The organism is Nocardioides salsibiostraticola (assembly GCF_054783655.1).
On sequence record NZ_BAAGQD010000017.1, the window covers coordinates 1 to 56,768 of the forward strand.

Consider the following 56,768-nt stretch of genomic DNA (forward strand, 5'->3'; position numbering starts at 1 on the left):
GAACACACATGGCTACATGATGGCAAACAGTACATATGCCGCAACGCGTCCACGACACACACAAATAGAGACCACCCCCCTCTACCGATGTGAAACCCACCCCCTCACAGGAGTGTTGTTCCACAGAGCGGTAGAGACTTAGGGGTCATAGAGTTACGGCGGCCATAGCGGCAGGGAAACACCCGGTCCCATCCCGAACCCGGAAGTTAAGCCTGCCAGCGCCGATGGTACTGCAACCGCGAGGCTGTGGGAGAGTAGGACGCCGCCGGACAACACTTAAAGTAAGAGGGCCACCGGGCCACAACCCGGCGGCCCTCTTACCCATTTACGAAGGAGAATCATGGCCGAGCAAAATCGTGGGGACAGGTCCCGTAACGATCGCTCAGGCGGCTCGAAGGGCCGGTCAAGTGCGTCGAACGGCCGGTCGGGAGGCCCGAGCAGCCGATCAGGTGCTGGTGGAGAACGCGGTTCGTCGAGCCGCGGATCCCGTCCGACTGGTGGGGGCAAGGGTGCGCCCGCGCGTCCTGCTCGCAACACTGATTGGAAGCGACCGGTCGACAAGCAGGCGCCTCGCACGGCGGAGCAGGAGATCTACGACGGTCCCGAACTGCCCGAGAGCATCACGGGCGGGGAGTTGGACCGTGCCGTTGCCGCGCAGTTGAAGGGTTTGCCCGAGAAGTTGGCCTCGCGCGTCGCGCGGCACCTGGCCGCTGCGGGTCAGCTCATCGATGAGGATCCCGAGACCGCCTATCGGCACACCCTGGCCGCCCGCGCTCGCGCGTCACGGCTGGCGGTTGTGCGTGAGGCCACCGGGGAAGCGGCCTACGCTGCTGGTCACTACGCCGAGGCACTGGCCGAGCTCCGCGCAGCGAAGCGGATGAACGGTGCCACGGCATACCTTCCGATCATGGCGGACTGCCACCGGGCGCTGGGCAACCCCCAGCAGGCGTTGAAGCTGTCGAAAAGCCCGTCGGTGGAGAACTTCGCCCCGGAAGCCAAGGCCGAGATGACGATCGTCGAGGCTGGAGCTCGCAAGGACATGGGACAGATGGACGCAGCTTTGCGCACCCTCGAACTGGCGCCCATCAACAGCAAGGCGCGTCAGGCCTGGGTGGTGCGACTGCGCTACACCTACGCCGACCTGCTCGAGACCGCAGGACGAGAGCAGGATGCGATGGCCTGGTTCCACCGAACCCACGCCATCGACGCCGAGGAACTCACCGACGCTGCTGAGCGCGCGGAGACGCTGGAGAAGCGACTGCCCTGAGGACCGGTCCCTCACCGGTCAGCGGTCCAGCACCCGAACCACGACCGGAGCGCCGGCCTCTTCGGTGCCCCACCTGAGGCCCTCGCGAAAGCCGACGCGGATTCGGTCGATAACGGCAACCGCCGAGCGGTCGCCGGTGATTTCCAGGACGATGTCGTCGCCCGGACCGAAGCGTTCGCCCTCGGGGTTGACCAGCCCGTCACAGAACTGGGTCGGATCGCTGGTCACGCCCAGGGTTCCGCCTCTACACAGCAGTGGCACCACCGAGATCTCGGTGTTGCTGGTGGTGCTCACCTTGATACCGGACAGCGTCAGCGTTCTCCCGAAGGCCGCGCTGGGAGCAAAGACCCCGACGTAGACCGGCTGGTTCACCGGGGTGATGGCCTGGATGGTGTTCGGCGCCACCGGTAGCGGGGTGGGGTTGTTGACGTACCACGCGCCAATACCCACGACGAGTAATCCCGTGGTCGCAAGGGCCGCTGCAACGAGTCGTGGGTCGCGCCGCATGTTGCGGGGCGGGTGTCGGGGCTCGTCCGGGGGCGCATCGGGGGACGCGTCCACAGGTGCCATGCGGCGTACTCTAGTGGCGCGAGGGCTGCGATGTCTGAGATCGCCCTCGCAGCAGTCGGCTGGGCTGGCATCATTCGCGGATGAGCAGTGTGAAACGACCAGCCCTCGAGGGCACCGTGGCGGTGCGCGACGAGCGTCGTCTGAGCTTCGCCGAGTACGGCTCCGCTCGGGGTGACGCCATCGTGTGGATGCACGGCACTCCCGGTGCGCGGCGGCAGATCCCGCTCGAGGCCCGGGTGTACGCACAGGAGAACAACCTTCGGATCATCGGGATCGACCGGCCCGGGATCGGATCGTCCACTGCTCACCTCTACGAGAGCATCGTCGACTGGACCGAGGACCTGTCGCTCCTTCTCGATGCCCTGGGTATCGATGAGGCCAGGATCATCGGGCTGTCGGGTGGGGGACCCTACGCGTTGGCCGCCGGATTCGCGTTGCCTGACCGTATCCGTAGCGTCGGGGTTCTCGGCGGTGTCGCGCCCACCGTTGGTCCCGACGCCACTAGCGGGGGAGCGATCCAGCTCGCCGTCCGGTTGGCCCCTCTTCTGGGATTCGGGCGCATCCCCCTCGCGTTCGTGCTCAACCGCGCTATCCGACTGGCCAAGCCCGTTGCCGGACCGGGACTGGACCTGTACGCCGCGGTGCAGCCGGCGGGGGACAAGAACCTGCTGTCCCGACCCGAGTTCAAGGCGATGTTCCTCGACGATCTCCTGAACGGCAGTCGTTTCCAGACCTCGGCGCCCCTCAGCGACTTGGTGCTCTTCACCCGGGACTGGGGGTTCTCTCCGAGGGACATCACTGTGCCGGTCCGGTGGTGGCACGGGGACTGCGACCACATCGTGCCGTTCGCTCATGGACAGCACATGGTGGACCTGATCCCCAGCGCAACGATGAAGATCATCGATGGAGAGAGCCACCTCGGGGGACTAGGAATCGCGGAGGAGGTCATCTCGACCTTGCTGTCCCTGGAGTTGCGGCAGTCCGCCGGCTGAATTGAGGCCCAGGGGTGGCGCTCACGGGCTCCATGGGACACAATGAGCGTCTAACTACATCAGAGTCATTCGACTTTTTTCTCACCATCACGACGAGGCCGCTGGGGAAGGCGCATCTCGCGCCGGTGGTGGCCGGCGGGAACCGGCCAACGGGATGGGAGTCATAGTGACTACACAGACAACGGGCGTTCTCTACGTCCACTCCGCGCCGTCCGCGTTGTGCCCACACATCGAGTGGGCAGTGGCCGGCGTCCTTGGCGCGGCCGTAAGCCTCGACTGGACGCCTCAGTCGGCCCAGGCTGGCACCTACCGAGCCGAACTCTGCTGGGCCGGTGACGTCGGCGCCGCGGCGAGCATCACCTCTGCTCTGCGTGGGTGGAACCACGTCCGGTTCGAGTCCACCGAGGGGCCCTCCCATGTCTCTGAGGGAACCCGCTTCTCCTATACCCCGGAGTTGGGCGTCTTTCACGCTGTCACCGGCCCGCACGGCGACATCATGATCCCCGAGGACCGCCTGAAGGCGGCCGTTGTCAAAGCGGCTCTGGGTGAGACCACGCTTCTCCTGGAGATCGACCGACTTCTGGGCAAGCCCTGGGATGATGAGCTGGAGACCTTCCGGCACGCCGGTGAGGGCGCGCCGGTCCGCTGGCTCCACCAGGTGGTGTGACCCGTCCTGCTGGGAATCGATCAGTTACTGGGACGAACGAAACGGAACGTCGTGGGACGGACCCTTCGTGCGAACGTCTGGAAGCCGACCTTGTAGGTGACCTTCATCTTCAGCTTGTGTTTCCCGAAGATGACCGAGGGCTTGCAGAGCTTGAACTTGGCCCTGCCGGTCAATGAGTTGACCCCAGAATACTTTGCTGCGCTCGCCAGTTTGCCCCCCTTGGGGCCTACCAGGAAGATCTCCGCTGCCGCGGAGTCATAGGGTTTCGGGGGATCGATCTTGTAGCGGTAGGTGTACTTGTGGCAGCCCCGTTTGAGGACGTGGTTCTTCGACTTCGCGAAGCCCCAGTCGGCATAGTTGGGTGCCGCCTGAGCGGTCGTCACCGGGGTCGCGGCCAGCAGGCCACCCGCCATCATCAGGCTCACGGCCGAGCCTGCTACTGCCTTGCGCAACATGAGTCTCCCTTGTGCTGATGTGATCAGCGTCTCTACCGTAACAACGCGCGACCACCGATGAGGTGATGCCGCACTATGTGGTCATTTTCGATCGGTAGAGCAGGGATCGGCAGGGTAGCGATTGGCAGGGCAAGGCTCGGCCGGAGCCACGATGATGACCGCCCGAGGTGGTTCCTTCAGCTTTCGGTGATCAGGCGCTACCGAATGCGACGGCGACGTTGGCGCCGCCGAAGCCGAAGGAGTTGTTCAGAGCGGCGATGTCTCCCGCGGGAAGTTCTCGGGGAGCCGTCGCGATGTCCAGATCGACCGCCGGATCCTTGTCGTCCAGGTTGATCGTCGGAGGGACCAGACGGTGGTGAAGGGCCATGACGGTGGCGACGGCCTCGACCGCGCCAGCGCCCCCCAGTAGGTGTCCGGTCATCGACTTGGTGCTGGTGACGACCACGCGGTCGGCGTGAGCGCCGAGGGTCGCGTGAAGCATCAGACCTTCGGCGATGTCGCCCTTCGGAGTGGAGGTGGCGTGCGCGTTGACGTGGGCGATGTCGGAAGGCTCGATCCCGGCCTCCTGAAGCGCCCGGCGGATCGCCCGGGCCCCACCTCGTCCTGCCGGATCGGGTTGCGCGATGTCGTGGGCGTCAGCGGTGACCCCTGCGCCGAGGACCTCGGCGTAGACGTGGGCACCGCGGGCCGCGGCGTGCTCAGCGGTCTCCAGGACCAGCACCCCCGCACCTTCACCCAGGACGAATCCGTCGCGGGCCAGGTCCCAAGGACGCGACACGGTGGTCGGATCGGACTCGTTCTTCGACAACGCCATCATGTTGGCGAAGGCCGCCATGGGCAGGGGGTGAATGGCCGCCTCTGTGCCGCCGGCGAGCATCACGTCGACCCGCCCCAGACGAAGCTGGTCGATGGCCAGCGAGATGGCTTCGTTCCCCGATGCGCAGGCCGAGACGGGCGTACAGACCGGTCCCCGGGCTCCGACGTACAGGCTCAGGTTGGCGGCCGGCGCGTTGGGCATCAACATGGGTACGGCGAGGGGTGAGACCCGTCGCGGACCCTTCTCGCGCAGGATGTCGTAGTTCGACAGGAGCGTGTTGACTCCTCCGATACCCGAGGCCATGGCGACGCCCACCCGGTCCCCGTCCACCTCCGCGAGATCGTTGGGTCCCTCGGCGTCAGGCCCTTGGGCCGGGCGTAGGCCGGCGTCCGCCCACGCTTCCATGGCAGCCACGAGCGCCAGTTGGGCGGAGCGGTCGAGGCGACGGGCGCGGACCCGATCCAGCACGTCGGTGGGTTCGACGGCGGCGGGTGCAGCGATGCGGACGCTGAGGCCTTCGGCCCACTCCTCGGTGAGGCGGCGGACGCCGGAGCGGCCTTCGGTCATACCGGCCCAGGTGGTGGCGACGTCACCTCCCAGCGGGCTGGTCGTGCCGAGTCCGGTGACGACGATGCGCATGCGATCGTTGCTCTGCGTAGTCAAGCTCAGGCCGAGGCGTTCTCGATGTAGCGGACGGCGTCGCCCACGGTGCGCAGGTCCTTGACCGCTTCGTCGGGGATGGTGACGCCGAACTTCTCCTCGGCCGCGACAACGACCTCGACCATGGACAGGGAGTCGACATCGAGGTCGTCGACGAACGCCTTGTCGAGCTGAACGTCGGCCTGGTCGACTCCGGCGACCTCGTTGACGATGTCGGCAAGGTCGGAACGGATCTCTTCGGTGCTGGCAGTCATGGTGCTGTCCTTTCGGTAGGTGCTCTTGTGGGTTCTTCGGTTAACGCTATGCGGCACTCGGTGAGTGCCGCGTTCAGGGAACGGTAACGACTTGGGCGGCGTACGCCAGTCCCGCACCGAACGCGATCAGGAGAGCAGTATCTCCGCTCTTGGCCTCGCCCTCGGCGATCATGCGATCAAGGGCGAGGGGGACCGACGCGGCCGAGGTGTTGGCCTGGTCGACGACATCGCGGGCGATACGCACGCGGTCGGGAAGTTTCATGGTCTTCGCGAGCAGTTCGACGATGCGCAGGTTCGCCTGGTGGGGGACGAAGCAGTCCAGGTCGTCCACGGTGAGTCCGGCTCGCTCGATCGCGTCGAGGCCGACCTTCGCCATGGTGAAGGCGGCCCAGCGGAACACTGCGGCGCCCTGCATGGTCAGGTGCGGCATGATCGGCTCATCGGCGACCAGGACGTCGCGCCAGTCCTCGCGTTGTCGGATGAGGTCGTACTGCTCACCATCGGAACCCCACACCACCGGACCGATGCCGTTGGTCTCCGAAGGACCCACCACGACGGCGCCGGCGCCGTCGGCGAAGATGAAGGCCGTGCCCCGATCGGTGGGGTCGGTGATGTCGGAGAGCCGCTCGACGCCGATGACCAGGACATGGCGGGCGCTGCCGGCGCGGACGAAGTCGCTGGCCATCGACACTCCGTGGCAGAAACCGGCGCAGGCCGCGGAGATGTCGAAGGCCGCTGCCTGGTCGGTGCCGAGTTCGTGCGCGATAGCGGTGGCGATCGAGGGGGTCTGCAGCAGGTGGCTGACGGTCGCGACGACCACGCAGTCGATGTCGGACGCGGTGAGACCGGCTCGCTCGATGGCGATCCGCGAACTCGCGACGGACATGAACTGCACTGTTTCCTCGTCGCTGGCGACGCCACGAGTCTTGATGCCGGAGCGTTGTTGAATCCACTCGTCGGTCGAGTCGATGGCGTCGACGATCTCGGCGTTCGGAACCACGCGGGTGGGACGGTAGGAGCCGACACCGAGCAGAGCGGCGTGCTCGGCACCGCGGTCGTTGGCGATCACGAGGCGTCCTCCATACCGTCGACGACCGACTGCCCACCGTGGGTGTCGCAGAAGGATCGGGCCGCATCGAGTTGATCGGGCGTCTTCAGCGCGAAGGTCTCCACACCGGGCAGCGCACGCTTGGCGATGCCACTGAGGGTTCCTGCGGGCGGCAACTCGAGGATCCCGGTGACGCCGAGATCGGTCATGGTCTTCAGGCACAGGTCCCAGCGCACCGGTTGGGCGATCTGCGTGACGATGCGTCCGAGAACGTCCTGGCCGTTCCTGAGAATATTTCCCTCGCGGTTCGAGATCACCGGGATGCGGGGCTCGTGCACCGACACCGAACGGGCCAGCGCCGCCACGTGGTCGACTGCTGGCGCCATGTGCTCGGTATGGAAGGCGCCCGCGACCGGGAGGGGGCGCACACGGGCCTTCGCCGGTGAGTCGGCAGCGAAAGCCTCGAGCTGGCTCATCGTGCCGGCTGCGACGACCTGGCCGGGGCCGTTGTCGTTCGCCGGGGTGAGACCGTGACGGTCCAGGGCGGCCAACACCTCGTCTCGGTCGCCGCCCAGGACGGCCGTCATGCCGGTGGGTGTCGCGGCCGCGGCCGTGGCCATCGAGCGACCTCGTTCGCGGACCAGGACCAAGGCCTGCTCGGCGGTCATCACGCCCGCCGCGACGGCCGCGGTCAACTCTCCGACACTGTGGCCGGCGACTGCGCCTACGCGACCGAAGGCGTCAGACGGGTCCGGGAACAGCTCCGAGAAGGCGAGGAGGCCGGCGGCAACCAGGAGCGGTTGGGCGATGCTGGTGTCGCGGATGTAGTCGGCGTCCCCGGACGTGCCGGCGTACGCCAGATCGATCCCGGCGACGGCGGAGAGCCAGTCCAAGCGGGCCGCTGGCACGTCGTCCTCGATCCAGGGAGCCAGAAAACCTGGGGTCTGGGCCCCTTGTCCGGGGGCAACGATGATCAGCACACGATCACTGTGCCTGCTCCGAGCGCCGTAGGTCGAACGCGGTAGGCACCATTTACGTCGCGCATTCTTGGAGGGTTCCTACAAGTCCTTCTCGGTGGCGGCCCCTTCGAGGCGCCCGAGGATCAGGGCCAGCCGCAACGTGAGGGCCTCGCGGGGGTTCGTCGGGGTCAGGCCAGTCAGCTCCTCGACTGTTCGCAGGCGATAGCGAACAGTGTTCGGGTGGACGAACAGGGCGCGTGCCGTGGCCTCCAACGAGGAGCCGGACTCCAGGTAGGCGCTCAGTGTCGCGATCGTTTCCTGGCGGGACCCTGCGATGGGCAGATAGACGTCACGGATCAGGGATCGACGGGCGGCTGCGTCTCCGGTGAGGACGCGTTCGGGCATCAGATCCGCGCTCAGAACCAGTCGGGGGGCCTCGGCCCATCCTGCGGCCGCGAGGTAGGCGGCGAGGGCGTCGCGAGCCGATGTGTTGGCCTCGGTGAGATCTTCGACCATGGGCCCGATGACCACCGGCCCCGAACTGAAGAGTTCGACCATGGCGGTCGCGTCGGCGAGCGGGTCGTCGACGCCCCCGAGGATGACCACGAGTCGGTCGCCCTGGACGGCGCACAGGGCGTCGAGGCCGCGCTCCTCCGCGGTGTGACGTACGTCGTCGACCAGATCGGCCTCGCGTTTGGCGCTGCCCGCCGAACCGAGCAGCACCACCACCCCGGTCAATGCGTGCCATCCCACCGCGTTGGCCCGGGACAGGACGTCAGTGTCCGTTTCCCCACGCAGGACGGAATCCACGACGAGGGCTTCGAGACGGGCATCCCAGGCGCCTCGGACTTCAGCTGCGCGGGCATAGATCTCCGCGGTGGCGAAGGCCACCTCCCGTCCGTACCGCAGCACCGCTCCGCGCACGGCCGAGACGTCAGCGGCGTCGAGGTACTCGTCCAGATTGTCTTCCACCGCCTCGATGGTCAGTCGAACCAGGTCCACGGTCTGCTGCAGGGTGATGACGCCGGCTAGTCGCCGAGGTGCTGCACCGAAGACGACCGAAGCGATGGCCTGATCGGTGTGATCGGTGCCGGTGGAGGTCGAGGGGCTGGGTACGGCGGCGTACCAGTCGATGAAGTTGCCGATTCCGGCCGAGGCGATCAACCCCACCCAGGAACGGTTCTCCGCCCCCAGATCGCTGAACCAGGCGAGGTCCGTCTCCATACGCGCTGTGATGGCCGTGCTCATCGCCCCACTGGCGCGGGTCAGAGCCTTGACGGCTCGAAGATGGTCGTGCGCCGGCGGTGAAGTCGGGGTGGAGGCCACACGCTGACTCTAGGCGACGTGATGCGCATCACGAACAGCGCCTGGCCGGTCGACGCGGGGCTTGAGCACACGCGTTTGGGGGGTCGTGACTAGGACCAGGACCCCCATGAAATAAGCCGAAAGGGTGATTTTCGGCCGTCCTGTCCTCGCGGGCGGCTCGCGTCTGGTTGACTCGTGCAACTGCCGAAAGCAAAGGAGCCCCCCGTGTCCGAGATTCAGCATGAAGTCCAGCACATCACCATCCACGGACACCGCCGCGCCTTCATCCGTGCAGGATCGGGTCCCGCGTTGCTCCTGCTGCACGGACTGGGGTGTGACCACACCACCTGGCTGCCGGTGATCGACCAACTGGCCAAGCGCTACACCGTCATCGCCCCCGACATGTTGGGCCACGGCCAGTCGGCCAAGCCACGGGCCGACTACAGCGTCGGCGGCTACGCCAACGGGATGCGCGATCTGCTGACCCTGCTCGACATCGACAAGGTCACCGTGGTGGGTCACAGCTTCGGTGGGGGAGTGGCCATGCAGTTCGCCTACCAGTTCCCCGAGCGCACCGAACGGATGATGCTCGTCAGTTCGGGTGGCCTGGGACCCGAGGTCAACCCGGCCCTGCGAGCCATCACCACCCCCGGCTACCACCAGGCGATGGGCGCCCTCACCACCCCGGGCATCCGGCACCTCGGGATGGCCGGCCTACGGGCCCTGTCCCGCACCGGGTGGAAGTCCACCCGGGATCTGGCCGAGGTCGCCGACATCTACGACACGTTCCGTGACCCGCAAGCTCGTGCCGCCATCCGACACGTCGTCCGTGCGGTCATCGACTGGCGCGGTCAGATCGTCACCATGGCCGACCGGGCCTACCTCACCGAGGAGATGCCGATCGCCGTGGTGTGGGGACGCGACGACCAGGTCATCCCGGTTCGTCACGCCACCAACGCAGCAGCGCTGGCGCCCAAGGCGCGGGTGGAAGTCATCCCGAACGCGGGCCACTTCCCGCACAAGGATCACCCGCAACGTTTCGCCAAGATCGTCCACGAGTGGATCCGCACGACCCAGCCGTCGGTCTACTCACGCGCAAAGTGGCGCACGATGCTGAGCGAGGGTCGGGTGGGACCGGTCAACCCGATGGGTCGGTTGACCGTGGTCGACGACAACACCGCCTGAGCGCCAGGGCCACACAGCACCCCGGCGCCCAGGCGCCACTCACGATCAGGCGTCGCCGCCCTCCTGAGCGACGTCCGCCACCGCGGTGGGGTCGTCGATGCGGTACTGCTCGAAGGCCTTGATGACCTGCTCGCGATCGATCTGCCCGGCATCGGCCAGCGCCTGAAGCGCCTGGACGACCACGGACTCGGCGTCGACGTGGAAGAACCGTCGTGCCGCGGGGCGCGTGTCGGCGAAACCGAAGCCGTCGGTGCCCAGGACCCGGTAGTCGCCCGGAACCCAGCGCGCGATCTGTAACGGCACCGCACACATGTAGTCCGAGACCGCGATGACGGGACCGTTGGCGTCGGAGAGGGTCTCCCCGACATAGGAGTCTTTGGGCTCCTCGCCCGGGTTCAGTAGGTTCCACTCGTGGGCCGCGGCGCCGTCGCGAGCCAGTTCGTTCCACGACGTCACCGACCACGTGTCGCAGCGGACGCCCCAGTCGTCGGCCAGGATCCGGGACGCCTTCTCGATCCACGGGAAGGCAACTCCCGAAGCGAGTAGTTGCACCCGGGGTTGGTCGCCATCGGCGGCCGTGGTGATCTGGTGCATGCCCTTGAGGATCCCGGCGGCGTCGACGCCCTCGGGCTCGGCCGGCTGGGCGACGGGCTCGTTGTAGACGGTGATGTAGAAGATCACGTTCTCGCCGTCGGGAGACTGCTCCGTGGAGCCGTACATCCGCTCGAGGCCCGACTGCATGATGTGGCTGACCTCGTAGGCGAAGGCCGGGTCGTAGTGGACCACAGCGGGGTTCGTGGCCGCGATCAGCGGTGAGTGACCGTCTGCGTGCTGGAGGCCTTCACCGGTCAGGGTCGTCCGGCCGGCGGTGGCCCCGATGAGGAAGCCGCGCGCCAACTGGTCGGCCATGGCCCAGATCGAGTCTCCGGTCCGCTGGAAACCGAACATCGAGTAGAAGATGTAGAACGGAATCATCGGCTCGCCGTGGGTGGAGTACGCCGACCCCGCGGCGGTCGCCGAGGCCATTGCGCCAGCCTCCGAGATGCCCTCGTGCAGCATCTGCCCCTGCGCGGACTCCTTGTAGGCCAACAACAAGTCACGGTCGACCGATTCGTAGGTCTGGCCGCCGGGGTTGTAGATCTTGGCGCTCGGGAACATCGAGTCCATGCCGAACGTGCGGTACTCGTCAGGCGCGATCGGCACGATGCGCTGACCGATCTCGGGATCCTTCATCCAGTCGCGCATGAGTCGGACCACGGCCATGGTCGTGGCGATGGGGTGCTTGGTCGACCCCTTCTTCAGGGATGCGTAGACCTTGTCCTCGGGCAACTTCAGCGCCTTGGCCTGCACCCGTCGCTTGGGGACCGGCCCACCGAGCGCGGAGCGGCGCTCCATCATGTAGGCGATTTCGTCCGAGTCCTTGCCGGGGTGGAAGAACGGTGCGGTCCCGGTCTCCTCGTAGGAGCGTTCGAGATCCCGATCGGAGATGGGCAGGTGCAGACGGTCGCGGAACTTCTTCAGATCCGGCTGAGTCAACTTCTTCATCTGGTGGGTGGCGTTCTTGCCCTCCAGGGAATCGATCGTCCATCCCTTGACGGTCTTGGCCAAGATGACCGTGGGCTGACCGACGTGCTTCTGCGCGGCGTCGAAGGCGGCGTACACCTTGCGATAGTCGTGACCACCACGGGGAAGTTTCTGGATCTGCTGGTCGCTCATGTGCTCGACCATCTTGCGCAGGCGTTGGTCGCCACCGAAGAAGTTGTCTCGGATGTACGCGCCGTCCTCGACGGAGTAGGTCTGGAACGCGCCGTCGGGGGTGGTGTTCATCCTGTTGACCAGGGCCCCGTCGACATCGCTCGCGAGCAGGGCGTCCCAGCCCTGACCCCACACGACCTTGATGACGTTCCATCCGGCCCCGCGGAAGTACGACTCCAACTCCTGGATGATCTTGCCGTTGCCGCGGACCGGTCCGTCGAGCTGCTGCAGGTTGCAGTTGACCACCCAGGTGAGGTTGTCGAGTTCCTCCCGGGCAGCCACGCCGATTGCGCCGAGGGACTCGACCTCGGCCATCTCGCCGTCACCGAGGAAGGCCCAGGTGTTCTGCTGGCTGGTGTCCTTGATGCCACGGTTGTGCAGGTAGCGGTTGAAGCGCGCCTGGTAGATCGAGTTGATACCCGTCAGGCCCATCGACACCGTGGGGAACTCCCAGAAGTCCGGCATCAACCTCGGGTGAGGGTAGGAGGGGAGACCCATTCCGGGTCCGTGCTGCACCTCCTGACGGAAGCGGTAGAGCTGCTCTTCGCTGAGCCGGCCCTCGAGGTAGGCGCGAGCGTAGATCCCGGGGGATCCGTGGCCCTGGATGAAGATCTGGTCGCCACCGCCTTCATACTCCTTGCCCCGGAAGAAGTGGTTGAAGCCGACCTCGTAGAGGCTGGCCGAGGACTGGTACGTCGCGATATGGCCACCGACCTCGAGGCCCTTGCGGTTCGCGCTCGACACCATGACGGCGGCGTTCCAGCGGATGTAGGCGCGGATGCGCTGCTCGGCCTCGTAGTCCCCGGGGAACCAGGGTTCACGCTCGGGCGGGATGGTGTTGATGTAGTCGGTGCTTCGCAGGGCGGGCACGCCGACCTGCTTCTCTCGGGCACGCTCGAGAAGTCGCAGCATGATGTAGCGGGCACGGTCGCGGCCCCGCTCCTTCACCAGTGCGTCGAACGATGCCATCCAGTCGGTGGTCTCGTCGGGGTCGATGTCGGGCAGCTGTGTCGGCATCCCTTCGTGGATGACCGGCGCGGTAGCGCTGGTGCGGGTGCCTGAACTGTTCGGGTTCTCCGTTGTGTCGTCGGTCACCGCTCTATCGTTGCATGCAACGGCGGCGCAGAGAATCTACCCGCGAGTAGTCCCACCGCGGGTGGACTCGACCGTCAGGACTGCCGAGGCCCGCGACCGGTAACGCTTTCGTTTCGCCCCCTGACACGGGTTGCGTCGCCGGAACATCTCCGCTGGACTACCCTTCGACTGCATAACTATGTTCGACGAGGAAGCGGAGGCATCAGTGAGCTCGACCTCGGGTGGCGGAACCACCCAGACAGGCTCGGCCGAAGGCGAGGCCAACGGACCAGCCGAGAGGCTGGGTCTGACGACCGGCATGGTCGTCCAGGAGCTGGGCTGGGACAACGACGCCGACGACGATCTACGCGTCGCGATCGAGAACGCGATCGACGCGGACCTGGTCGACGGCGAGTACGGCAACGTGGTCGACGCCGTCATCTTGTGGTGGCGTCAGGACGACGGCGACCTCATCGATGGCCTCGTGGATTCCTTGGCCGACCTGGTCGGTGGCGGGTCCATCTGGTTGCTGACTCCCAAGATCGGGCGACCGAATGCCGTCGACGCGGCAGCCGTGGCCGAGGCCGCTCCCATCGCAGGACTCGCGACGACCACCACGGCCCTGGTGAGCCCCGATTGGGCGGCCACCCGTCTGGTCGCCCCCAAGACTCCGGCCTGAGGCAGCGTCGGCGGCGTACCCCCGGCGCCCGATCATCGACAGAGAGCAGTTTCGTGATCCAACAGGTCCTTGCCCGAGCCTCGATGCTCGGATTGAGCGCGAAGGTGCTCATCCGATCCGGCGTGGTTCGCCCGATGTCACCCTTGGTCCTAGCTCGAGTTGGACTCGCCGTGCTCCGGTGGGGGACCGGCCCCGCAGGGGGCTTCGCCTCTCTCGCGGCGCGGTTCCCCGACCGGGTCGGCATCATCGACGAGATCGGTTCGGTCACCTTCGGTGAGTTGCACCACCGAAGCAACGCCCTGGCCCGTGCGCTCGCCGAACTCGGCGTCGCGGAGGGCGACAGCGTCGCGGTGATGTGCCGCAACCACCGGTACTTCGTGGAGACAACCGTCGCGGCTGGCAAACTCGGTGCCGACCTCTTGTACCTCAACACCGCCTTCGCCGGCCGACAGCTCGTCGAGGTCCTCGAGCGTGAGAAGCCCTCGGTCGTCATTCACGACGACGAGTTCACCGACATGCTCACGAAGGCCGAGACCGAGCACCGGGTCCTGGCCTGGACCGACGGGCCGGTCGACGGGCCGACCATCGAGTCGCTGGTCAAGGGCAAGGACGAGAAGGACCTCAAGCCTCCGCGTCGTCACTCGCGGATCGTCATACTCACCTCCGGCACCACCGGGACGCCCAAGGGGGCCCCGCGCAACGAAGCCGGAATCGACGCTGCTGTCGCGCTGCTCGAACGCGTTCCGCTGCGGGCCGGCGACAAGGCCTACATCGCCGCACCGCTCTTCCACACCTGGGGCTTCGCGCACCTGGCGTTGGGCATGTTGTTGGGTTCGACGGCGGTGCTTCGACGACGCTTCGACCCCGAGGAGGCACTGGAGGTCGTGGCCGAGCACCGCTGCGAGGTGATGGTGGTCATCCCCGTCATGCTGCAGCGGATCCTGGCTCTGCCCGAGGACAGCTTGAAGGCCCATGACGTCTCGTCACTGCGCGTGGTGACTTCCTCCGGCTCGGCACTGCCCGGAGGTCTGGCGGCCACCTGGATGGACACGTTCTCGGACAACCTCTACAGCACCTACGGCTCGACCGAGGTGGCCTACGGGGCCATCGCCACCCCCGATGACCTGCGGGCCTCTCCCCAGACCGCTGGTCGCCCACCGGCGGGTGCCGTGGTGAAGATCCTCGACGAGGACGGTGCCGAGGTGCCCCACGGGGAGTCGGGGCGGATCTTCGTCGGCAACAGTCTGCTCTTCGAGGGCTACACCGGTGGCGGCCACAAGGACATCGTCGACGGACTCATGTCCTCGGGTGACGTGGGTCGGATCGGTGAGGACGGACGCCTGTACGTCGAGGGCCGGGATGACGAGATGATCGTGTCCGGGGGAGAGAACGTCTTCCCTAAGGAGATCGAGGACTGTCTCTCCGAGCACTCCGCTGTGGTCGAGGTGGCCGCCATCGGAGTGGAGGACGAGAACTTCGGCAAGCGGTTGCGTGCCTTTGTCGTACGCAACGACGACGGGTGCAGCGAGGACGACCTCAAGGCCTGGGTCAAGGACAACCTGGCGCGCTACAAGGTGCCTCGCGAGATCGTGTTCCTCGACGAGTTGCCCCGCAACACAACCGGCAAGGTCCTCAAGCGTGAGTTGACCCAGGACGACGACGAATGACGGGGTTGGCTCTGGGGGCGCCCGCCCCGGACTTCACCCTGCGCGACCAGTTCGGCCAGGACATCACGCTGTCGGCATACCGCGGCAAGAAGGCGGTGGCTCTGGTGTTCTACCCCTTCGCGTTCTCCGGTGTGTGCACCGGTGAGATGGGGGCCATCCGCGACCGGCTCGCCGAGTTCATGACCTTCGACAGCGAGGTGATCGCGTTGTCGTGCGACCCGGTCTACGCGTTGCGGGCCTTCGCCGACGCCGACGGACTGAACTTCCCCCTCGTTTCGGACTTCTGGCCCCACGGAGCGGTCTCCAAGGCCTATGAGGTGTTCGACGAGTTCAGCGGCGCCCCGCAGCGTTCGTCGTACGTCGTGGACCGGGAGGGCATCATCCGATGGGCCGTGCACAACGCGATGCCCGACGGCCGTGATCTCGACGAACACCTGCGCCAACTGAACGCGGTGGCCTAGACCACTGAGGGTTTTTTCCACGATGTGGGCCGTTGTCGCACGCGATGTGGGGTCACCCGGTAGTCTTCTTCTTGTTGAGCCGCTGACGACCCGAGACGTCAGCGGCTCAATCTTATTTCGGTAGTCTTGTCGGGACCGTGGTGTGAGAGCCGGTCTGACCTTCGGTAGTCTGTCCCCGCTTCGAGCACGGGCGTATAGCTCAGCGGTAGAGCCCCTCGCTTACAACGAGGTGGTCGGGGGTTCGATCCCCTCTGCGCCCACCATCCACCACGAAGTTCGCCAAATGGCCCCATTCAGGTCCTCGAAGGGCCATTCGGCGCACCTCGAAGAGCCATTTGGCGAACTTCGTGGGCGAATGAAAGTCTTTCGTTGAATAGAGTGACTGATTCGTGGATGAGGACTACGTTGTCAACTGACTGATGTACGTCAGCCCGTCGACGACTGGAGTGGCACATGTTGGATCTGTACCGAGCCAAGACCGCAGGGACCGGACTGGTCCGTCTGGCCACCCTGTCCAAGGAAGACAAGAAGGCGGGGATCGACGCCTACAAGTTCTTCCAGCGCATGCAGGCCGGCGAGGAGACCGACACCGCCGACGAGACCCAAGCGGTCGCGGACTACTACAAGATCCTGAACAACATGCTCTCCGTCTTCGACCTGGAGAAGCTGTACATCCCGCCGATGCTGGACGAGGACAAGGGTCTTTACGACAACCAGATCCTCACCGAAAAGGCGTTGCTGCCGGAGTTGAACCTGAGCGACCCGACCGACTCCCATCTGCTGGACATGGGGTGTGGTCGGGGGCGGATCGCCCACCACTTCGCCACGATGACCGGGGGAGAGGTCTCGGGTTACAACATCGACCCGAACCAGATCGAGAACGCGATCGCCTGGGCCGACAAGTGCGACATGTCCGACCGGTTGCACTTCAAGGTCGGGAACCACCACGATCCGCTGGCCTATGAGTCGGAGAGTTTCGACGGATGCTTCTCCTTCCAGGCCGTCTGGCCCTTCTTCAAGAAGGAGGAGTTGGACGCTCACGCGGAGGAGATGTTCCGCGTGCTGAAGCCCGGCGCCCGTTACGCCTGCTCGGAGTACCTCCTCACCCCGTTCTTCGACTGGGAGAACGAGGAGCACGTTGCCCTGCACAAGCTTTTCTTGCCGACGCTGGCCGCCACCCAGTCGATGTATCCCGCCGATGTCTGCGCGGCCCTCGAGCGGGCCGGCTTCGAGATCAAGCTGTCCGCTCCGTCCAAGAGCGAGGCCTGGCCGTTGTGCAACCAGAAGCGTGATCTGATCCTGAACGGTCGCAAGGTCATCCGGGGTCTGGAGAAGGTCCGGATCGCTCCGCCGTGGATCGAGGAGTCGTTGGACCTGCTGCAGCGAGGTGGCGAGGCCTGGACGCTGGCCGAGCGGGCCAAGATCGCCGATCTGAACTGGCGGATCGTGGCGGAAAAACCTGCGTGAGAAAAATTGCTCTGGGACCAATCCGGTAGCCGATCAGTAGCGAATCTCACGTAGCGCCTCGCTCGGAGGTCGCTGCTGATGCCTTTTGGAGGCTACTGAGACATGAGTGATCCCAGCAGAAGGAAGTTTCTCGCCGTGGCCGGGGCCGGAGCAGCCGCCGGCACGGTAGCCATCACCGCCGCCGGGGGCGCAGCATCCGCCGCCGTACCGACCGTCAAGTCGGCCAAGGAGCCGGTCGTCGTCCTCGTCGAGGACCCGCGATCGGACTCCCTCTCGATCATGTTCGGCGACGAAGAGGTCGTCGTTCGCGATCGCGACCTTGTCATCCGGATCCTCAACGCAGCAGGAGGCAAGTGAAGTGTCGTCCCACAGAGAAGCACCCGAGGTCAGCAAGGACCCGGTCGCGGACAGCACCGACGTGTACGCGTTCGTCAGCCCTGACAAGCCCGACACCGTCACCCTGATCGCCAACTTCATCCCGCTCCAGAAGCCCGACGGCGGCCCGAACTTCTACGAGTTCGGCGACGACGTGCGCTACGAGATCAAGATCGACAACGACGGTGACGGCAAGGAGGATGTGACCTACCAGTTCGAGTTCAAGACCCGGGTTCGCAACCCGGAGTCCTTCCTCTACAACACCGGCCAGATCAAGGAGATCCGCAGCCCGAACTGGAACCGTCCGCAGTACTACGACGTCTTCACGGTCCGCAACGGCAAGCGTCGCAAGATTGCCAGCAACCTGCCCTGCCCGCCGTGCAACGTCGGCGCCCGCAGCCTGCCGGACTACAGCGCGGTCGCCCAGGGTGGCTACCACAAGATCAACGGAGGACGTCAGGTCTTCGCCGGCCAGCGTGCCGACGCCTTCCACGTCGACCTCGGCAGCATCTTCGATCTCGGGGCCCTACGGCCCTTCGGCGGAGCGCACCTGATCAGCATGCCCGACATGAGCCCCCGCAACGCCACGCAGACGTTCAACGTGCACTCGATCGCGATCCAGATCCCGATCACCCAGCTGACCAAGAACCGTTCGCGTCCCAAGAACGTCGAGGACCGCAACGCGGTCATCGGCGTGTGGGCCACCTCGAGCCGGAAGAAGTCCCGCATGTGGGACCGCAACCGTGGCCAGTACGTCGGCCGCGGACCGTGGGTCCAGGTCAACCGTCTGGGCAACCCGCTGTTCAACGAGGTCGTCACCCCGATGGGGCTGAAGGACAACTGGAACGGCCGTCAGCCCCGCTTCGACCGGAAGTTCGAGAAGTACGTCTACCGCCCCGAACTCGGCAAGTTGCTGCCCTTCCTCTACCCGGGCGTGTTCCCGAACTTGGAGGCCTACAACAAGGACCGTGCGGACCTGCACGCAATCCTGATGACCGGCATCCCGTCGGGCATCGTCCCCGGATTCCAGAACTACACCGGGCCTCGCCCGATGGACGTCCTGAGGCTCAACGTGGCGGTTCCGCCCAAGCAGCCGGAGGACCAGAGTGAGTTCGGCATCCTGGGTGGAGACCTCGCTGGCTTCCCCAACGGGCGCCGTCTCGGCGACGACGTGACCGCGATCGAGTTGAGGGCCATCGCCGGGGCGACCATCCCGCTGGTGGACCCCAGCTACACCCCGGACGACGCCGCAGGGGCACTGACCGACGGCACGTCGTACACCGACTCGCCGTTCCTGGGCTCCTTCCCCTACATGGGTCTGCCCAGCAGTGGACTGGAGATCATTCCGCCCACGAAGAACCCCGAAGAGAGCAACTGATCACCCGATGAACACCTCACCCCCGAGTCGAGGGCCGGACTCACCGGAGAACCCGCACGCCGGTCAGGGATCCGTCACCCTCGACATCGGGGGTGACATCGGAGCGCTCGTGGTGAAGATGCCCGAATCCACGATCGGGTCCGAGGTCGAGATCCAGCCCGAGGGCGTGGCTCTCAAGTCTCCGGTGCACGACCACGACCACGATGCGGCCCACGGGCATGGTCATGGTCATGGTCATGGACACGGGCTCGGTTTCGAGGACGGCTACAGGCCGCACGTGGCCGTCGTACGTCGCCCGATGCCTAGCGGGGGAGAGATCCCCTCCCTGGTGTTCCCCGAACTGCTCGAGGGCCGCTACGAGCTGATGGACAAGGGCTCGGACGAGGTGAAGATGACCGTCGAGATCGTCGGCGGCGAGGTCACCATGTCGGTCTGGCCGACTTAGGATCTGCTCAGAACCACCCGCACCACCCAGCACCCGGTTCCGCCTCCAGCGGGACCGGGTGATCTGCGTGCAAGGCCCGTGCCTGCGGCTACTACAGTGGCGCACATCACCTCGCCAGACCCCTGGGAAACAAGACCGCGGAGGCCCCATGTTCGTTCCGTTCAGCAGCTCTGACTTCATCGATCGTGCCGAGCAGGTCTACCCGGATCGCATCGGCGTGACCGACGAGCCGGAACAGCCGGCACCCTCACAGGGTGATCTGACCTACCGCGAGGTCGCCGCACTGGCGCGTCGACAGGCCGCGAAGCTGGACGAGCTGGGACTCGAGGTGGGCGACCGGGTGGCGGTCGTGAGCCACAACAGCTCGCGCCTGTTCACAGCCTTCTTCGGGGTCACCGGGTGGGGCAGGGTGCTGGTCCCGATCAACTTCCGACTGCGCCCGGACGAGGTGAAGTACATCGTCGAGCACTCAGGGGCACGCGTCCTGTTGATCGACCCCGAACTCGAGGACGCACTGCGTGAGGTCCCCGCCGAGTTTCGCTACGTGATCGGTCGCGATGAGGACCTGTACGCCCCCGAGGGAGCCGAACCGCGACCCTGGGAGCACGACGAGAACGCGACGGCCACGATCAACTACACCTCGGGTACGACGGCGCGCCCGAAGGGGGTGCAGATCACGCATCGCAGTATCTGGACCAACGCGGTCACGTTCGCCCTCCACGCTGGAGTCACCGATCGCGACGTCTACCTGCACACGCTGCCCATGTTCCACTGCAACGGCTGGGGGATGCCCTTCGCCATGACCGGAATGGGAGTCTCCCAGGTCGTGATCCGCAAGATCGACGGCGCCGAGATCCTGCGCCGAGTGGAGAAGCACGGGGTCACCGTGATGTGCGCGGCACCCGCCGTCGCCGCCGCCGTTCTGGAGGCCGCCGCCGATTGGGAGGGCGAGATCCCGGGGCGGGACAAGGTGCGGATCATCATGGCCGGCGCCCCACCACCGACCAAGACGGTGATGCGGGTCGAGGAGGAGTTGGGTTGGGAGTTCATCCAGATCTATGGCCTCACCGAGACCTCGCCCCTGCTGACGGTCAACCGGACCCGTGCGGAGTGGGACGATCTGCCGGCCGAGGAGCGTGCGACCAAGTTGATCCGTGCTGGCGCCCCCGCGATCGGGGTCAGCGTCGCCATCTCCGAGCCCGAGGGCGAGGACCCGGGCGGGGAGGTCATGGTCCGCTCGAACGTAGTTCTGGAGGGTTACTGGAATCAGCCCGAGGAGTCGGCCACGGCTCTGCGCGATGGGTGGTTCCATACCGGCGACGGCGGATTCGTGGGAGACGACGGCTACCTGACCATCTCGGACCGCAGGAAGGACGTCATCATCACCGGCGGAGAGAATGTCTCCTCGGTCGAGGTCGAGGACGTTCTCTTCTCCCACCCGGCGGTCGCCGAGGTGGCCGTGATCGGGGTCCCCAGCGAGAAGTGGGGCGAGACCATCAAGGCCCTCGTCGTGCTGGTCGACGGTGAACAGACCACCGAGCCGGAGCTGATCGCCTGGTGCAAGGACAAAGCGGCGAGCTACAAGGCGCCTACGTCGGTGGAGTTCCGCGACGAACTGGCCCGCACGGCGACCGGGAAGCTGCAGAAGTTCAAGCTGCGGGCGCCGTACTGGGAGAACCTGGAGCGCCAGGTCAACTAACGGGTCAACTAGCGCTCAACCGGGGCTCAGTGCCGGTGGGTCGTATCCAGCACGACCTCGAACTCCAACAGCTCAGCGCCGGAGGACACCGGTGGCGGTCGCTCCCCGTCGGCTCCGGCGTGGGCGGCGGCCGCCCCACCCTGACCCGGGTCGCCTCGCCAGGCCTCGAAGGACGCGTCGTCGACCCAGTGGGTGACGACGAAGAAGCGCTCCTCGCCCCGCACCGGGCGGAGAAGTTGGAAGCCGAGGAACCCGGGGGTGTCGTTCATCGAGTCGGCGCGGGCGGCGAACCGGCGCTCCAACTCCTCGTGCGCCTGCGGCGGAGCGGCGATGGCATTGATCTTGACGACGGGCATGGCTAGGACCCTACTAACGTGTCCCACGTGATCACACTCGACGAGGTCCAAGGCCTCCTGCACGACTGGTACCCGACTCGCACGGCCGAGGATTGGGACGCCGTGGGCCTGGTGGCCGGTGACCCGCAGGCCCCCGTGCGCAAGATCCTGTTCGCCGTGGATCCCAGTCCCGCTGTGGCCGCCGAGGCCGCTGAATGGGACGCCGACCTGCTCGTGGTCCATCACCCGCTGCTGCTCAAGCCGGTGCACGGCATCGCACCGGTCACCCCGAAGGGGCGCACGCTGGCGACCCTCAACGCGGCCGGTTGCGCTCTGCTGACCGCACACACCAACGCCGACGTCGCCGTCGGTGGCGTCTCGGAGTCGCTGGCCCGGGCGCTGGGGATGACCGATCTGGCGCCGCTCCTGCCGGTCATGGAGCAGGCGCGGGACAAGCTCACGGTCTTCGTGCCGGCCGATGCCGCGGCCGTCGTGCGCGCCGCTCTCGCCGAAGCCGGGGCCGGTCAGTGGGGCAACTACGACCAAGCCTCGTTCACCAGTCAGGGACAGGGTCGCTTCCGACCGTTGGAGGGTGCCAACCCGATGATCGGCACGGTGGGGACACCCGAGGTGGTTGATGAGGTGCGGATCGAGGTCATTCTCGATCGGTCGCGCCGTTCGAAGGTGCTCGCGGCGATGCTGGCCCAGCACCCCTACGAGGAGCCGGCCTACGACCTGCTGGAGATCGCCGACGTCGAGTCCCAGACCACCGGCACGGGACGGGTCGGCACCATCGAACCGGTCACCCTCGAACAGTTCGCCCAGGCGGTGGCGCAGGCACTCCCGGAGACCGCCCACGGGGTCCGGGTGGCGGGGGACCCGGAGCGGGAGGTACGCCGGGTGGCGGTGTGCGGTGGATCGGGGGACTTCCTCCTGGATCGGGTCGCGGGGTCGGATTTGGACGTGTATCTGACCAGCGACCTGCGCCATCACCCCGCCTCGGAGTTCCGGGAGCAGGACGGTCCGGCCCTGATCGACGTTGCCCACTGGGCGGCCGAATGGACCTGGCTACCGGTCGTGGAGGCTCGGCTGACCGAGGCGCTCGGCGCCCAGGGGACCAATGTGGAGACCCGCGTGAGCACGATCAACACCGACCCTTGGACAATGCGACTGTGAACGCCGACCCGCTCGCCCAACGTGCCCTGCTCGACCTCCAATCCATCGACGCCCGCGCCGACCAGTTCCGCCACCAGTTGAAGTCGATGCCCGAGGTGGCGGAGATCGCCGCGCTGGAGGCGAGTCGCGCTGAGTTGGTCGATGCGATGAGGGACGCCCAGATCGTGGTGGACGACCTCACGGTGGCCCAGGCCAAGGCCGACGCCGATGTGGAACAGGTGAAGGCTCGCCTGGCGCGCGACCAGGACCGCATGGGCCAGGGCCTGATCGCCAACCCCAAGGACCTCGAGCGCATGTCGCACGAGTTGGACTCGCTCAAGCGACGCGTGGGGGTCCTCGAGGACGAGGAGCTCGAGGTGATGGAGCAGGTCGAGACGGCCACCGCCACCCTGGACGAGTTCAAGGAGAAGGTCGCGGCCTGCGACACCCGTCTGAGCGACCTCGCGGCGGTCCGGGAGGAGAAGTCCTCGGACCTCGCCCGCTACCTGGAGGCATCGGTCACCGACCGTGCCCCGGTGGCGGAGACGATCCCGGCCGACCTGCTCGCCCTGTACGAGCGTCTGCGCGAATCGAAGGGCGGCGTGGGTGCGGCTGAGCTGCGCGCCCGCCAGTGCGGCGGGTGCCGCCTGACCGTCGACACCGCTGAACTGGCCCGGATCGCCTCGGCGCCCAAGGAGCTCGTCGTACGGTGCGAGGAGTGTTCGCGGATCCTGGTCCGCACCGACGAGAGCGGGTTGTGAGTCAGCCCGATCCCGCGCGCATCGTCATCGAGGCCGACGGCGCTTCGCGTGGGAACCCCGGCCCGGCGTCGTACGGCGTCGTGCTCATGGACGCCGAGAACGGGTCGGTCCTGGCCCAGGAGGGCACGGTCATCGGCCGGGCGACCAACAACGTGGCGGAGTACCGCGGTCTGGTGGCCGGGCTGAAGCTGGTCGAACGGGTCGCGCCGAACGCTGCTGCGGTCGAGGTGCGGATGGACTCCAAACTGGTCGTGGAGCAGATGCGCGGCGTCTGGAAGATCAAGCACCCCGAGATGCAGCGACTGGCACGGGAAGCCTCTGAGGTGATCGCGGCCGCGGGCTTCGATATGACCTACACGTGGATCCCGCGGGCCGACAACAGCGCCGCCGACCAGTTGGCCAACGAAGCTCTGGACGGCACCCGCGACGGGGTGACCGTGACCGGACAGGGGACGTCCGAGGACGCTGAGTCCACGCCCAGACCCCCGGTCACCACGACTCCCTCGATCCAGCAGCAGGCCCGTGGTTGGTCCGGGCCCGGGGACGTCTCGACCACCCTGATCCTCGTGCGCCACGGAGTGACCCATCTGACCGCCGGGAAGCGGTTCAGTGGAGGTCTGGGCGGATCGAACCCCGGTCTCAGCGACGAGGGTCGCGAACAGATCCGGGCCACGGGGGAGTGGTTGGGGCCGATGGCCGAACGGATTGACGCCGTGGTCGCTTCGCCGGTACGCCGCACCCACGAGTCGGCCGAGATCCTCGCCGAGCGGTGGGGCAAGGACCTGCACTTCGAGCCGGACTTCGCCGAGATGGAGTTCGGCGCCTGGGATGAGAAGTCCTTCGCCGACGTCGCCCGGGACCACGGCCCGGACTTGGACGCCTGGCTGGGCTCCTTGGACGCCAAGGCCGGTGGTGGTGAGTCCTTCCGCGAGGTCGAGGCCCGTGTCTCGGCCGGACTGGGGCGTCTGCTCGAGACGCACGCGGGGCGGACCCTGGTGGTCGTCAGCCACGTCACACCCATCAAGACCCTGGTGACGCGCGCGTTGGGGGTGCCACTGGAGTCGGTTTTCCAGATGGAACTCACCCCGGCGTCGGTCACCGTGATGTCCTACTTCGGGGAGCAGGAACCCAAGGGGTCCCTGCGCCTGTTCAACGCGATGGCTCCCGGCCGCGACGGGTGGCACAGCCCGTCCGTCTGGTGAGGACGGGCTCGGGCGCGACCACCGCCTCCGCTGAGTCGGCTCAGACCTCGCTGACGATGACGTCGAGGCGGGTGCCCTTGTTGGCGGCGCTGCCGGTGGGGTCCTCGACCTCGACGGTCCAGCCCAGGTCGCCCAGCAGCGCGGCCAACTGAGCGGGGCGCTTCGCGTCCCGTCCGTCCTCGAGCAGGGCGCGGACGATGCGGCCCTTGGTGGCTTTGTTGAAGTGGCTGACCACCGACCGCTTTCCGTCGGTCTCGTGCAGGACCCGGACGGTGGCGACTCGCGGCGCGAGCTCGGGGCCGGGCCGCCAGAAGGCGGCGTACGTGGAGCTGCGCAGATCGACGAGAAGGCCCTTGCCGAGCGCGTCGAGCACAGCGGGCTCGAGGTGTTCGCGCCAGTGGCCGGCCACCGAACCGACACCGGGGAGGGTGACGTCCCCCGCCAACCGGTAGGCGGGGATCCGGTCTGCGGGTCGGACGAGGCCGAAGAGGCTGCTGACGACGGCGACCCGGCTGTTGGCGCGACGCTTCGCGGAGGTGGACAACGAGTCGAAGCCGAGCGCGTCGTACAGCACCCCGGTGTAGACGCGGTCCGCCCGAGCCGTCGGGGCGCTGGCCAGATCACGATTGAGGGTAATCAGATCTCGCTGACCGGCGGAGAGGCCGAGCACGGTGACGGCGCGGTCGACCAGTGCCTCCAGGTCCAGGGGTACGTCGGGATCTCCGGCACACAACCGGAGGAGCGCCTCTCGGAGTGTGGCCCGCGCTGGGGTCAGGTGGTCGAACGAGAGCGTCGAGGGGTCGAGCGAGGCCCCGCGCTTCGGGGTCGCCTTGCCCTCACTGGGCGGGAGCAGGATGAGCACTGGATGAACGTTAATGTGCGGGCATGTCGAGTACTCGCGTGGTCCGGGTCCATCGTGGCGAAGATGAGGCGTCGGCCTCACTCGCCGCCGTACTGCGGGCAGGGATCGAACGGATCCAGGTCGAGCAGGAACTTCCCCAGGGTTTCCCGCCCGAGGTGACCGCCGCGGCCGAGCGGGCTGCTGCTTCGCCTCGGCTGCCGGAGTTGGACCGCACCGAGCTGGAGTTCGTCACCATCGATCCGCCGAGCGCGATGGACCTCGATCAGGCGCTCCACATCGAGCGGGACGGTGAGCGCGAGGGCGGGTTCGTCGTGCACTATGCGATCGCCGACGTCGCGGCCTTCGTCGCGCCGGGTGATCGGATCGATGTCGAAGCCAACCAGCGGGGCGAGACGTACTACGGCGCCGACTCGAAGGTGTCGCTGCATCCTCCGGCGATCTCCGAGGACGCAGGCTCGCTGCTCGCCGGCCAGGTGCGGCCCGCGCTCTTGTGGACCCTCCGCGTGGACGCCTCCGGCGAAGGCACCGACGTCCACGTCGAGCGGGCGCTGGTGAAGTCCCGGGCCAAGTTGTCCTACGAGGACGCTCAGGCCGCGATCGACGACGGTTCGGCGAGCGAGTCGCTGATGTTGCTTCGGGAGGTCGGGAAGCTGCGGATGGTGCGTGAGGTCGAGCGGGGGGCGGTCTCCCTGCCGTTGCCCGAGCAGGAGATCGACATCGAGGGCGACCACTGGTCCTTGGAGTTCCGCAGCCAACTCCCCGTTGAGCAGTGGAACGCGCAGATCTCCCTGCTCACCGGGTTCGCGGCCGCCTCGTTGATGGTCGGGGCCCGGGTCGGTCTGCTCCGCACGTTGCCGCCGCCGGATCCCCGCGACGTACAGCGCCTGCACCGGACGGCCAAGGCTCTGGGGATCCTCTGGCCGGAGGAGGTGCCGTATCCCGAGTTCATTCGAGGTCTCGACCCGGAGAACCCCAAGCACGCCGCGATGACGGTGGCCAGCACGCGGCTGCTGCGGGGGAGCGGGTACGCCGGCTTCAACGGTGAGCTTCCCGCGCAGCCGCTGCACGCGGCACTCGCGTCGGAGTACGCCCACGTCACCGCGCCGCTGCGTCGCCTGGTGGACCGGTACGCCGGGGAGATCTGCGTCGCGTTGTGCGCGGGCGAGCCCGTCCCGCAGTGGGTGCTCGAGGCTATGCCGGAACTGCCCAAGACGATGCAGCGCTCGGGTCAACGTGCCGGGGCCTATGAACGGGCGATCCTCGATCTCGTCGAGGCCGGGGTCCTGGCCTCGCGGGTCGGGGAGGAGTTCGAGGCGGTGGTGCTCAGCGTCGACCACGACGACCCCCGGCGCGGCGAGTGCATGGTGGACGAGCCCGGCATCGAGGGGCCGGTCGTCTCTGATCGGGACCTGCCGGTCGGGACCGACGTACGCGTGCGACTGACGGTGGCCGATGTCCAAGCGCGCCGGGTGGAGTTCCGGCTGGAGTGACCGGGGGTCAGCCCTGCGTAGCGCGGACCGTCTCGGCCGTGGGAAGCGGCAACCGAACCGTGAAGGTGCTACCCACCCCCAACTGCCCGGCGACCGTGATCGTCCCACCCATCAGCTCGGTCAGCTGCTTGCAGATGGCCAGGCCCAAGCCGGTGCCGGCGTAGTGGCGGGTGATGGAGCCGTCGGCCTGGCTGAAGACTTCGAAGATCGACTGCTGGTGATTCTGGTCGATCCCGATGCCGGTGTCGGAGACCGAGAACTGAACGCTGCGGTCGGGATCGAGGCCGATGGTGACGTCGAGGTCGACCCGTCCGATGGAGGTGAACTTCAGTGCGTTGGTCAGGAGATTGTTGAGCACCTGGATGACTCGGGTCCGGTCGCCGACGACGCACCGCGGAACGCGCGGATCCACGGACCAGGCCAGGGTGATTCCACGTTCTCGAGCGCCCGGCAGGTGCGCGTCGACGATGTCGGCCAGCAGTATGGGCAGGTCGAATTCGGATGAGTGCAGGGGCGAGTGACCGGCCTCGATCCGCGAGAAGTCCAGCACGTTCTCGACCAGCGCCAACAACTGCTCGCCGGACCGATGCATCCGGTCGATCAGGTTGGCTTGGCCCTGATCCAGGGACGTGTCTTGTAGGAGCTCGGCGGCGGCGAGCACGGTGGTCAGCGGCGTACGGATCTCGTGGCTCATGTTGGCCAGGAACATCGACTTGGCACGCGAAGCGGCCAGGGCTGCGTCGCGGGCGGCTTCCAGCTCCTTGGCCAGAGACTTGAGGTCGCTGACTCCACGTGCGCGCCCCACCGAGACCCCGGCGTGGGCGGCGAGCGCCTCGAAGACCTGCCTGTCTTCGTCGTCGAACGTCTCCTTCTCGAAGGATCGGTCGGCGACCACGAGCACGTAGCGGACCGAACCCGCTCCCCGCAGCGGGGCGGCGAGTCCGTCCCGGGGCGAGGACAGCAGCGCTGGACCGACCCCACCGTCGACGGCCTCACCGGACTCGGCGTCGTCGGAGCGGGTGACCTCGTGCTGGACGACGCCGGCGTCGAGAGCACCCCACCACCAGGCATCCGGGTCGCGCGCCACCGGCTCCGCTTGCGGGGAGTCGTCACCGAACGAGTGGTAGCGCACGTGAGCCTCATCGACCACTTCCACCAGGTAGGCACGCTCGGCGTGCATCAGCTCGGCCGCCTCCTTGACCACGACCTCGATGACCTCTTCCAGCGAGTGCGCCGAGGAGGTGCGGTCGACGAAGCGGTAGAGCAGATGGGTTCGCGCGTGCCCCCGGGCCAGCGAAATGTAAGCGCGGTGAGCGACGACCAGAAGTATGACGATCACAGCGAGGAGAGGCAGGGCCGAGGGCTGGACCATCACCAGGGTCGTGATGAGCAGGGCGACGCAGGTGTTGATGAACGCTGCGACCGAACCCGACACGAGAGCCTCGTGCAGCACTTCCCCGTCGAAAACCCCCTCGGTGAGGCTGATCGCGGTGGTCACGGCGCCGGCGGAGATGAGATCGGTGACGAGCACGGCGACCAGGACGGCCACCCAGCCGGTCATCGACAGAGGATCGTTGCCCTGCAGGATCGCGTGGTAGGTGAGCGCTCCCAAGGAGGCTTCGAGGGCGAACATGGACGCGTTGAAGGCCAGCTTCACCCCCCGCATGCGCGCGGCGAAGATCAACGCAAGGACCGCGCCCACGACGTACGCCGTGAGGTACTGCTGCGGAGCGAGGAACGCTAGACCCAGCACCGCCGGGATCTCCCGGAGAGTGTGACCGTGCGCGTTGCGCTGGGTGGGCAGGTGGATGACCACGATCTCAGCAAGCGCGAAGAGGGGTAGCAGGACGAGCCACTCGAGGCTCGGAACCGACGCTCCGGGGTCCTTTATCAGACCGGGTGCTGCGATCAGTGCGGCCAGAACCGCCATGAACGCAGCAAGCAGCGGGATGCGAAGGTGATGGGGGAACAGCGGACGGGTCTCGGTGTTCCCCGGTTTGACGGCGGCCGTCATGTCAGCGGCGGCCGGTGGCCCACCGGGTCACGGCCCGCTGGTGGCGCCCCGCCAGGAGCGGGCACCCCACGCACTGTCGGACCAGCTGCGGGAGGCGATGTCCAGACTCGACCAGCCGTTGGAGGTCCAGAGGTCTCCGCGCCAGCTACGAGCCAGCCAGTCACCACCGGCCCACGAGTCGCCGGACCAGGTGGCATCACGCCAGGACCGAGCCGTCCAGGAGCTCCCGGACCAGTCCGAACCCGTCCAGGTCCGGCCGTTCCAGGTCCCTCCGGACCAGGATGTGCCTGCAGTGGTGGCCTCTCGCCACGACCGTGCGTCCCAGGGGTTCCCCATGGCGTCGACCTCACCGGTGAGAATCGCGCCGGTCGAGGGGTCCGTGACGTGGCTGCCGCCGCGTGCACCCTCGAGGGTGCCGGTGCCGGTGGCAGGAATCCAGTTCTGGGCGGCGAGAATCGCGGAGGGGGTGTAAGCCTTCATGGCTCCGGCGACGTCGAGGACGCCAGCCCCCTGAGCGGGGTCGCCGCCGACGATCGGGTTCGCAGTCGATCGGAGCAGGTACTTGACCTGGTCGGGCGTCAGCTCCGGACGTTGTTGGAGAAGCAGCGCCGCGGCGCCGCTGACCATCGCGGTGGCCTGCGAGGTGCCGCTCCCGCGGAAGAACCGCTGCGCTGGGTCGCCGCTGACCCGACCTTCGGGGTGGACCCGGTCGGAGTAGGAACCAGGCGTGCGCAAAGACACCACTGACTTGCCGGGGGCGATCAGGTCGGGCCGACGTACGGGCGTTCCGGAGTTCGTGAAGCTCGCGGTGACGTCGTCGCTGGTCGAGGTGGTGCCAACGTGGTCGACCGCTCCGACGGCAAGCACATAGGGGTTGGCGGCGGGCATGGTGAGTTGCTGGTCGGCGCCGTCGTTGCCGGCGGCTGCGACCACCACGATGCCCTTGCGCCAGGCGTTCTCCACGGCGTAGGCCAGCGGGTCCACGGTGTAGGCCTGGGTCGAGTTCGTGCCGTAGGACAGGTTGATGACGCGGATGTTCATCCCTGCGTCGTTGCGGTGCTGCACCACCCAGTCGATGGCCGCGATGATCTGGCTGACGTCAGCCCCGCCGTCTGCGGTCGCTACCTTGACGTTGACGATCCGAGCGTCCGGTGCGACACCCACGAACAGACCGGCGTCGTCCTCCTTGCCGGAGACGACCTCGGAGTCCCGTCCGGCGATGATCCCTGCCATATGGGTCCCGTGTCCGTACCCGTCGAGGTTCCGGGTGCTGGCGTTCTGGCTCTCGAAGGAGATGTCTGGTCCGTTGACCACTTGGGTGGGATTGTTCAGTCCGGCGACAGGGGAGACCCCGGTGTCGATGAGGGCGACGTCGACTCCGCGGCCCGTCAGGTAGGCCTTTGCGGCGTCCTTGGTGCTCCACGCCTGGTGGATGCCGTACCGCTTCTCCGAGGTGTAGAGCGATCCCAGGTCGTCCTTGGCTCGCCAGGATCCGGTGGCGCTGGACGCCTTCACGCTTTCGTTGGTGGAGTCATCGCCCCACCGGTTGTCCAAGAAGGAGGCGGACGTCGAGGCGACTACGGCGGAACGAGAGTCCTGGGACAGAGCCGTGCTCGAACCAGCCGTCGAGGCAGTGGCCGCGGCCGTGATGGCCATCGGTGCCAGGAGCAGCCCGGCCGACAATCGCCAGGTCCGACGCTGTGAGTGGAGTCTGTTACCCATTGTTTCCCCGATCGTGGGTTTCTTAACAAGTCGGCTCAAGGTACGTCGCTGGTCTAGTTCGGGGAAGTCGAAGAGGCCGAATGAAGCGCACGTCAGCGCGACTCTGACCGGGCAGTCGACGCGCCTAGTCATTTGTGACTAGACCACCGTGTCCGGCAGGCTGTGGATGCGAACAGGGTGGCCGGTGGGCGGGGTGGAGTTCGAGCCGGACGGGTAGCGGATCAGCGGGAGCAGGGACCCCACACGCCGCGGTCGTTGCGTTGGGCCTGCTTCTGCATCTTGCGGTACGACGCGACGCGGCGGAACGGGGTGTTGTCGTAGACGTACACCCGGGCCTGACCCTTGCGGACCATGGCGCGGTTGACGTCGGTCTTGCCCTTCAGCACGTACCGCAGGACACGCCCGTAGCGGTCGACTCGGTCCTGACTGGGATCGGATCGCAGGACCACCGACTTGTGGACCGGTAGGAGACGCTCGGCCGCCCGGGTCGCGGCGCGATACCGACAACCTTGGGCGCGCTCGGGGGAGTCGATGCCGATCAGGCGGACACGCACGATCGCCTTGTTGCGGTTGAGACGCACGTCGACGGTGTCACCGTCGATGACCCTGGTGATTCGGCCGCGCTGGTTGATGACCGGGTTCTTCTTGCCGCCCTTCGGGCCGGACTGGCCGGCACCGTCTTGGCCGCCCCCGTCCTGGCTGCCACCGCCCTGGTCGGTGCTGCAGGGGCACGGATTGCTCTCGCACGCGACGCCGTCACCGTCGGCGTCCAGGCGGTGCGGGTCGCTCTTCGGTCCGCCCTGGTCGAGGTAGAACCGTTGGGCGGCGGCCTGGGTGTCGAAGTCACCGCAGTCGCGGTCGGGGACAGCGACCGCTCCCGGCGCGGTGACGCCGACGAGGAGTCCGCTGACCAGAGCGGTGAGCACGAGGGAAATCAGCCTGTTCACCCGCGAAGACTAGACCCGAGTTCTCGCTTTTCTTCGGTAAAGCGCAGGACTGGTCGCGCGGCGTCAGGATCCTGGGGGTTGGCGCTGGGGATTCTCCTTCTCCCATTGGCCCAACTGGGACTCCAGTGCCTTCATCATCTCCCAGATCTGGGCAGGAGGAACCCGCACGCGACTGACGATCTGACAGTCGACGTCGTGCACGTGCTCACCGGCTGGAGTGTCGCTGTGCTTGGGCGGCCCGGTGACCGAGACGAAGTCGAGCACGAACGTCTCCTGGTTGTGCCAGACGCTGACGAAGTCGGCGAAGTGGCCGGCCGCCTGGTCGGCGGGCAGCACGATGTTGAAGTTGGTGGAGACGTCGTTGTGGTTGCTCATGGCCCCATCGTGCCTCGCGCCTCCGCGCGAGACGCGGATGCGCCAGGTGTGCAGCGCTTCGGGTAGGCATCGTCGCCGAACACCGACTGTTGGAGAATCGCAACGTCATCGCCATGATCAAAGCGGTATCACCAATGACACCGCGCAGGTCTGGCCGTGTGTGCGGAACGGGCTGGCCTGTAGGCCGGGTTCTGTCCTGCCTGTTTGACCAGGCAGGGGCGACCATCCATCTACGGTCACCGTCTCCGATGACCTCCAGCGGTCTACCCGCGCACTCGGGCGAGCAGCCCTCGAACATGCGCTGTTTGACCTTGCTCCCGACGGGGTTTACCTAGCTACTCCGGTTGCCTGGAGTACTGGTGGGCTCTTACCCCACCGTTTCACCCTTACCCCGTACACCGGAGTGTCCGTGGCGGTCTGATTTCTGTGGCACTGTCCCGCGGGTTGCCCCGGGTGGGAGTTACCCACCGTCGTGCTCTGAGGAGCCCGGACCTTCCTCGGGAACCGCTCCGTCACGAGGACGAACCGATCCACGCGGTCGCCCGGCCAGCCCGTCCGCAGGTGAAGCGTGACAGGCCGGGCCCTGCCCGTCCACTCAGGCCGCGATCGACGACGGTTCGGCAAGTGAGTCGCTGCCGTTGTTCGAGCAGGAGATCGAGATCGAGGGTGACCACTGGTCCTTGGAGTTCCAGAGTCAGATCCCGTGGCCCGGAACCGGTCGGTCCCGGGCCGCCGAGATCAGGCCCCCGTCCCTGGGATGCCCGACACCATGTCGGTGTTCAGGTAGACCTGACCACCGGCGAAGCTTCCGTCGGGCAGGATCGATTCGGTGCTGAGCAGTGCACCAGTACGACGGTCCAGCACCAAACGGTCCGTGGTGCCCTCTTCGAAGGTGAACTCCACGACCTCACCCGTCCTGCCTGTCGGGTCAGCGCCGAGGCCGAGGTCTTGTGCCCGAATCGCCTCGAGGTCGAAGTCGGCGAGGATCCGGTAGATCGAAGCCTTCACTTCGTTGCTGACTCCGGCGTCCGGCAGCAGGTCTGTGGCCAGGCGGTACAAGGCTCTTTCGGGTCGCTCGCCTGGGGACCCCAGGCCGCGCGAGAGCACCAACATCCGGGCCTTCAGCGCTGTCGGTTCAGCGGGAAGGCTCGCCAGTTGGGCGGCCGTCAAATATCCATCCGAAGCCTCCAACTGGGCTCCCGGCTCTCCAACCATGGCGGTGCCGTTGGGGCGGATGTAGACGTCGTAGGTCGGCGTACCGGGGTCGGTGAGGTTGCGGAACTGCTGGTAGCGGATCGTCCCGGAACCAGTCGCGGGCCCGGAAGACTCGATGTGCTCAGCCGCGAGGCGAAAGACAACGGCGGGGCCGTCCGCTTGGATTACGGCGGGGTTCTGATCTGGTTGGTCGGGCTGACCGGAAGTGACGGCGACCGCGGTGACGGCGGCTGCAGCAGCAACCGTGGCGGCTACCTTGACCCACCTCGCACGGAAGCGGTGGCGCTGGTCCCGCGTGATCGCTGGTTCATTCCTGGGGGTCTGGGTCGTCCGGGTTTCTAGTTCGATGGCGTTCATCATCTTCTCCTTGGCTCGCGTGATGACCTCATCGCTGGGTGGCTGCGGCAACGGTCGGCCACTGCGAAACTCATCGAAGTCCTGCATCTCGAACTCCCTCCTGCGAATCGGTCTGGTTCTGACCGGTACTTGTCACCAGGTCGGAGGTGGGTTCACGGAGCCGGCGTCTGACCCGGTTCAGTCGCGACCGGACCGTCCCGACCGGCACACCGAGAGCCTCGGCGATCTCGGCGTAGGTCAGTTCCTCCCAGGCGTAGAGAACCAAGGTGGACAGGTCATCGGGGCTCAACGATCTCAGCATCGGATCGAGCCGACGAACTTGTCGGGCGGCGTCCACTGACGCGTCCACGCCGCGCTCAAATGGCTCGGTGGCTTCAGGGCGGGGCTGCTTGGTCAGCAAAGCGATGTCCCGCGAGTGCCGTCGGCGCGACGCGTTGAGGAGGTTGCCGGCGATGCCGTACAACCAGGGCAGCGCGTCGGGGCGTTCCAGGTCGAAGGACCCGCGCTTGGAAAAAGCGATCGTGAAGACCTCAGCAGCCAGGTCGTCGGCCCCGCCGCTCCCCGTTCGACGGGCGAGGTATCGATGGATCGTGACGAAGTGGCGTTCGAAGATCTCCGTGAAGGCCGCCGGATCCGTTCGCGAGCGCCGCAACACGTCACTGTCGGTCGTCACAGCGCCTACTTCTTCGAGATGTGGATGCACACTCACCTTTGTCGCGAACAGGCCCACCGGTTCACGGCCGCGAAATCACCAAGATCGCGCACGGCCGAAAGTATCTCTACTCCGGCGGGACAGCGAGTGGACACTCGGGACATGCACGGACGGTTCAGCCCGTTTCGTGCCGGGGGTCTGCGGGCTGCGGCGCGGGTCAGGCCAGGCGGGTGATCTCGACCTCGACCGACATCTCGGCGGTGTCCGAGCCGGAGTAGATCCCCGAGAGCGGCTTCACGTCGCGGTAGTCGCGACCCGTCGCCAGGGTGATGTAGTGGTCGTTGGGCTCCCGGTTGGTCGCGACGTCCCATGAGTGCCACCCGTTGTCCCACCACTCCACCCATGCGTGGAGCTCACCGGCGACGGTCTCGCCGACCGCCGGGTCGCTTTCGGGGTGGAAGTAGCCAGAGACGTAGCGGGCAGGGATGCCGACCGATCGCAGGCCGCCGATGACCAGGTGCACCATGTCCTGGCAGACCCCCGCGCGTTGCGCCCAGGCGCGAGCGGCCGGGGTGGTCACCAGGGTCGTTCCGGGCACGAACTCGACCTCGTCGTGGACCATGGCGCACAGGTCACGAGCCGCCTCGCCGGGCAACTCGTAGTCCGCCACGATCTGCTTGGCCCGTTGGGCGAAGTCGGCGGGGGGATTCACTGGTTCGGGCAGGGTGAGGTACTCGGTCCAACGGTCCGCGACGTCGGGATGGGTGAGCTGCTCCCACGTGGCGGACGGTTCGGCGGCCGGGGTCCGGTTGGTCTGGACCGTCGAGGTCGCGTGCACGGTCATCGACTCGTGGGGGTCGACGACCTCGAAGGCCGTCACCTGGGAGCCGAAGTAGTCGCGGTACTCGAAGGTCCACGGCTTGGGGGTGACCTCCAGGCGGCTGTGGACCACGATCTGCTCCGGCGTGGTGACCGGCGTCAGGCGCGCCTGGTTGTACGACGCCACCGACTTCCCGGCGTACTGGAAGGTGGTCGTGTGGCTGACCCTCAACTGGACACTCATCAGATCACTCCTTGCCAGCTCAGCGACTCGGACCCGGAGAAGTAGCGCCGGGTCACCGCCTCGGTGGCCGAGGCGCAGGTGCGTTGGAGCCGTTCCATCTCGTTGGGTAGGTCGGTGAGCACCTCGGCGAGGTTGCGGTACTCCAACTCGGCGCGGGTGCGGCCCAGCAGTCGGTGGGCCTCATCCTGGAAGCCGGAGCGTCGCCCAGCGGAGTTCAGGTTGTCGAGGCACTCCTCGGCCCGGTTGAGGGCGAAGACCACCGAGCGCGGGAACAACCGGTCGAGCAGCAGGAACTCCGCGGCGGCCCGCTCGGTCTCGACACCCTTGTAGGTGCGCAGGAAGGCTTCGTAGGCGCCGCAGGCACGCAGGGTGCTGGCCCAGGTGTCGCCACTGCCGCCGCTGACGGCGGCGCTGGCGACCATCCGCGAGGTCATGTCAGCCCGCTCGACGCTGCGGCCCAGCATCAGGAACTGCCACCCCTCGTCTCGGGTCATCGTGGCCTCGGCGGTGCCGTTGATCAGAGCGGCGCGCTCGCGGACCCACTGGAAGACGTTCGGCGGCCGCATCTGTTCGAAGCGGCGCGACGGGATGGCCAGGTAGGTGGTGTTGATGACCTCCCACAACGGCACCGACAGCGTCTCGCGGGCCCGACGGGCACTCTCGCGGGCGGCGTAGATCGAGGAGGCCATCGACACGGTCGACTGCTGGTCGTAGGCGAGGATGTCGAGCATTCGGGAGAGACCCATCGGTCCCTCGGGGATGTCCTCGACGCCCATGATGGACAGCAGTTCGCGGCACTCGGACTCCTCATCGAGGCTGCGGTCCTCGATCAGCAGTTGGGTCTCGACGTCGAGGATGCGCGCGGTGTCCTCGGCTCGCTCGACGTAGCGACCGATCCAGAACATCGATTCGGCGATCCGGCTCAGCATGACGCCTCCTCTCCGGCGGTGGACGTGTGGCCCTGACTCTGGCCCTGACTCTGGCCCTGTTGTTGTTGTTGCTGCTGCTGCTGCTGTTGCTGTTGTTCGTCCTGGTTGGTCATCTCGCTCAGCACCGGGCCCTGCTCCGGGGTCGATCCCGTCGGGATCGGCTCGGGCTCGTGCTCCAACTCCGGGACGTCCTCGTCGGCGACCGGATCAGGCTCGGGCTCGGGTACGACGGACGGTCCGGCCAGCACCCAGGTGTCCTTGGAGCCGCCGCCACGCGAGGAGTTCACGATCAGCTCGCCCTTGGCCAGCGCGACGCGGGTCAACCCACCGGGCAGCACCCACACCCGGTTGCCGTCGTTGACGGCGAAGGGACGAAGGTCCACGTGACGGGGTCCGAGTTCACCGTCGACGAACGTCGGGACCGTGGACAGTTGGACCACGGGCTGGGCGATCCAGGAGCGCGGATCCTCCAGGATCTTGCCGCGCAACTCGTCCAACTCGGGCTTGCTGGCGCGGGGACCGATCACGATGCCCTTGCCGCCCGAGCCATCGACCGGTTTGAGGACGAGCTCGTCGAGACGGTCGAGGACCTCCTCGCGGGCATCGGCGTCGCCCACCCGCCAGGTGTCGACGTTCTTGAGGATCGGCTCCTCGTTGAGGTAGTAGCGGATGATGTCGGGCATGTAGGTGTAGACGAGCTTGTCGTCCGCCACCCCGTTGCCCACCGCGTTGGCGAGCGTGACGTTGCCGGCCCGCGCGGCGTCGATCAGCCCAGGGCAGCCGAGCATCGAGTCGGCCCGGAAGTGAACGGGATCGATGAACTCGTCGTCGATGCGGCGATAGATCACGTGCACGGGAGCCAGGCCCTGCGTCGTACGCATCATCACGCGGCCGCGACGGCACTCGAGGTCGCGGCCCTCGACGAGCTCGACGCCCATGGTGCGGGCCAGCAGGGCGTGTTCGAAGTAGGCGCCGTTGTAGACACCCGGGGTCAGCACGACCACGTTCGGGTCGGTGACTCCGGCGGGGGCTGCGGCGCGCAGGGCGGCCAGCAGACGCTGGGGGTATCCGGCGACCGGACGGATTCGGTGCTGGGCGATCGTCTCGGGCAGCGCCGCCGAGATGGCCCGGCGGTTGGTCATCACATAGGACACCCCTGACGGCACCCGGACGTTGTCCTCGAGGACCCGGAACTCGCCCTCGTTGTCGCGGATCAGGTCGATCCCGGAGACGTGGACGCGCACCCCGTTGGCGGGACGGACGTTCGCCGCCTCGCGGTGGTAGTGCGAGGAGGTGGTGATGACCCGACGGGGGATGACGCCGTCGTCGAAGACCTCGCCGGCACCGTAGACGTCCTCCAGGAACATCTCGAGCACCTTGACCCGCTGCTGGACGCCGCGCTCCATCGTGGACCAGGTGTCCATCTCGATGACCCGCGGCAGGATGTCCAGCGGGAACGCCCGCTCCTCACCACCGATGTCGAAGGTGATGCCCTGGTCGAGGTAGCTCGACTGCAGCGCCTCCACCCGACTCACCAGATCCGGTTTGGTCATCTCCTGGAGCGAACTGCGCAGACGGAGGTACGGCGAGCGAAGTTCCTCGCCGTCGAACATCTCGTCGTAGGCAGGTCCGTCGGACTCGTATCCCTCGAACATCGCACTCATGGCCCGACCTTAACGACACGACCCATCCACGCAGGACCTGCCACCCGGGTCAGTTCCACCGCAGGGTTCGCCGACGGGCCTGCGGCCTCCTCGTGAACGCGTGTAGTTTCGGGGTATGGCTGAGTATTGGTACTGCCTCACGCATTCCCGGGTCGAGGGCGAGGACGGGTGCCCCAACAAGGACCGTCTGGGTCCCTACGACACCGAGGCCGAGGCGTCGCGGGCCCTCGAGATCGCCGCGGAACGCACGGAGAACTGGGACAAGGACCCGCAGTGGAACGACGGTGCCACCGACCAGGCCGCTCCGGATGAGACCTAGGCCCTGATGGCTCGCCGACGCAAGATCGGGCGAGCAGGAGCGATCTCGCCGGTCCCGTTCGTCGGCATGGGTCTGATGGCCGCGACCCTCTTCCTCTACGTGTACGCCGCGGTGATCGTGCCCTGGTACGTCCTGCTGCTGATGCTCGGCTTCTGGCTGTTCCTCATGCTCGAATGCGTGCGGGTGTGGAACACCCATCCGCGACGACTGATCGCCATCCCGATCCTGGCCACCGTGGTGTGGGCCGGCGTGATCATCGGCGGCGCCTTCGCCTTCGACTGGCAACCCAGCTGGGATCCGGGCATCGGCGGCAAGATCCCGAACCAACCAGCCTGATCCACCGGTGAGTCGGCGCAACTTGACGCTGAAAACGGCTCGACCCGGCGCTACTTCAACAAGACGCGCCGACTCGGCGGGGGACTAGAAGGTGTGGTCGGGGCCGGGGAAGGTCCCGGCCTTCACGTCCTGGTCGAAGTCCTTGGCCGCCTGGAGCAGTACGCCGTGCAGGTCGGCATACTGCTTGACGAACTTGGCCATCCGTCCGGTCCGCAGACCGAAGGCGTCCTGCCAGACGAGGACCTGGCCGTCGCACTGGTTGCCGGCACCGATCCCGATGGTGGGGATGGACACCTCGGCGGTGACCTGTGCGGCGGTGTCGCCGGGCACCATCTCCATGACCACGGCGAAGGCGCCGGCGGCCTCGACGGCCTTGGCGTCTGTCAGCACCCGTGAGGCAGTCTCGCCGCGACCCTGCACGCGGTAGCCGCCCAGGGTGTGTTCGGACTGGGGAGTGAAACCGATGTGCGCCATCACCGGGATGCCGCCGGCGGTGAGTTTCTCGATCTGCGGCACCATCTCGACGCCGCCCTCGAGCTTCACACAGTGCGCGCCGCCCTCCTTCATGAAGCGGACAGCGGTGAGATACGCCTGTTCCGGTGAGGCCTGGTAGGAGCCGAACGGCAGGTCGCCGACCACGAGCGCGCGTTGCACCGAGCGGCTCACAGCCCGGGTCAGCGGGAGGAGCTCGTCGACCGTGACCGGGAGCGACGTCTCGTTGCCGTAGACGTTGTTCGAGGCGCTGTCCCCGACGAGGAGCACCTCGATGCCGGCCTCGTCGAAGGTGGCTGCGGCGTACTGCTCGTAGGCGGTGAGCATCGAGAACCGCTCGCCGCGTTCCTTCATCTCGCGCAGGTGCTGAGTGCGGACCCGTTTGATCGGCGTGGTGGCTTTCATTGCAGCGGGTCCGGTGCCGTAGGGGGCGGTCTCTTCGCTCATGGAGCCACGCTAGACCGTTTCCGGGTCGTCGTGACCACCGCGAGGCAGGCCATCGCTGTGACCCCCGCCACCCCGAGGGCGAACCGGTCGCCGGGCCCGACGGCCGCGATCGAGCCCAACAGGTACGGCGCGGCGAAGCCCAGGTAGGTGATCGCGTAGAACACCGCGACCGTCGCACCGCGCTCTGCCGGGTCGGAGAGTCGCTCGGTCTCCCGCAGCCCGGAGACCAGGCAGGTGCCGTAGGCGATCCCGAACAACGGCCCTCCCACCAGCAGGATCCACCGGATGTCGGTGCTCAGCGCCACGATGCCCAGCACCGTTCCCAGGGCTGCGGCGACGAGGCCCACCTCACCGGCCAGCAGCGGCCGCCGGTCGTCGAGGCGGCGGGCGTAGGGCTGGACGAAGACCCCGAAGCCCAGGGTCAGTCCGGTGAGGATTCCGGCGAACGCCAGGGCACCGCTCTGCGATCCGCCGATCTCCCCGGGAAGGAACGCGAACGAGATGGCAGCACTGCCGAACACCCAGGGTGCGACCGGCGCCACGAGCAGGAGGAACCCCTTGCTGCGTGTGACGGTCGGGATGTGGATCAGGCCGCGGCGGGTGACGGTCTCCGGGGCCGGTCCGGGGGCGGGCAGGATCAGGACCAGCGAGATCACCCCGATCACGATGTGCGGGATGTAGGGGATCGTCAGGGGGTGGTCGCTGAACTGCGCCATCACCCCGGCCACCAGGGGTCCGACGCCGAACCCTGCGGACAGGGCGATCGCAGCACGCCGGGCCCCGGTGCCGGGGGCATCGTCCGCGGACATCTCGGCGACCCAGGCGCTGGCGGCGCTGAAGACCACGCCCGAGCAGATCCCGGCGAGCAACCGTCCGATCGCCAGACCGAGGGTCGACTCGCTGCCGACGATCAGGACCACCGAGGCGACCGGCGACAGCGCCACGAGGGGTACGACGATCGCGCGCCGCCCCCATCGGTCCGAGGCCGCCCCACCGAGCAACAACGCCGGGATCAGGCCGGCGGCGTACACCCCGAAGAGGAAGGCGCGGGTCTGGGTCGACATGCCCAACTCGTCGCGGTAGGCGATGAGGATGGGGGTGAACTGGTTGGCTCCCCATCCGACGGTGAACATCGCGAGAGCCACTCGCTGCCAGGCCTTCATGCGGGTGACCCTAGGGGGTCGGCTCTGAGACACTGCACGCGTGGACTTCTACTCCGCCTACGCCCAGGGTTTCGCCCGGGTCGCGGCCTGCACCCTGCCGGTGGCGATCGCCGACCCCGCGACCAACGTCGAACGCATCCTCGAACAGGCCCGGGCCTGCCACGACGACGGCGTCGCGGTCGCGGTGTTCCCCGAGCTGTCGGTGACCGGCTACGCCCTCGACGACCTGTTCCTCCAGGACACGCTGCTGACCGGCGTACGCCGCGCCCTCGCGGATCTGGTCGCGGCCACTGGCGACCTCCTCCCGGTGCTGGTCGTGGGCGCTCCCCTCGAGCACGGCAACCGGGTGCTGAACGCGGCGGTCGTGATCCACCGTGGGCGGGTGCTCGGAGTGGCGCCGAAGTCCTACCTCCCGACCTATCGCGAGTTCTACGAGCGACGCTGGTTCGGTCCGGGCGACGATCTGCGCGGCACGATCGACCTCGGCGAGTTGGGAACGGCGCCGCTCGGGCCGGACCTGATCTTCAGCTCCACCGACGTGCGGGGACTGAACCTGCACGTCGAGATCTGCGAGGACATGTGGGTGCCCATCCCGCCCAGTGCGGAAGCGGCCCTGGCCGGGGCGACGGTGCTGGCCAACCTGTCCGGCAGCCCGATCACCATCGCCCGCGCCGAGGACCGACGACTGCTGGTCCGCAGCGCCAGCTCCCGCTGCAACGCCGCCTACCTCTACGCCGCCGCAGGCGAGGGCGAGTCGACCACCGACCTGTCCTGGGACGGACAGACGATGGTCTACGAGTGTGGGGACCTCCTCGGGGAGAGCGAGCGCTTCCCGTCCGGGCCCCGTCGCACCGTCGTGGACGTCGACCTCGACCGGTTGCGGCAGGAGCGGCTGCGGCAGGGAACGTTCGACGACAACCGGCGAGGAGCGGGCGGCCGAGAGTTCCGCACGATCGACTTCACCCTCGACCCACCCGCGGGCGACATCGGTCTGCGCCGCAAGGTCGACCGGTTCCCGTTCGTGCCCGACGACCCGAAGCGGCTGGCCCTGGACTGCTACGAGGCCTACAACATCCAGGTCTCCGGACTCGAGCAACGCCTTCGCGCGATCGGTGGCGACGCCTGGACTCCGAAGTGCGTCATCGGGGTCAGCGGTGGGCTCGACTCCACCCACGCCCTGATCGTGGCGGCCAAGGCCATGGAGCGCCTCGGGCGACCGGCCACCGACGTGCTCGCCTTCACGATGCCGGGTTTCGCGACCGGGGAGAACACCCAGTCGCTCGCGACCCGGTTGGCCGAGAGCCTCGGGGTCACCTTCGAGACCCTCGACATCACCGAGGCCGCCGAGCAGATGCTGGGCGACATCGGGCACGCCTACGCCACCACGCCCGAGTCCGACCGCAACGCAGCGACATACGACGTCACCTTCGAGAACGTCCAGGCAGGACTTCGCTACGACTACCTCTTCCGGTTGGCCAACCAACGCGGCGGAATCGTCGTGGGCACCGGGGACCTGAGCGAACTCGCCCTGGGGTGGTGCACCTACGGCGTCGGGGACCAGATGTCCCACTACAACGTGAACGCCGGAGTCCCCAAGACCCTCATCCAGCACCTCATCCGCTGGGTCGCCGACAGCGGTCAGTTCGGCGCAACGACCAACGCGCTGCTCGACGAGATCGTGGAGCAGGAGATCACCCCCGAGCTCATCCCGACCCTCGAGGGAGAGACCCCGCAGGCGACCGAGGACACCGTTGGCCCCTACAACCTGCAGGACTTCACGCTCTACCACGTCGTACGCCGGGGGAGCCGCCCCGCGAAGATCGCCTTCCTGGCCTGGCACGCATGGCGGGACCCGGCTGCGGGGGAGTGGCCGCCCAACTTCCCCGACGCCCGTCGGGTCGCCTACGACCTACCCACCGTGCGGCGCTGGCTGGAAGTCTTCATCCAGCGATTCTTCACCAGCCAGTTCAAGCGCTCCGCGCTGCCGAACGGACCCAAGGTCAGCGCGGGTGGAACCATGTCGCCACGCGGTGACTGGCGGATGCCCTCGGACGCCTCACCGGCCCCGTGGCTGCGCGAACTCGACGAGACGGTTCCCCGCACCTGATTCGTCCGGTGGGGTACCCCTAGGGTGACCTCATGGGTAAGCAGGAAGACTTCGTTCTCCGGGCGCTCGAGGAGCGCGACGTGCGGTTCGTGCGGTTGTGGTTCACCGACGTGCTCGGGTCGCTCAAGTCGGTGGCCATCGCGCCGGCCGAACTCGAGGGCGCCTTCGATGAGGGCATCGGCTTCGACGGCTCGGCCATCGAGGGTTTCGCTCGCGTCTACGAGGCCGACATGTTGGCCAAGCCGGACCCGTCGACCTTCCAGATCCTCCCGTGGCGCGACCAGGGACCGGCGACGGCGCGGATGTTCTGCGACATCGTGATGCCCGACGGCTCCTCGTCCTACGCCGACCCGCGCAACGTCCTCAAGCGCACGCTCAGCGCGGCGGCCGACCGGGGCTTCACCTTCTACACCCACCCCGAGATCGAGTTCTACCTGTTCAAGAACACCCCGTCGGCGGGGGACGAGCCGGTCCCGGTCGACCGCAGCGGCTACTTCGACCACACCGCACAATCCATGGGCTCCGACTTCCGTCGCGAGGCCATCTCGATGCTCGAGGCGATGGGGATCTCGGTGGAGTTCAGCCACCACGAGGCCGGCCCGGGTCAGCAGGAGATCGACCTGCGGTACGCCGACGCCCTCAGCACGGCCGACAACATCATGACCTTCCGCACCGTGATCCGTGAGGTCGCGCTCAACCAGGGCATCTGGGCCACCTTCATGCCCAAGCCCTTCACCACCCACCCGGGCTCGGGCATGCACACCCACGTCAGCCTCTTCGAGGGCGACCAGAACGCCTTCTACGAGGCCGGGGCCGAATACAGCCTCTCGGCGACCGGGCGTCAGTTCATCGCGGGCGTTCTGCACCATGCCCCCGAGCTGAGTGTCGTGACCAACCAGTGGGTCAACTCCTACAAGCGGATGATGTTCGGCGGCGAAGCCCCGTCCTACATCTGCTGGGGTCACAACAACCGGTCCGCGATGGTCCGGGTCCCGATGTACAAGCCGAACAAGGGCGCTTCCACCCGGGTCGAGCTGCGCACCATCGACGCCGCCTGCAACCCCTACCTGGCGTACGCCGTGGTGCTCGCCGCCGGCATGAAGGGCATCGAGAACGAGTACGAGTTGCCCCGCGAGGCGGAGGATGACGTCTGGTCGTTGACCGAGCGCGAGCGCAACAGCCTGGGCATCGACCCGTTGCCCAGGAGCCTCCACGACGCCATCGAGATCGCGGAGAAGTCCGAACTGTTGGCCGAGACCCTCGGCGAGCAGGTCTTCGACTTCTTCCTGCGCAACAAGCGCGCGGAGTGGGACGAGTACCGCGGTCAGGTCTCGGCCTACGAACGCGACATGATGCTGCCCGTCATCTGAGTGCCCTGATCCGAGTGCCGTGTCTGAAGTGCCACGAAGGACCGCCTGATGCCTACCAGTAGCACCACCGCGACCGCCGTCTACGGCGATGACCGGGTCCGTCGTTTGCGCATCGCCCTGGGTTCCTTGGCGGGCACCGCCCTGGTCGGCCTCGTCCTCGGCCTCTACGTGTTGGTTGCGGGGGAGCCCGGTGACGCCGATGCGCGTCGCTCGGGCATCGTGCTGGCGGCGCTCTCGGCGGTGTTGCTCAGCGCAGCGGCGGCGACGTGGGTGCGCCTGCCGCGGCGTACTGCCGGGGTCCGTCGGGCCGCCGCCGCCTGCGGGGCTCTGGCGCTGCTCTCCGCGCTGCCCACCGCGGGTCTGATCCTCGGCTTCGTCTGGGCCGTCATCGGCCTGGGCATCGTCTTCCTCGCCATCGGACCGGACGAGCCATGAGCCCCCGGATCGGCGTCATCGAACACGACATCTACTGCCCTCCCGGCCTTCTGGGGCAGTGGCTCGTCGAGGCGGGCGCCGTACTCGACGTCCGCCGCCCGTACGCCGGGGACCCGCTCCCGGCTCTCGCTGGCCCCGGCGACCCATACGACACCGACGCCGTTGACGGTCTGGTCGTGCTCGGTGGCCCGATGGATGCGTGGGACGACGACCACCACGCCTGGTTGGAGCCCACCCGCGAACTCATCCGAGAAGCCGGCCGGAGTGCCGTTCCGACGCTGGGGGTGTGTCTGGGCCACCAGTTGTGCGCCCTGGCTCTCGGTGGCAAGGTCGGGCGTAGCCCGCGGGGACAGCAGACCGGAATGACGCCCATCGGGTGGCGGGAGGAAGCGATGGACGACCGACTCCTCGGTGCGCTCGCGCAGCGCGTCGAGCCGGCCCGCGGGGTGCAGTGGAACGACGACCTGGTGCTCGCCCTGCCGCCCGAGGCGGTCGTCCTGGCCCAGACCCCGGCCGGTGACCTGCAGGCCGTTCGCTTCGCCGACACCGTGTGGGGCGTCCAGTGGCACCCCGAGGTCGACGAGAGGCTGGTGGCCCCCTGGGCCGAGAAGGACGAGGCTCGCCACACAGCGCGAGACCTCGACCAGTCCGCGCTGCTGCGGCAGATCGCCGACGCCCGCGCCGAACTCGAAACGACGTGGCGCCCCCTCGCCGACGCCTTCGTCGGGTCGCTGGTCCCGGAGGCGGTGCGCTGATGACCACTCCCGCCCCCGGGCCCTGCAGCAAGCGCAATCTGCTGCGACTGGGGTTCCTGGAGGCGGAGGTGGGGTCACAGCGCCTCGCAGCGTTGGGGCCGTGCTCGGATTCCTTGGTCACGATGCTGGCCAAGACCGCCGACCCGGACGGGGCCCTGGACGGGTTGACGCGGCTGATCGAGGCCGCCTCGGCGCCCCAGGAACTCATCGACGCACTGGATCGCGACGAGGGCACCGCGATGCGGTTGCTCAGTGTCTTGGGGGCCAGCGAGGCTCTGACCGATCACCTGGTCCGGCACCCGGAGCACTGGCGGGAGTTGACCGACCCCCTGCTGGGGTCGACTCGCCCGGCGGCCCGAGCCGTGCGGGCGGGGTTGTTGGAATGCGTGGGTGCCGAACACGCCGACGCCGAGCCGGTGGCGACCCTGCCCGATGGGGAGTGCCTCGACGCGCTCCGGGTGGAGTACCGCCGGGTTCTGCTGCGCCTGGCGGCTCGGGACCTGGCCCACGACATGCGCATCGACGACGTGGCCGCCGAGTTGGCCGAACTCGCCGACGGCACCCTGGAGGCCGCGCTGGCGGTGGCCCGGCAGCGGGTCGGTGAGCAGGCTCATCAGACGCGGCTGAGCGTGATCGCTATGGGCAAGTGCGGCGGTCACGAGTTGAACTATGTCTCGGACGTCGACGTCATCTTCGTGCACGCGACCCCCGACGGGGTCGACCCGGAGGACTCGCACGCCGAGCAGTCGGCCAATCGGATCGCCACCCAGTTGGCCGGGCACCTGATCCGGATCTGCTCCGACCACACCGGGGAGGGGACGATCTGGCCGGTCGACGCGGCCCTGCGACCTGAGGGCAGCTCGGGTCCACTGACCCGCACGTTGACGAGCCACCAGGGCTACTACGAACGCTGGGCCAAGACGTGGGAGTTCCAGGCGCTGCTCAAGGCCCGTCCGGTGGCCGGAGACCTGGCCCTCGGTGCCGAATACGTCGAGATGGTCACCCCGATGATCTGGTGCGCGGCCGAGCGTGAGGGCTTCGTCGGGGACGCTCAGGCGATGCGCCGCCGGGTCATCGAGCACATCCCCGCCCGCGAAGCCGACCGCCAGCTGAAGCTGGGGTCCGGCGGCCTGCGCGACGTCGAGTTCGCCGTGCAACTGCTGCAACTCGTGCACGGTCGCGCCGATGACCGGATCCGGGCTCCCACGACGTTGAGCGCCCTGGCCCAACTGACGAAGACGGGCTACGTCGGTCGCGAGGACGGTGAGGCCCTCCACGAGGCCTACTCGTTCCTGCGCACCCTGGAGCACCGCATCCAACTCCACCGGTTGCGGCGGATCCACGTGGTTCCCGAGGACAAGGAGTCCTTGCGTCGTCTGGGACGGACCCTGGGCTTCTTCAAGGACCCGATCGGTTCCTTCGACAAGGCCTGGCGCTACCACCGTCGCGAGGTGCGCCGGTTGCACGAGAAGCTCTTCTACCGCCCGCTGCTCGGCGCCGTCGCGAAGATCCCCGGCGAGGAGGCCCGCCTGTCCTCGGAGGCTGCGCGCGATCGGCTCCACGCGCTCGGGTACGCCGACGCCGGCGCCGCCCTGCGTAATCTGGAGGCTCTCACCGCCGGGGTCTCCCGGACCGCCACGGTGCAACGCGCCCTCCTCCCGGCCATGCTGGAGTGGTTCGCCGAGGGACCCGACCCGGACGCCGGACTGTTCGGGTTCCGCCGGATCAGCGAGGCCCTGGGACGCACCCCGTGGTACCTCAAGACCTTGCGCGACGAGGGTGCGGTGGCCCAACGACTCGCCCAACTGCTGTCCACGTCGCGCTACGCCACCGCCCTCCTCGAGCACGAACCCCAGGGGGTGCGGATCCTCGGCGGCGAACTGTCGCCCCCGGATGGTGCGGCGCTGACCGAGGAGATGCGGTCGACCGGGCGGCGCCAGGACTCGGCCGTCAAGGCCGTGCGGGCCCTCCGCGCCGTACGGCGTCGCGAACTGTTGCGTCTGGCCGCCGGCGAGTGCCTCGGCCTGGTCGACGTGGCCGATGTGGGTGCCGGGCTGTCGCGGCTGACCGACGCCACCTTGGAGGCCACCTTGGAGGTGGTCATGGCGCAGGTGGCCAAGGAACGGAAGCTGGACGAGGTCCCGACCCGGATCGCGATCATCGCCATGGGCCGGTACGGCGGATTCGAGCTCTCCTACGGCAGCGACGCCGACGTGTTGTTCGTGCACGACCCGATCCCTGGCGCCGACGCGACGGTGGCCTCCTCCTTCGCCCAGGCGGTGGCCAACGAGCTACGCAACATGCTGATGGCGCCCGGAGACGACCCCGCGCTGGAGGTCGACGCCGGGCTGCGGCCGGAGGGCAAGCAGGGCCCCCTCGTGCGCACCATCGACTCCTACGCCACCTACTACGCGAAGTGGTCCAAGGTCTGGGAGGCCCAGGCACTCCTTCGCGCCGACGCCGTCGTGGGCGACCCGCACCTGCGCCAACGGTTCACCGAACTGATCGACCCGTTGCGCTACCCCGAGGAGGGGCTCAGCGAGGACGACACCATCGAGGTGCGTCGGATCAAGGCCCGCGTCGATGAGGAACGGTTGCCCCGGGGGGCTGACCGCCACGCGCACCTGAAACTGGGCCAGGGTGGTCTCGCGGACATCGAGTGGACCGTGCAGCTCCTCCAGATGCGGCACGCCGGTGAGCACGAGGGACTGCGGACCCCGCGCACCCTTGCCGCCCTGACGGCGGCGGCCGAGGCGGAACTGGTCACCGCCGAGGACGCCGAGACCCTGTCCGTCGGATGGCGCACGGTGAGCCAGGTGCGCAACGCCGTCACCCTGGCCCGAGGCAAGCCCTCGGACTCACTGCCACGGGACGCCCGTGAACGGGCGGCGGTGGCCAGCATCCTGGGCTATCCGCCGGCCCACACCGATGCGATGGTCAACGACCTGCTGCGGACGATGCGGGTCTCCCGAGCGGTGGTCGACCGGGTCTTCTGGGAGTGAGATAGCACAGCAACGGCGTACGGATGCGAGTCTTGAGACTTCCTTGAGGTTGATCCGGCCATAACGTTGCGGTGGCGACGGCACAGTAGTGGGAATGCTTCGACATCTCGGAACCCCACGGAAGGCGGCCGCCATACGCCCCCTCGACGATCGAACGCCCGACGGGGTGTTGGTGTGGAGCGAGGTTCTCCGATGATGGTCCTCGATCAACGCGAGCTCGAGCGCCTGGCCGATGAGGCTCGCAGCACCGACGCGATGTGCGACTACGTGGGGCGTTATCGCCGACTGCTGTCGCGTCGCGTAGGACGCATCGTCGACGCCCTGGCGGTCGCTGACCTCGACGATGCGATGGACGCCGTGCTGAGTCTGAGGGCTTCCTCGGTGATGGTGGGTGCCTGTGAGACGGCCGAACTGGCTCAACGGATCAGAGTGGCGCTGCGGGCCGGGGATCTCCCCGGCGCCCGATCGGCCGCGTCGGTACTGCCGATGGTCACCGGTCGACTCGACACCCTCCTGGGAGAGTTCCTGGCCGCTACGGATTGCTGCAGCAGGGGCAGTTTCAGTCGGGCGTTTCCATGCGATAGCCCACCCCACGCACAGTGCGGATGAACTGACCGCTCTTCTCTCCGAGTTTGCGGCGTAGGTTGCCGATGTGGACCTCCACCAGGTGGGTGTCGGTGGCCCACTCGGTGTCCCAGACCGACCGCAACAGCGCCTCACGGGTCCAGACCCGGGCGGGGGTGCGCATCAACTCGGTGAGCAGGTCGAACTCGGTGCGGGTCAGTTCCAGTTCGTCGGACGCACGGAATGCGCGACGACCGTCGACGTCCACCCGCAGGACGCCGTGCTCGAGCACCTCGTGATCGCTCGACCCGGCGTCCATCACGGAGGCCGCCGGGCCGCGACGGGGGCGACGGAACAACGCGTTGACCCGGGCCTTGAGCTCCCGGACGCTGAAGGGTTTGGACAGGAAGTCGTCGGCCCCGGTCTCCAGACCGAGCAGACGGTCGATCTCGTCGTCGCGGGAGGTGATCATCACGACGTAGGCGTCGCTGATCTCACGGATTCTGCGGCACGTCTCGATCCCGTCGATCCCGGGAAGTCCGAGGTCCAGGGTGATCAGGTCGGGATCCGAGGTGCGTACGACCTCCAGCCCCTCCAACCCGCTCTCGACGCTGGTCACCTCGAAACCCTGGGTGCTGAGGGTGAATTCGATCAGTGAGCGGATGTCCTCATCGTCCTCGACAACCAGCGCGCGGCGCTCTGTTCCGGGGTCGGTGCTCACGACCGGGACTATGCCAGACCTGTGGTGAGGAAGAGCACACCGCCACACTGCGGCGGCCCCGGGGATCAGCGACTGTGCAGCGCCGACAATTCTGCTTAGAATCGCCCGCGTGTCATCGACGGAGAAGCAGACCACCGGTCTGCGCGGGGGGCCCGTGAGCGAGCGACTGCAGGTGCTCGCCCTGTTCTTGCTGACCCTGGTGACCGCTGGGTTGGCCCTCGTCGTCGTGATCGACTTCTTCGACGACGAGCAGCCCACTGCGGCCGGGGCGCAGAGCGATCCCGCGGAGACCGCGGCCAGCGAGCCCTCGGCGACGGTTGCCCCGGAGACCGAGGAGCCCACCGTGATGCCCCGGGCGGTGTTCATCGGCGACGAATGGGCCCAGGGAGCCGGGGCGAGTGGAGCCGACAAGTCCTTCACCGCCCTGACCGCCACCCAACTGGGGTGGACCTTCGACGTCGACGCGGTGGCGGGATCGGGCTGGACCAAGGATGCGCCCGGCGTACCCAACAGCCGCTTCGTGGATCGAGCTGCCCGCCTCACCGACGGCGACAACGCCCCCGACGTCGTGGTCTTCTCCGCCCAGACCCCGTCGGGTTCGCCTCTCAAGGAGGTCGAGGACCTCATCTCGCAGACGGTGGAGGCGGTCCGCACCCAGGTGCCGGACGCGACGATCGTCGTGGTGCTCCCGGTGGCGAACAACCAGGCGGATCTGTTGTGTCCCCCCGTCGCAGACGACCTCATCTGTATCGACACCTTCGCCGAGGGATGGCTGACCCCGGGGGATCGCGGACAGTTGATGAACAAGCAGGTCGGGGCGCCCAACGACGCGGGCCACGAACGGTTGGCGGGGTTCCTTTCCAAGGACCTGCGCGATGCGCTGCCCGACCTCACTCAGTAGCAGCGTGGCGGCAGGTGCCAGACTGCCGAGTATGACGTCGTCGGCCAACAGATCCGGAGTCTTTGATCCCCTGCACCGCGTCGGGAGAACACCCCCGGTGCCGCAAACGGTGGTGCTCGGCGCTGCGCCGGTGCCCGTGGTGGGGTCCGCCAAGGTGTACGTCTGCGGGATCACGCCGTACGACGTGACGCACCTGGGGCACGCCTCCACCTTCGTGTGGGCCGACGTGTTGGCGGCGACTCTGGAGTCGACCGGTGTGGTGGCGCGGGTCTGCCGCAACATCACCGACATCGACGATGTGCTGACCAGCGCTGCGAAGGAGCGGGGTCGGTACTTCGACGAGTTGGCCCTGACCCAGGAGGCCCAGTTCGACATGAGCATGCGGGCGCTCCGGGTGCCGACGCCGGCCGATGAACCCCGAGCCCGACACCACGTGAACGCCGTCGCCCAGTTGGCCGCGGCGCTGCTCGGGGTCGGAGCGGCCTACGAACGTGACGGCACGGTGTGGTTCCGGGGCGGTGAGATCTGGAAGTCCGCCGGGCTGACCCGCGAGGAGGCGTTGGCGCGGTCGGAGGCCTACGGCGACAACCCGGGCGAGGCGGCCAAGGACGACCCCTTCGACGTACCGATCTGGCTGTCGTCCGGGCCCGAGGACCCGGCGTGGCCCAGCCCGTGGGGATGGGGCCGACCCGGCTGGCACGCGGAATGCGCGGCGATGGCCATGATGACGTTGGGGACCTCGGTCGATGTCCTGGTCGGCGGCGAGGACCTGATCTTCCCTCACCACGTCTACCAGGCGGCCATGGTCCAGGCGGTCTCCGGCGTGGCTCCGTTCGCGCGGGCGGCGCTGCACGTGGGGGAGGTGCGGTTGGCGGGGGAGAAGATGGCCAAGTCCACCGGCAACCTCGTGCTCGTCGACGACCTGTTGAAGGACTGTTCTCCGGCGGCGCTGCGGATGCTGCTGATCGACCGACGTTACGGGGAGGCCTGGGACTTCGACCCGGCTGACCTCGAGCACGCCCAGTCCCGGTTGGAGCGGTTGTACGCCGCCGCAGGCCGACCCGGAACCGACGAGAAGGATGTTGCGCTCGCTCGCCTGCGCGACGATCTGGACGTCCCCGGTGCGCTGGACGCGGCCGAGGCGGCCGGCGGGGAGACCGCTCGAGCGTTGATCACCACCCTGCGCCTGGGCTAGCGACAGTGCCTGAAAGGGACGTGCACGAAAACGGGGCGGACGCCGCTCTCGCAGGAGTTCGGATCGTCGACTTCAGCCGGGTGCTGGCCGGTCCCTACGCCACGATGATGCTCGCCGATCTCGGCGCCGAGGTCATCAAGGTCGAGCGCCCCGTGACCGGGGACGAGACCCGGTCCTGGGGTCCGCCGTGGTCGCCGGGACCGGACGGGGCGGCGACGTACTTCCTGGGCGTGAACCGCAACAAGTCCTCGGTGACGCTTGATCTGACCACCGACGACGGTCGTGAGCAGGCGGCCGCGATGGTGGCCCAGGCCGACGTGGTGGTGGAGAACTTCCGGCCCGGCACGATGGATCGACTCGGACTGGGGTACGCCGCGCTGTCGGCCAACCACCCAGGACTGATCTACTGCTCGATCTCGGGGTTCGGGGCGGCCGGGGGTGCCCACCTCGCGGGTTACGACCTGGTCGTGCAGGCCGCGAGCGGATTGATGAGCATCACCGGGGACGAGCAGTCGGGCCCGATGAAGTCCGGGGTCGCGCTGATCGACATCATCACCGGGCTGCACGCCTCGGTCGGGATCCAGGCGGCGCTGCGCCACCGGGACCGCACCGGTGCGGGCCAGCGGGTCGACGTCGACCTGTTGACCTCGGCCCTGGCCGCACTGAGCAGCCAGTCCAGCGCCCACCTCGTCGCCGGCGTCGATCCGGAGCCGATGGGCAACGCCCACCCCAGCATCGCGCCGTACGAGGTCGTCGCCACCCGGGACCGGCCCCTCGCGTTGGCCGCCCCCAACAACAAGTTGTTCATCCGACTCTGCGAAGCGATGGGCCGGCCTGATCTGAGTGCCGACGAGCGGTACGCCGAGAACACCTCACGCGTGACCCACCGCGCAGCCCTGATGGCGTCCCTGGGGGAGACCTTCGCCGAGCACGACGCCGACCACTGGTTCTCGGTGCTGACCCATGCGGGGGTGCCGTGCGCGCCGGTCAACAGCGTCGGCCAGGCCTTCGATCTGGCGCGGACCCTCGGCCTGGACCCCGTCACGCATGCGGAGGATTCCCCGGAGGGACCTCCACAGGTGCGCAACCCGATCCGACTCTCGGGCACACCGGCCCGGCACCGCACCGACCCACCCGCACGGACGGACTGACATGCGCTTCAAGACATTGATGGGGGCGGCGCACCCGGGACCGGCGGTGGCGGTCACCGTGTTGGCGGGGCTCCTCGCGGTGGCCTCGGGCGCGTCGTGGGGATTGATCGTCCTGATCGTGGCTGCGGTCGCCACCGGGCAGTTGTCCATCGGCTGGTCGAACGACCTGATCGACGTCGGCCGCGACCGGGCCGTGGGCCGAACCGACAAGCCATTGGTCTCCGGTGAGCTGAGTGAGGGCCTCGTCCGCTTCGCCTGCGCTGCGTCGCTGGCGGCGTCGGTGCCGCTCTCCTTGGCTTGCGGCTGGGTCGCGGGCTCGATCCACCTGGTCGGGATCGTGGGTGGTGGCTGGGCCTACAACCTCGGGTTGAAGGGGACGGTGTGGTCGTGGGCGCCGTACGCCCTCGGCTTCGGTGCGCTGCCGACGTTCGTGGTGTTGGCCTCGGTGCCAGGTGAGGTCCCGGCGTTATGGATACCGGTGGCCGGGGCCCTGCTCGGGGTCGGTGCCCACTTCGTCAATGTCGTGCCGGACCTGGCCGACGACGCTGCGACGGGCGTCCGCGGCCTCCCACATCGGCTGGGTGCGACGGGAAGCCTGCGCGCCTCGGCCCTGCTGCTGGCCACCGCGACGGCGGTGATCGTGGTGGGCGCCGGATTGTCGACGATCGTGGCCGTGATCGGCCTTGCCGTGGCCGCTCTGCTTGTGGGTGTCATCTGGTTCGGATCGGGCCGTACGCCGTTCCGGGCAGCCATCGCGATCGCGCTGGTCGACGTCGTCCTGCTGCTGATCGCGGGCTAGTTCTCAGCAGTCGGGGTGGGTGTCACCCGGCTGCGGTGAGCACGCTCAGGGCGGTCTTCGTCGTCGACTCGACCCCGAGGTAGCCCACCACCCGCTGAACGGTGTCCGGGTCCAGGGGGAGACTGCCCGGACCTCCCGATTGGCCTGGACCTCCCGGCTGGCCGGGAGCGAGGGTCAGATCGAGGTCGTGACGACCGGTCATCAGGGACAGGTTGGACTCGTACTGCTCCCGAGCGCCCGGCGCGAGCAGACGCTTCATCAGTCCCACGCTGACCCGGGAGCGACCCTCCTCGGCGCAGACGGAGTCGAGGGCCGCCGCGATATTGGCTCCTGCGCAGGCGTCGATGTCGGCCCAGACGGCCTCCATCGATCCCGCCACCTGGAACAGCAGGGGAGCGGTCTTCTCCCCGATCCCCGCCACCCCGGGGATGTTGTCGCTCGAGTCCCCGCGCAGGGCGGCGTACTCCAGATAGCGCTCGGCGTCGACGGCGTACATCGTGCGGAGACGGTCGGGGGTGAGCAGCGGTGACCCGGTGACGCCCCCGGAGATCAGGCGCAGGACATGCGTGCTGGGGGTGATGTGGGCGAACGCGTCCCGGTCGGAGGTGACGATCACGCACCGCCACCCGTTCTGCTCGGCCCAGTGGGCTGCCGAGGCGCTGACGTCGTCGGCCTCGAGGCCGGGCGGGGTGACGGTCAGAAGGCCCAAGGCGCGCAGCAGGCCGGGCGCCCGGTCGAGTTGGTCGATGAGGTCGGGGTCCTTGGGTGGACGACCCGCCTTGTACGCCGGATAGGTCTTGGCTCGCATGGATTCGGTGCGGTCGTCGAAGCCGAAGACGATCAGGTCCGGGGTGAACTGGTCGATGACGTCGAGGATCTGCAGGACCATGCCGTGCAGCGCCCACGCGGGGCGGCCGCCGGCGTCACGCAACCCCGACTCGGCGCGGGCGTGATGGTTGCGGTGCAGCAGCGAGGGCGCGTCCACCGCGAGCAGGAGGCGGGGTGGCGTCGGGTCGGGGTGGGTCATGGGAGTGCGGCCAGCCTACGCAGCCGCGATGGTCGCTCAGGCCACCCGGCTGCCGGCCGACAGCTTCCGATAGGGCACCCGCACCCGTTGTACGGCGATGTACAACGCGCCCGCGCTGAGGAGCATCTGCGCTCCGATGCCCCACGGCCACAGGGCGCTGAGGTTGTCGCGCCGGTTCTGCCGGTCGATCTCCTCGGAGGAGAGTTGGTCGGTGCACTCACTGGACCCCATCGATGAGTCGGGTCCCAACCGGGCCTCGCGGACGGCGTACTTCAGGCTGTCGAGGATGCCGTTGCTGGAGTAGTACTCGTCGGACGTCTGCTCCGGGGTGGGGGCGGAGTCGGCGACGATGACGAACGGGTTGACCGCCAGGAGCCACCACAGCCGGTCGGTGCGTGGCTCGTTGCTGTTGTAGCTCTCGGTCCGGCAGACGTAGAACTGCCCGTTGCGGTCCTGCTGGGCGTTGGGCGGAGCGGACTTCTTGTCGTAGTACTGGGGGAACTCGTAGGTCTCGGTGGTGTTGGTCGTCCAGAGGGCGGCGAAGAGGCCGAAGAACACCGGCAGGATCGCCACCAGTACGGCGATCGTGAGGTAGGTCAGGACGGTGGACGCGGCCGTCCCCGACGTGAGCGCTGACCAGCCCAACCCGAAGGCGCAGACCACGAGCAGTTCGACCGCCAGGACGATCACGACCGTGGCCAGGGCGCCGAGCCTGGCCTCGGAGGTGAAGAAGCCCAGACCGATGAAGGGCATGGCCAGGGCCAGCAGGACCAGGGAGGCGATCCAGGACGCGAGGAGCTTGCCCAGGACGATGTCCGCGGCCGACAACGGGGTCGACTGGAGGGGCGCAAGGGTTCCTTCCTTCGCGTCGCCGTTGATGGATCCGGCCGACAGCGTCGGGGAGACCAGGAGCCCCATGAACAACACGAAGAAGACGATGAGCCCGAAGACCGCATCGCCCTCGCTGGCGTCGACGGCCTGAGCGGCCGCGATGGTGAGCAGGGCGACGCCGGCGATGAGCGCGAAGACCACCGCAATTCCGATGCGCCACCGCGTGGAACGGAACCGCTGGCGGATCTCCAACTCCATGACTAGGCGGGTGCCGCTCCACGAGACCGCCCAGGCGTCGCGTCGTGAGCGGTCGCTGTCGGAACTGTTGTCGGTCGGTTCGGTCTGGTCGGTGGGACCGGTCGTGTCGGTGGTCATCGGCGGTCGGCCTCCATCGAGAGATACACCTGTTCCAGTGCGCTGCCCACGGGCCCGTAGGAAGAGATCCGAAGTCCGGAACCGACCAGCCAGGTCAGCAGGGCTGCGGCGTCGTCGGCGTCGGTGACCTGCACCGTGGCCCGGGTGGGGTCCCCGGCAGCGGTGGCGGTCCACGGACGGTTGGCCTCGGACAGACGGGCGTGGACGTCGTCGCCCGGCAGGACCTGGATCTGCCAGGTGTTGCGGGCCTGGGCGACCAGCGCATCGGTGGAGGAGTCGGAGGTACGACCCGCGGCCATGAAGACCGCCTCGTCGACCATCTCGTCGAGTTCGGCAAGGACGTGGGAGGAGATCAGCACTGCCTTGCCCTCCGCTGCGAACTCGTGGATGAGGTTGCGTAGTTCGATGCGGCTGCGCGGATCGAGGCCGGAGGCGGGCTCGTCGAGGATCAGCACCGACGGGTCGCCCACCAGGGAACGGGCCAGGGACAGGCGCTGCTTCTGACCGCGGCTGAGCACCCGGGCCGGTTGGGCGGCGTACTCCGAGAGATGCACGCGGCGCAGCAGGTCATGGGCGCGGCTGCGCGCGTCGGTCAGGGGCAACCCGTAGGCGCGGCCGAAGGTGCTCAGGGTCTCCTCGCAGGTCAGCGAATCCCAGGTCCCCAGGACATCGGGCATCCAGCCGATCCGGGCGCGCGTCTCGCGTCCGCCGACGGCGTGGGTGACCCCGTCGACGGCGATGCGACCCGCATCGGGCTTCAGCAGCCCGGCGAGCATCAGCATCAGCGTGGTCTTGCCGCAACCGTTGGGCCCGATCAGGGCGGTCACGGTGCCGCTCGCAACGCTCAGGGAGGCGT

The 56,768-nt window shown here is 67.8% G+C and carries 53 protein-coding genes, 1 tRNA gene, 1 rRNA gene and 1 other RNA gene (1 of these 56 running past the window's edge); 30 read left to right on the plus strand and 26 right to left on the minus strand.

Annotation, left to right across the window (positions count from 1 at the left end):
* Positions 1-154 precede the first annotated feature (154 nt).
* Positions 155-271 (plus strand): 5S ribosomal RNA (gene rrf, locus ACYVLV_RS10615).
* A 363-nt stretch (positions 272-634) separates the two neighbouring features.
* Positions 635-1,267, plus strand: a complete 633-nt coding sequence (locus ACYVLV_RS10620) for a hypothetical protein (RefSeq protein ID WP_460809798.1) — start codon at positions 635-637, stop codon at positions 1,265-1,267.
* An 18-nt stretch (positions 1,268-1,285) separates the two neighbouring features.
* Here ACYVLV_RS10620 and ACYVLV_RS10625 read toward each other — a convergent pair whose 3' ends face one another.
* Complete coding sequence (locus ACYVLV_RS10625; protein WP_460809801.1) at positions 1,286-1,837, minus strand: hypothetical protein; 552 nt, start codon at positions 1,835-1,837, stop codon at positions 1,286-1,288.
* An 80-nt stretch (positions 1,838-1,917) separates the two neighbouring features.
* Here ACYVLV_RS10625 and ACYVLV_RS10630 point away from each other — a divergent pair, with 80 nt between their 5' ends.
* Both ACYVLV_RS10630 and ACYVLV_RS10635 read left to right on the plus strand, forming a co-directional pair.
* On the plus strand, positions 1,918-2,829 hold the full coding sequence (locus ACYVLV_RS10630; protein WP_460809803.1) for an alpha/beta fold hydrolase: 912 nt from the start codon (positions 1,918-1,920) through the stop codon (positions 2,827-2,829).
* Positions 2,830-2,995: 166 nt separating this feature from the next.
* Entirely contained in the window at positions 2,996-3,496 is a 501-nt protein-coding gene (locus tag ACYVLV_RS10635) for a DUF3145 domain-containing protein (RefSeq protein WP_460809804.1), read from the plus strand.
* A 20-nt stretch (positions 3,497-3,516) separates the two neighbouring features.
* Here ACYVLV_RS10635 and ACYVLV_RS10640 read toward each other — a convergent pair whose 3' ends face one another.
* From ACYVLV_RS10640 to ACYVLV_RS10665, 6 genes are all read right to left on the minus strand, one after another.
* Positions 3,517-3,921, minus strand: a complete 405-nt coding sequence (locus tag ACYVLV_RS10640) for a hypothetical protein (RefSeq protein WP_460809806.1) — start codon at positions 3,919-3,921, stop codon at positions 3,517-3,519.
* A gap of 220 nt (positions 3,922-4,141) precedes the next feature.
* The gene (locus ACYVLV_RS10645) at positions 4,142-5,407 is read right to left on the minus strand and encodes a beta-ketoacyl-[acyl-carrier-protein] synthase family protein (protein ID WP_460809807.1); all 1,266 of its coding nucleotides are present in this window, start codon (positions 5,405-5,407) and stop codon (positions 4,142-4,144) included.
* Positions 5,408-5,433: 26 nt separating this feature from the next.
* Positions 5,434-5,682 carry an acyl carrier protein gene (locus tag ACYVLV_RS10650; RefSeq protein WP_460809809.1) on the minus strand — a complete coding sequence of 83 codons (249 nt, stop codon included), beginning with the start codon at positions 5,680-5,682 and terminating at the stop codon, positions 5,434-5,436.
* Positions 5,683-5,755: 73 nt separating this feature from the next.
* Positions 5,756-6,751 carry a beta-ketoacyl-ACP synthase III gene (locus tag ACYVLV_RS10655; protein ID WP_460809811.1) on the minus strand — a complete coding sequence of 332 codons (996 nt, stop codon included), beginning with the start codon at positions 6,749-6,751 and terminating at the stop codon, positions 5,756-5,758.
* Positions 6,748-7,710, minus strand: a complete 963-nt coding sequence (locus ACYVLV_RS10660) for an ACP S-malonyltransferase (RefSeq protein ID WP_460809812.1) — start codon at positions 7,708-7,710, stop codon at positions 6,748-6,750. Before ACYVLV_RS10660 ends, ACYVLV_RS10655 begins: the two co-directional genes overlap by 4 nt.
* A gap of 78 nt (positions 7,711-7,788) precedes the next feature.
* Positions 7,789-9,015 (minus strand): PucR family transcriptional regulator, encoded by a 1,227-nt coding sequence (locus tag ACYVLV_RS10665; protein ID WP_460809814.1) that lies wholly within the window; start codon positions 9,013-9,015, stop codon positions 7,789-7,791.
* 204 nt (positions 9,016-9,219) lie between these two features.
* Here ACYVLV_RS10665 and ACYVLV_RS10670 point away from each other — a divergent pair, with 204 nt between their 5' ends.
* Complete coding sequence (locus tag ACYVLV_RS10670) at positions 9,220-10,179, plus strand: alpha/beta fold hydrolase (RefSeq protein WP_460809816.1); 960 nt, start codon at positions 9,220-9,222, stop codon at positions 10,177-10,179.
* A gap of 45 nt (positions 10,180-10,224) precedes the next feature.
* Here ACYVLV_RS10670 and aceE read toward each other — a convergent pair whose 3' ends face one another.
* A complete protein-coding gene (aceE, locus tag ACYVLV_RS10675; RefSeq protein WP_460810236.1) occupies positions 10,225-12,951 on the minus strand; it encodes a pyruvate dehydrogenase (acetyl-transferring), homodimeric type in 2,727 nt (908 codons plus the stop codon).
* A 256-nt stretch (positions 12,952-13,207) separates the two neighbouring features.
* Here aceE and ACYVLV_RS10680 point away from each other — a divergent pair, with 256 nt between their 5' ends.
* The 9 genes from ACYVLV_RS10680 to ACYVLV_RS10720 all read left to right on the plus strand — a co-directional run bounded on the left by ACYVLV_RS10680 (position 13,208) and on the right by ACYVLV_RS10720 (position 21,179).
* Positions 13,208-13,687 (plus strand): DUF3052 domain-containing protein, encoded by a 480-nt coding sequence (locus tag ACYVLV_RS10680; RefSeq protein ID WP_460809817.1) that lies wholly within the window; start codon positions 13,208-13,210, stop codon positions 13,685-13,687.
* Positions 13,688-13,740: 53 nt separating this feature from the next.
* Positions 13,741-15,354 carry an AMP-binding protein gene (locus ACYVLV_RS10685; protein WP_460809818.1) on the plus strand — a complete coding sequence of 538 codons (1,614 nt, stop codon included), beginning with the start codon at positions 13,741-13,743 and terminating at the stop codon, positions 15,352-15,354.
* Entirely contained in the window at positions 15,351-15,815 is a 465-nt protein-coding gene (locus tag ACYVLV_RS10690) for a peroxiredoxin (protein WP_460809820.1), read from the plus strand. The genes ACYVLV_RS10685 and ACYVLV_RS10690 overlap by 4 nt, the downstream gene beginning before the upstream one ends.
* Positions 15,816-16,003: 188 nt before the next feature.
* Positions 16,004-16,078: transfer RNA gene (locus ACYVLV_RS10695), tRNA-Val, on the plus strand.
* A gap of 190 nt (positions 16,079-16,268) precedes the next feature.
* Positions 16,269-17,282, plus strand: a complete 1,014-nt coding sequence (locus ACYVLV_RS10700) for a class I SAM-dependent methyltransferase (RefSeq protein ID WP_460809822.1) — start codon at positions 16,269-16,271, stop codon at positions 17,280-17,282.
* Positions 17,283-17,384: 102 nt separating this feature from the next.
* On the plus strand, positions 17,385-17,639 hold the full coding sequence (locus ACYVLV_RS10705; protein WP_460809825.1) for a hypothetical protein: 255 nt from the start codon (positions 17,385-17,387) through the stop codon (positions 17,637-17,639).
* A gap of 1 nt (position 17,640) precedes the next feature.
* Positions 17,641-19,035 (plus strand): DUF4331 domain-containing protein, encoded by a 1,395-nt coding sequence (locus tag ACYVLV_RS10710; protein ID WP_460809826.1) that lies wholly within the window; start codon positions 17,641-17,643, stop codon positions 19,033-19,035.
* 7 nt (positions 19,036-19,042) lie between these two features.
* Positions 19,043-19,480, plus strand: coding sequence for a hypothetical protein (locus ACYVLV_RS10715; RefSeq protein ID WP_460809827.1), 438 nt, complete (start codon positions 19,043-19,045; stop codon positions 19,478-19,480).
* 148 nt (positions 19,481-19,628) lie between these two features.
* Positions 19,629-21,179, plus strand: a complete 1,551-nt coding sequence (locus ACYVLV_RS10720; protein ID WP_460809829.1) for an AMP-binding protein — start codon at positions 19,629-19,631, stop codon at positions 21,177-21,179.
* A 26-nt stretch (positions 21,180-21,205) separates the two neighbouring features.
* Here ACYVLV_RS10720 and ACYVLV_RS10725 read toward each other — a convergent pair whose 3' ends face one another.
* On the minus strand, positions 21,206-21,535 hold the full coding sequence (locus ACYVLV_RS10725) for an antibiotic biosynthesis monooxygenase family protein (RefSeq protein WP_460809830.1): 330 nt from the start codon (positions 21,533-21,535) through the stop codon (positions 21,206-21,208).
* Positions 21,536-21,562: 27 nt separating this feature from the next.
* Between ACYVLV_RS10725 and ACYVLV_RS10730 the strand changes: the two genes are divergently transcribed.
* Genes ACYVLV_RS10730 through ACYVLV_RS10740 form a run of 3 tightly spaced genes read left to right on the plus strand, consistent with a single transcriptional unit; the run spans position 21,563 to position 24,632 of the window.
* Positions 21,563-22,690 carry a Nif3-like dinuclear metal center hexameric protein gene (locus tag ACYVLV_RS10730; RefSeq protein ID WP_460809831.1) on the plus strand — a complete coding sequence of 376 codons (1,128 nt, stop codon included), beginning with the start codon at positions 21,563-21,565 and terminating at the stop codon, positions 22,688-22,690.
* Positions 22,687-23,430: a zinc ribbon domain-containing protein gene (locus ACYVLV_RS10735; protein ID WP_460809833.1), complete on the plus strand. Its 744-nt coding sequence runs from the start codon at positions 22,687-22,689 to the stop codon at positions 23,428-23,430. Before ACYVLV_RS10730 ends, ACYVLV_RS10735 begins: the two co-directional genes overlap by 4 nt.
* The gene (locus tag ACYVLV_RS10740; protein WP_460809834.1) at positions 23,427-24,632 is read left to right on the plus strand and encodes a bifunctional RNase H/acid phosphatase; all 1,206 of its coding nucleotides are present in this window, start codon (positions 23,427-23,429) and stop codon (positions 24,630-24,632) included. The genes ACYVLV_RS10735 and ACYVLV_RS10740 overlap by 4 nt, the downstream gene beginning before the upstream one ends.
* A 40-nt stretch (positions 24,633-24,672) precedes the next feature.
* On the opposite strand, the gene yaaA is transcribed toward ACYVLV_RS10740, so the two are convergent.
* The gene (gene yaaA, locus ACYVLV_RS10745) at positions 24,673-25,494 is read right to left on the minus strand and encodes a peroxide stress protein YaaA (protein ID WP_460809836.1); all 822 of its coding nucleotides are present in this window, start codon (positions 25,492-25,494) and stop codon (positions 24,673-24,675) included.
* Positions 25,495-25,517: 23 nt separating this feature from the next.
* Here yaaA and ACYVLV_RS10750 point away from each other — a divergent pair, with 23 nt between their 5' ends.
* The gene (locus ACYVLV_RS10750) at positions 25,518-26,984 is read left to right on the plus strand and encodes an RNB domain-containing ribonuclease (RefSeq protein ID WP_460809838.1); all 1,467 of its coding nucleotides are present in this window, start codon (positions 25,518-25,520) and stop codon (positions 26,982-26,984) included.
* A gap of 7 nt (positions 26,985-26,991) precedes the next feature.
* On the opposite strand, the gene ACYVLV_RS10755 is transcribed toward ACYVLV_RS10750, so the two are convergent.
* The 10 genes from ACYVLV_RS10755 to ACYVLV_RS10800 form a co-directional block, all read right to left on the minus strand.
* Positions 26,992-28,998 (minus strand): ATP-binding protein, encoded by a 2,007-nt coding sequence (locus ACYVLV_RS10755; RefSeq protein WP_460809839.1) that lies wholly within the window; start codon positions 28,996-28,998, stop codon positions 26,992-26,994.
* Positions 28,999-29,025: 27 nt separating this feature from the next.
* Positions 29,026-30,720 (minus strand): S8 family serine peptidase, encoded by a 1,695-nt coding sequence (locus ACYVLV_RS10760; RefSeq protein ID WP_460809841.1) that lies wholly within the window; start codon positions 30,718-30,720, stop codon positions 29,026-29,028.
* A gap of 221 nt (positions 30,721-30,941) precedes the next feature.
* The gene (locus tag ACYVLV_RS10765; RefSeq protein WP_460809842.1) at positions 30,942-31,667 is read right to left on the minus strand and encodes a thermonuclease family protein; all 726 of its coding nucleotides are present in this window, start codon (positions 31,665-31,667) and stop codon (positions 30,942-30,944) included.
* 63 nt (positions 31,668-31,730) lie between these two features.
* A complete protein-coding gene (locus ACYVLV_RS10770; RefSeq protein ID WP_460809843.1) occupies positions 31,731-32,042 on the minus strand; it encodes a DUF3467 domain-containing protein in 312 nt (103 codons plus the stop codon).
* Positions 32,043-32,206: 164 nt separating this feature from the next.
* Positions 32,207-32,596, minus strand: an RNA gene (gene rnpB, locus ACYVLV_RS10775) — RNase P RNA component class A.
* 184 nt (positions 32,597-32,780) lie between these two features.
* Complete coding sequence (locus ACYVLV_RS10780) at positions 32,781-33,701, minus strand: hypothetical protein (RefSeq protein WP_460809844.1); 921 nt, start codon at positions 33,699-33,701, stop codon at positions 32,781-32,783.
* Positions 33,685-34,287 (minus strand): RNA polymerase sigma factor, encoded by a 603-nt coding sequence (locus ACYVLV_RS10785; protein WP_460809845.1) that lies wholly within the window; start codon positions 34,285-34,287, stop codon positions 33,685-33,687. Before ACYVLV_RS10785 ends, ACYVLV_RS10780 begins: the two co-directional genes overlap by 17 nt.
* Positions 34,288-34,483: 196 nt before the next feature.
* Complete coding sequence (locus ACYVLV_RS10790) at positions 34,484-35,329, minus strand: transglutaminase family protein (protein ID WP_460809846.1); 846 nt, start codon at positions 35,327-35,329, stop codon at positions 34,484-34,486.
* Positions 35,329-36,258 carry an alpha-E domain-containing protein gene (locus ACYVLV_RS10795; protein WP_460809847.1) on the minus strand — a complete coding sequence of 310 codons (930 nt, stop codon included), beginning with the start codon at positions 36,256-36,258 and terminating at the stop codon, positions 35,329-35,331. The genes ACYVLV_RS10790 and ACYVLV_RS10795 overlap by 1 nt, the downstream gene beginning before the upstream one ends.
* Entirely contained in the window at positions 36,252-37,922 is a 1,671-nt protein-coding gene (locus ACYVLV_RS10800) for a circularly permuted type 2 ATP-grasp protein (protein ID WP_460809848.1), read from the minus strand. Before ACYVLV_RS10800 ends, ACYVLV_RS10795 begins: the two co-directional genes overlap by 7 nt.
* A gap of 115 nt (positions 37,923-38,037) precedes the next feature.
* On the opposite strand from ACYVLV_RS10800, the gene ACYVLV_RS10805 reads away from it, so the two are divergent.
* Together ACYVLV_RS10805 and ACYVLV_RS10810 are read left to right on the plus strand one after the other, a co-directional pair.
* Positions 38,038-38,241 carry a hypothetical protein gene (locus ACYVLV_RS10805; protein ID WP_460809849.1) on the plus strand — a complete coding sequence of 68 codons (204 nt, stop codon included), beginning with the start codon at positions 38,038-38,040 and terminating at the stop codon, positions 38,239-38,241.
* 6 nt (positions 38,242-38,247) lie between these two features.
* Complete coding sequence (locus ACYVLV_RS10810; protein ID WP_460809850.1) at positions 38,248-38,577, plus strand: hypothetical protein; 330 nt, start codon at positions 38,248-38,250, stop codon at positions 38,575-38,577.
* 84 nt (positions 38,578-38,661) lie between these two features.
* Here ACYVLV_RS10810 and panB read toward each other — a convergent pair whose 3' ends face one another.
* Entirely contained in the window at positions 38,662-39,516 is an 855-nt protein-coding gene (gene panB / locus ACYVLV_RS10815) for a 3-methyl-2-oxobutanoate hydroxymethyltransferase (RefSeq protein WP_460809852.1), read from the minus strand.
* Positions 39,513-40,679, minus strand: a complete 1,167-nt coding sequence (locus ACYVLV_RS10820) for an MFS transporter (RefSeq protein WP_460809854.1) — start codon at positions 40,677-40,679, stop codon at positions 39,513-39,515. The genes panB and ACYVLV_RS10820 overlap by 4 nt, the downstream gene beginning before the upstream one ends.
* 40 nt (positions 40,680-40,719) lie before the next feature.
* Here ACYVLV_RS10820 and ACYVLV_RS10825 point away from each other — a divergent pair, with 40 nt between their 5' ends.
* The 6 genes from ACYVLV_RS10825 to ACYVLV_RS10850 all read left to right on the plus strand — a co-directional run bounded on the left by ACYVLV_RS10825 (position 40,720) and on the right by ACYVLV_RS10850 (position 48,957).
* Entirely contained in the window at positions 40,720-42,786 is a 2,067-nt protein-coding gene (locus ACYVLV_RS10825; protein ID WP_460809856.1) for an NAD(+) synthase, read from the plus strand.
* A 32-nt stretch (positions 42,787-42,818) separates the two neighbouring features.
* Complete coding sequence (gene glnA, locus ACYVLV_RS10830) at positions 42,819-44,156, plus strand: type I glutamate--ammonia ligase (RefSeq protein ID WP_460809858.1); 1,338 nt, start codon at positions 42,819-42,821, stop codon at positions 44,154-44,156.
* A gap of 48 nt (positions 44,157-44,204) precedes the next feature.
* Positions 44,205-44,591: a hypothetical protein gene (locus tag ACYVLV_RS10835; RefSeq protein WP_460809859.1), complete on the plus strand. Its 387-nt coding sequence runs from the start codon at positions 44,205-44,207 to the stop codon at positions 44,589-44,591.
* Positions 44,588-45,346 carry a type 1 glutamine amidotransferase gene (locus tag ACYVLV_RS10840; RefSeq protein ID WP_460809861.1) on the plus strand — a complete coding sequence of 253 codons (759 nt, stop codon included), beginning with the start codon at positions 44,588-44,590 and terminating at the stop codon, positions 45,344-45,346. The genes ACYVLV_RS10835 and ACYVLV_RS10840 overlap by 4 nt, the downstream gene beginning before the upstream one ends.
* Complete coding sequence (locus ACYVLV_RS10845; RefSeq protein WP_460809862.1) at positions 45,346-48,348, plus strand: bifunctional [glutamine synthetase] adenylyltransferase/[glutamine synthetase]-adenylyl-L-tyrosine phosphorylase; 3,003 nt, start codon at positions 45,346-45,348, stop codon at positions 48,346-48,348. Before ACYVLV_RS10840 ends, ACYVLV_RS10845 begins: the two co-directional genes overlap by 1 nt.
* Positions 48,349-48,540: 192 nt before the next feature.
* Complete coding sequence (locus ACYVLV_RS10850) at positions 48,541-48,957, plus strand: hypothetical protein (RefSeq protein ID WP_460809863.1); 417 nt, start codon at positions 48,541-48,543, stop codon at positions 48,955-48,957.
* Here ACYVLV_RS10850 and ACYVLV_RS10855 read toward each other — a convergent pair.
* Positions 48,908-49,633, minus strand: coding sequence for a response regulator transcription factor (locus tag ACYVLV_RS10855; protein WP_460809865.1), 726 nt, complete (start codon positions 49,631-49,633; stop codon positions 48,908-48,910). The genes ACYVLV_RS10850 and ACYVLV_RS10855 overlap by 50 nt on opposite strands.
* Positions 49,634-49,742: 109 nt before the next feature.
* Between ACYVLV_RS10855 and ACYVLV_RS10860 the strand changes: the two genes are divergently transcribed.
* From ACYVLV_RS10860 to ACYVLV_RS10875, 4 genes are all read left to right on the plus strand, one after another.
* Positions 49,743-50,534 (plus strand): hypothetical protein, encoded by a 792-nt coding sequence (locus ACYVLV_RS10860; protein WP_460809867.1) that lies wholly within the window; start codon positions 49,743-49,745, stop codon positions 50,532-50,534.
* A 97-nt stretch (positions 50,535-50,631) separates the two neighbouring features.
* Complete coding sequence (locus ACYVLV_RS10865) at positions 50,632-51,729, plus strand: class I tRNA ligase family protein (protein WP_460809868.1); 1,098 nt, start codon at positions 50,632-50,634, stop codon at positions 51,727-51,729.
* 20 nt (positions 51,730-51,749) lie between these two features.
* Positions 51,750-52,880 carry a CaiB/BaiF CoA transferase family protein gene (locus ACYVLV_RS10870; protein WP_460809869.1) on the plus strand — a complete coding sequence of 377 codons (1,131 nt, stop codon included), beginning with the start codon at positions 51,750-51,752 and terminating at the stop codon, positions 52,878-52,880.
* A gap of 1 nt (position 52,881) precedes the next feature.
* Positions 52,882-53,679: a UbiA family prenyltransferase gene (locus tag ACYVLV_RS10875; protein WP_460809871.1), complete on the plus strand. Its 798-nt coding sequence runs from the start codon at positions 52,882-52,884 to the stop codon at positions 53,677-53,679.
* Between the two features lie 22 nt (positions 53,680-53,701).
* On the opposite strand, the gene ACYVLV_RS10880 is transcribed toward ACYVLV_RS10875, so the two are convergent.
* The 3 genes in view from ACYVLV_RS10880 to ACYVLV_RS10890 are tightly spaced (at most 36 nt apart) and all read right to left on the minus strand, a layout consistent with a single transcriptional unit that may run on beyond the window.
* Positions 53,702-54,706, minus strand: a complete 1,005-nt coding sequence (locus tag ACYVLV_RS10880) for a 5'-3' exonuclease (protein ID WP_460809872.1) — start codon at positions 54,704-54,706, stop codon at positions 53,702-53,704.
* Positions 54,707-54,742: 36 nt separating this feature from the next.
* Positions 54,743-55,912 carry an ABC transporter permease gene (locus ACYVLV_RS10885; RefSeq protein ID WP_460809873.1) on the minus strand — a complete coding sequence of 390 codons (1,170 nt, stop codon included), beginning with the start codon at positions 55,910-55,912 and terminating at the stop codon, positions 54,743-54,745.
* A protein-coding gene (locus ACYVLV_RS10890; protein WP_460809874.1) for an ABC transporter ATP-binding protein crosses the window boundary here: on the minus strand, positions 55,909-56,768 show its 3' portion. It continues 70 nt past the right edge of the window; 860 of the gene's 930 nt are visible here — the last part of the coding sequence; its start codon lies off the right edge, out of view — the gene reads right to left on this strand; its stop codon occupies positions 55,909-55,911. The genes ACYVLV_RS10885 and ACYVLV_RS10890 overlap by 4 nt, the downstream gene beginning before the upstream one ends.

Bases quoted from the DNA above. Each gene is read 5' to 3' on its own strand.
- ACYVLV_RS10780 (WP_460809844.1), bottom strand. From the start codon at position 33,701: ATGCAGGACTTCGATGAGTTTCGCAGTGGCCGACCGTTGCCGCAGCCA.
- ACYVLV_RS10800 (WP_460809848.1), bottom strand. From the start codon at position 37,922: ATGAGTGCGATGTTCGAGGGATACGAGTCCGACGGACCTGCCTACGAC.
- ACYVLV_RS10755 (WP_460809839.1), bottom strand. From the start codon at position 28,998: ATGACGGCCGCCGTCAAACCGGGGAACACCGAGACCCGTCCGCTGTTC.
- ACYVLV_RS10835 (WP_460809859.1), top strand. From the start codon at position 44,205: ATGCCTACCAGTAGCACCACCGCGACCGCCGTCTACGGCGATGACCGG.
- ACYVLV_RS10770 (WP_460809843.1), bottom strand. From the start codon at position 32,042: ATGAGCAACCACAACGACGTCTCCACCAACTTCAACATCGTGCTGCCC.
- ACYVLV_RS10750 (WP_460809838.1), top strand. From the start codon at position 25,518: ATGTCGAGTACTCGCGTGGTCCGGGTCCATCGTGGCGAAGATGAGGCG.
- ACYVLV_RS10875 (WP_460809871.1), top strand. From the start codon at position 52,882: ATGCGCTTCAAGACATTGATGGGGGCGGCGCACCCGGGACCGGCGGTG.
- ACYVLV_RS10650 (WP_460809809.1), bottom strand. From the start codon at position 5,682: ATGACTGCCAGCACCGAAGAGATCCGTTCCGACCTTGCCGACATCGTC.
- ACYVLV_RS10760 (WP_460809841.1), bottom strand. From the start codon at position 30,720: ATGGGTAACAGACTCCACTCACAGCGTCGGACCTGGCGATTGTCGGCC.
- ACYVLV_RS10700 (WP_460809822.1), top strand. From the start codon at position 16,269: ATGTTGGATCTGTACCGAGCCAAGACCGCAGGGACCGGACTGGTCCGT.
- glnA (WP_460809858.1), top strand. From the start codon at position 42,819: ATGGGTAAGCAGGAAGACTTCGTTCTCCGGGCGCTCGAGGAGCGCGAC.
- ACYVLV_RS10805 (WP_460809849.1), top strand. From the start codon at position 38,038: ATGGCTGAGTATTGGTACTGCCTCACGCATTCCCGGGTCGAGGGCGAG.
- ACYVLV_RS10845 (WP_460809862.1), top strand. From the start codon at position 45,346: ATGACCACTCCCGCCCCCGGGCCCTGCAGCAAGCGCAATCTGCTGCGA.
- ACYVLV_RS10705 (WP_460809825.1), top strand. From the start codon at position 17,385: ATGAGTGATCCCAGCAGAAGGAAGTTTCTCGCCGTGGCCGGGGCCGGA.
- ACYVLV_RS10720 (WP_460809829.1), top strand. From the start codon at position 19,629: ATGTTCGTTCCGTTCAGCAGCTCTGACTTCATCGATCGTGCCGAGCAG.
- ACYVLV_RS10715 (WP_460809827.1), top strand. From the start codon at position 19,043: ATGAACACCTCACCCCCGAGTCGAGGGCCGGACTCACCGGAGAACCCG.
- ACYVLV_RS10680 (WP_460809817.1), top strand. From the start codon at position 13,208: ATGTTCGACGAGGAAGCGGAGGCATCAGTGAGCTCGACCTCGGGTGGC.
- ACYVLV_RS10840 (WP_460809861.1), top strand. From the start codon at position 44,588: ATGAGCCCCCGGATCGGCGTCATCGAACACGACATCTACTGCCCTCCC.
- ACYVLV_RS10790 (WP_460809846.1), bottom strand. From the start codon at position 35,329: ATGAGTGTCCAGTTGAGGGTCAGCCACACGACCACCTTCCAGTACGCC.
- ACYVLV_RS10690 (WP_460809820.1), top strand. From the start codon at position 15,351: ATGACGGGGTTGGCTCTGGGGGCGCCCGCCCCGGACTTCACCCTGCGC.
- ACYVLV_RS10850 (WP_460809863.1), top strand. From the start codon at position 48,541: ATGATGGTCCTCGATCAACGCGAGCTCGAGCGCCTGGCCGATGAGGCT.
- ACYVLV_RS10630 (WP_460809803.1), top strand. From the start codon at position 1,918: ATGAGCAGTGTGAAACGACCAGCCCTCGAGGGCACCGTGGCGGTGCGC.
- ACYVLV_RS10820 (WP_460809854.1), bottom strand. From the start codon at position 40,679: ATGAAGGCCTGGCAGCGAGTGGCTCTCGCGATGTTCACCGTCGGATGG.
- ACYVLV_RS10725 (WP_460809830.1), bottom strand. From the start codon at position 21,535: ATGCCCGTCGTCAAGATCAATGCCATCGCCGCTCCGCCGCAGGCGCAC.
- ACYVLV_RS10810 (WP_460809850.1), top strand. From the start codon at position 38,248: ATGGCTCGCCGACGCAAGATCGGGCGAGCAGGAGCGATCTCGCCGGTC.
- aceE (WP_460810236.1), bottom strand. From the start codon at position 12,951: ATGCCGACACAGCTGCCCGACATCGACCCCGACGAGACCACCGACTGG.
- panB (WP_460809852.1), bottom strand. From the start codon at position 39,516: ATGAGCGAAGAGACCGCCCCCTACGGCACCGGACCCGCTGCAATGAAA.
- ACYVLV_RS10795 (WP_460809847.1), bottom strand. From the start codon at position 36,258: ATGCTGAGCCGGATCGCCGAATCGATGTTCTGGATCGGTCGCTACGTC.
- ACYVLV_RS10625 (WP_460809801.1), bottom strand. From the start codon at position 1,837: ATGGCACCTGTGGACGCGTCCCCCGATGCGCCCCCGGACGAGCCCCGA.
- ACYVLV_RS10645 (WP_460809807.1), bottom strand. From the start codon at position 5,407: ATGCGCATCGTCGTCACCGGACTCGGCACGACCAGCCCGCTGGGAGGT.
- ACYVLV_RS10880 (WP_460809872.1), bottom strand. From the start codon at position 54,706: ATGACCCACCCCGACCCGACGCCACCCCGCCTCCTGCTCGCGGTGGAC.
- ACYVLV_RS10885 (WP_460809873.1), bottom strand. From the start codon at position 55,912: ATGACCACCGACACGACCGGTCCCACCGACCAGACCGAACCGACCGAC.